Raw genomic sequence first — 55,987 nt, forward strand, 5'->3', positions numbered from 1 at the left:
GACTGGTCAAGAGCCATCGTGCGTCGTGTCTTTCTGTGAGTAGCTTTAGTCGGTTCTCACTGACCATCGCACGATGGCTCACCACGTCAACGACGTGACACCCAGCACCGAGAACTACACCACCCCAGGGGACGCCACCCGCTGGGAGGCTGGCCTGCCCGAACCGGCAGGCGCGTGGCACCATCACGCGACTGCCGCGGGCCGTTGAGGGTGAACGTCCCGCCTACCGTCACCGGATCGGTGCGGTAGCTGGCGCGGAGAACGGCGTTGCGAGGCGTCGCTTCCGCGGGGCTGTGTGTGCGGAGGTGAGGCATCAGAGACCGACTCCGCGAGCCCGGAGAAAGGCGGCGGGGTCGACTCGCACTCCCCCGATGTACACCTCGAAATGAAGGTGACATCCCGTCGAGGCACCGGTGGTGCCGGCGTAGGCGATCACCTGACCGGCGCGCACGCTTTGTCCGTAACTGACGTTGTATCCACCGTTGAGGATGTGTGCGTAGGCGGTGACGGTGCCGTCACGATGCTGGATTTTGACGTAGTTTCCCCACGACCCGCTCCAGCCGGCGAAGATCACTGTGCCTGCTGCTGCTGCATACAGGGGTGCGCCGCAGCCGGCGGAAAAGTCGAGTCCGCGGTGGCCGCTGGAGGTGCAGTACCCATTTCGGCAGATGGTGCCGCGGGAGCCGAAGGGGGACGTTACCCCGCCGTGCGCGGGCCGCACCCAGCCGGAGGAGTTTGGTTGGCCGCCTGCGGAGCTGCCATCATTACTGCTCCCGGTGGAAGGGTTCCCGGACCCGCTGTTTCCGCCGGCCGCTGTTTGTTGGCGGCGTCTCTCTTCCTCTTTGAGTCGGCGTTCTTCTTCTTCGCGGGCGCGGCGGGCGGCTTCCTCCCGGGCCTTCCGTCGTGCTGCTTCCCGTCGCTTACGTTCCGCCTCGACTCCGGCCTGGTATCCGGCGATGGTCGTCGCGGTGGTGTCCTGCAGGGCAGCGAGCTGCGCCTCCAAGGTCAGCCGATGCTCGTTCTGCGCGTTGAGAGCTGCCTGTGCTGCCTGTGCTGCCTGACGGGCTGTTTCCATCCGTTGCTCCGCGTCAGTTTTCAACCTGTTGCGTTCGTCCCGGGCGATCTTGGCCTGGTCGGTGAGGTTTTGGGCGCTATCTCGTGCCCCAACGGCCTCCGCATACACATTGCGGTTGGCGTCGACGAGCTTGTCCACCGCCCCGAGCTGTCCGAGGAGATCGTCGGCGTCACCGGTGGAGTCTGAAAAGAAGAGTTCCAGGGTGGGGTCGCTTTTCCCGTTGCGATACTGCAGCGCGGCAAGGTCTCCAAGTTTCGCTGCGGCCCCTTGCGCGCGGAGCGTCTCCGCGTCAGCTTGAGCCTGCAGGCTTTCGGCGCGATCGACCGCGTCTTCGTACGCTTCCAGGGCCAACACGTACTCCTGGCCGAGCCGTTCCGCATCTGCCTGTTTTGTGACAACGTCGTTCTCGAGAGAGCGGATGAGGCCCTCGATCCGGGTGATCTCGGCGCCCTTTGCGGACTGATTGTTCCGAGCTCGTTGCACGTCATCCCATGACGGGTACTTTGCTGCGAGTGCGGGGCTTGCAGCGCCGAGCGTGACAGACCCGACCACTACGCCCAGTGCGGCAAGCCCGACGACACCGCGGCGGCTGATAGTGGGCGAGAATGCGCGGAGCTCTGTGGCGGATGGTGCGCACCCGCACTCAACATCCGGGAGCGGTTCGGGATCTCGCGGTGTGGGCACGTTCATCGGGCGTCCTTTTGGCTGAGGGCAGTGAGGTAGGCGTTGTAGGCGTCCAGGTCGGCGTGTCCGTGAGCGTCCGCGTACCGGTCTGCCTGAACGGCGCGTTGCGTGTCGTGGCGGAACCAGCGATGCACGACATAGATCAGCATGAGAAGGGTTGGGCCCTCGCCGTACGACCAGGCCAGCGCACCGGCCAGCCATTGGTCATCGAGGGGGTCGATGCCATATGCGGTGGTGGGAGCGGCGAAACGTTCGACTAGGAGCGTCGTGCTCATCATCAGGAACACTCCGAAGAAGGCGTGTAACGCCGCTTCCGCGAACAGATCCAGAGCTTTGCCGGCATGCGAGATTCGCAGGGGTAGCGGGTCGGCCGAGAGGATTGGCACGGTAAAGAGGACTCCGATGCTCAGGAACGCAGCATCGAGCAACTGGTGGCCGCCGGGAACGGTGAGGATCGGGTCGGCAAGTTTTGCGAGGTACAGCCCGTAGAAGGCGAGCAGGTGCAACGGCACGGCTAAGGCTGGGCTGAGCGCGAGGCGGCCAGCTTTGCTGCGTAAACCCGCGTGCGCGAATCGCAGCGCGGGGATACCCAAGCCGCGGTGTGGTGTCGCGCGGAGCAGCAGCGTTCCGGGCGAACCCAGAATGAGCAGCGGAGGGACGGTGAACATCAGCGTCAGCTGCTGAAACATCAACACCGAAAACAGTGCGTAGCTGTAGTTCTCGACGCCCAGGCCGGTAATCACAGCGAGGATCACACATCCCGACAGGAACGACGCGGTCCTTGCGACCGACCATCGTCTTCCTTGCCGCCAAAGCCGGATCGCTCCGGCTAGGTACGCGCCCGCAAGTGCGGCGGCAAGCACCGGCAGCAGTGGGAACGGCTGCGGGTGGGGTGTGAGGAACGCCAGAAGGGACGGCGGAGCGTCGGGGATCCACTCGCCCATCACGGAGACTCCAACATCCACGCCCACAGTCGCGCGCATCTCCCCCGTTCGACGTGGCCGCGAGACGGTTCGTCAGGGTGTGCGGTACCGGCGCGCGCCGGGTGGGTGGGGCTTTTCACGGGCGACGGACTTTGATCAGCGAACCCGCGATGAGGAACGCGACCGCTGCTGTCGGTTGCGCGGCGGACCATACCGGCCCGGTGAAGGGGAACGGGAAGATCGGGTTCCAGAGCACGACGATCGCCGCGAGTATGGGGATCCACCACCATTGTCGAGCCTGGAACGCGAACCATGCCGCGATGGCCGCGAGGATGGCGACCACGAAACGAATGATGACGAACCAGTCGCTTCCCATCAATGCCGGAGCAAGAAACAGCACCGCGGCGGCGATGAGGGCGGGCGCCAGCGCGTTGCGCTGATAGGTGGAGGGAGTGCGCTGCTTTTTGATCATGCCTCTTGCTCGTTCACTGTCGAGGTACGGAGTTCGTCTTCGGGCGGCGAGGATGGTCGGCGACGTTGCCGCTGCCGCCACAGGGTGAAGAGGAGAACGGCGCCGCCGGCGCCGAGCGCGATGTCGGCAAGGTTGCCTATGAAGAGATCTCCGTAGGCCAGGAAGTCGATGACGTAACCGCGGCCAAAGGCGGGATAGAAGAACAATCGGTCGATCAGGTTGCCGACCGCTCCGCCAAGGACGAGCCCGATCCCGAGTGCCCAGCCGGGGGTTCGGGATCGCACTGCTGCGATGGCCAGCGCTGCCGTCGCGACGACACCAAGCAGCGTCAGCAACCACGTCACGTCTGATCCGAGTGATAGGAGAGCGCCGGGGTTGAATGCCAGTTGCAGGCCGAGCAGGTCTCCGAGGAGAGGAACGCGCTGGGTCGGGCTCAGAGCGCTAAGAGCGTTCGCCTTGGTTGCTTGGTCGATGAGGACAGTCACCCCGGCGGTCGTGAACGCGAGAGCAACATGCCGCAGCCTTTCAGCGCGCACGTGATCGCTCCGCTCGCTGCTGCAGCTCGGCACGATCCCGACGGCGCCGTTCCCGGCCCATCATCAGCACAACGATCAAGCACCCACCAAGGAGCGCGACACCGCTGACCAGGCCCACCAACGGCAGCACCTGTCCGGTTGTACTGGGCTCGTTGTGGGTGTCCTCAGCGGGAGCCGGGGCGGGGGGTGTGCTCGGGGTCGGCTCAGCGTCGGCCGCCGCGGTTGGTGTCGCGGTCGCCGACGGCGACGCACTGAGAAACTCCGAACCATCCGCGGCCGCAGCGGCAGTTATCGGGGCGGACGAGACCGCGACCGCCAAAACGAACACGGCGGGGGTGAGCCAGTGGGGGTACCTCTCAGGCATGGGTGCTGTGCTCTCCAACGTGGGACTGCGGTTCGATTTGGAAGGTCGAGTGCTCGATGCTGATCGGGAAGTGGTCGCTCACACACGTTTGCAACGACCGCAGCAAACGCGCGGACTCCTCGCCACTGAGGCCGTTGTTGACGACCACGTGGGCCGTGAGCGTAGGCAGATCGGTTGACACTTGGGATGCGTGCAGATCGTGGACAGCGACCACCTGCGGTAGCTCCAGAAGGTGCCGTCTCACTTCCGTCAGGTCCAACCCGGGAGGCGTCGACTCCAAGAGAACGCTGCCGGCAGTGCGGAGCAGGATCAGTGTCCGAGGCACAATCAGCAGCGCGATCAAGATGCCTGCCACCGCGTCGGCCTGATACCACCCGAATGCGGTGATCGCGATCGCACTAGCAATCACACCAACCGACCCCAACGCGTCGTTGAGAACCTCAAGGAACGCCGCCCGCATGTTGAGGTTCTTCTTGCGGCCACTCAGTAACACCAGCAGCGACGCGACGTTGGCCACGAGGCCGACAACACCGAAGAACAGCAACGCTCCCGAAGAGATCTCGGGCGGCTCGAAAAGTCTGCGAATTCCTTCCACCAGCGCGAACAGCCCCACCCCGAGGAGCAAAGCTGCCTGGGTCAGGGCCCCAAGAATTTCAGCCCGGCGGAGGCCCCAGGTATGGCGGTCGGTTGGCGCGCGGTTCATCAGGTGCGCAGCGGTGACAGCCAATCCCAGACCGATCACGTCGGTCAGCATGTGCGCCGCGTCGATAAGCAGAGCCAGGCTGCCCGTGATGATCGACCCCACCACCTCGATCACGAACACCGACGTTGTGATCGCGAACGCGATCAGTAGACGCCTCCGTGGCGTCCCCTCAGCAGTTCCATGGCTGTGGTCTGACCCCATGAGTCCATTCCTCTCGCGGTGATGATGATGTGCCGTGCATGCGCGCAGCCAGATGAGCGCACGGCGCGATGGTGAGCCGCGGGCAGCGCCGAAAGGGTCGACAGCCCCCTCGAGGAGGCGCATACCGTCCGTGCGATGGGTCTCGCCCAGCGAGCCCGGACGTTCGCCGGCTACGCGGCTGCAGCCACGCTCGAATTCGCGCGACGCAAAGCAGCGCCGTCGACGGGTGTGGAACCCGCTCGGCGCGTGGCTTCAACACGCTAAACACGCGTCGTAGTGACGGAAACGGGCGCCGCCGGTCAACAAGCGACAACGTTCGACGCAGCCACGCGACCGCGATCAAACAGCAGACGACACCGAAGATGCAGCCTCCCACCGTCGCCGCCACGACTTCAGCGGTGGTCGAGGACACCGCCTGATCATCAGGAGCAGACGAGACCGAATCAGCTATCGATACCAAGGTGCCGGCAGAACCGTCAGCGTTGTCAACGTGGGATATCGCCAGAACGCCGGTTAGGAGAAACACGGCGATAAATATGGCCGTAATGAGTTTCGTTATCGGCCAGGCGGACGATGTCGCTGCTGACGCAGGTGTCAACGGCATCCCGACCATGGCGGGGAAACTATACCAACCAGGCCTCTCATCAGTCCGCACCGGCAGGGGCGTGAGGAACGAAATGGTGACAGGTGTGGTTTAGGCCGCGAGTGTGAGCGGCTCGGCTAGCTTCGCTTCGAACTCGATGGGCGTCAAGCCGCCTAGGGTGTCCTGGGCGCGCTGGCGGTGGTACTTTCGCTCGATCCAGACGACGATCGCGAGTCGCAGCTCCTGCCGTGTGTCCCAGCGCTGCTGGTTGAGCACGTTCGTTTGAAGAAGCGACCAGAAGCTCTCCATGGCCGCGTTGTCCCCGGCGGCGCCGACGCGGCCCATCGATCCGACCATGTCGTGACGGCGCAGCTCGCGGGCCATCGCCCGGCTGCGGAACTGGCTACCCCTATCGGCATGCAGGATGCATCCGGCGACCTCACCGCGGCGCGCGACGGCGTTTCGGACGGCGTCGACGGCGAGCTTCGCGGTCATCCGGTCCGAGATCGAATAGCCGACGATTCGGTTGGAGAACACGTCCTTGATCGCGCAGCAATAGAGCTTGCCCTCGCTCGTCCAATGCTCCGTGATATCCGTGAGCCAGAGCCGGTTCGGCGCGTCAGCGCGGAACACCCGCTGGACGTGGTCGTCGAACACGGGCGGGCCAGCCTTCTTGCCCTTCCCGCGCCGGCGGCGTTGCGCGGAGGAGAGGATCCCGGCCTGCGAGCACAGCTTCCACGCCGTCCGCCGGCTCATCCGCCACCCCGCCCGCCTGGCTTCGTCGGCGAGGTATCGGTAGCCGAACGTCGGGTCGTCGTGGTGCGCGTCGTGGAGCGCGTTGATCCGATACGCGCGGAGCACGTCCGCGTCCCGAATCGGGTCGCCTCTCCACCGGTAGTAGGGCTGGCGGGCGAGCTTGAGGACCCGGCACGACACCGTCACGGGAATTCCCGCATCGGCGAGCTCGGAAACGAGCGGGTTCTTGTAGGCGCGGAGCTTCACTTTGTGCTCCTTCACCTGCTTCCTCAAACTTCGAATCGACTTCTTGACCTGCGTGGAGCGGTTGCGGCGCATGTGTCACATTGAAAACTTGTCGCATCGAACCACCTCGATGCGACGAGTATGGCCCTTATGGGTGCCCGGAGGAAGTGCTTGCCGTTGTCAAGTGCGCTGGCAAGGTTCGGGGGATTGTCATGTCTCCTGGCGCAAATGACACATACGGTGGCAACGGGCACTTCGGCAGGGGAGAACGCCGCCGATGAAGTCGAGCTGACATAATGTGCATTATCGGAGCTTTTCGCAGGAGCGGAAGTGAGAAGGGGTCCATGCTCATCACAGTGGGCGGATCGTGAAGGTCGCCGTGACGAATCCCTCGTCACCGTGGACGGTGATCGCGGCGGTGACCCGTGCGCCGTTGTACTCGCGTTCGCTCAGCGCCGCCTGCTGAAGTCCGGTGTCGTCCGACGGGCGCTCCATGTCGCTTCGCAGACTCTCGAGCTCTTCCGCGCTGAATCCCCACTCGGATGCCACGTCGATGACCTCGGCGAAGGATCCGGTCCAGGTGCCGTCGTTGTCGGTGGAGATCTCCACGGCGCTGAGCCGGCCGTCGCTCGTCTCCAGGGTGATCGACCGCACGAGGTCGATGTCGATGACGCCGTCGACGCCGAGCAGGATCGCCTGAACCGGCACGATCGGCTCGATGCGTCTCGTTCCGTCTTCAGGGAGCCCGAGTGCGTCAGCCGGCTCCGATCCGTCACGCACCTCGATCTTCACGAAGCCGTCCCGGGTCAGGTAGTCGACGCCTGTCTGCGTGAACATCGACATCCCGCGCGGTGACGTCTGGTCGGCCGACGCGATCGGCTCGTCGTCGGCCCACCAGGAGCCCTGGATCAGGTTCGCAGCGACGATGAACCCCACACAGATCAGCCCCACGATGCCGATCGGGATCCACGACAGGATTCGCCGCCGGCGGCGCTGGTGTGCGGGTGAGCTCATCGTTCCATCCTCCCCTACGACGCTGCCGACGAGATCGACGAGGGACGTCCGAGCGACGGTGTCACGGGCGTTCCCATCGAAGGAGGTCGGCGGGCTGGCACTCCAGCGCTTCGCAGAGGGCCTCCAGGGTGGTGAACCTCACCGCCTTCGCGCGACCGTTCTTGAGGACCGCGAGATTCGCCGGAGTGATGCCGACACGCTCCGCCAGTGCACTGACCGACATCTTCCGGCGCGCGAGCATCACGTCGATGTCCACCACGATGGGCATCAGACGACCTCAGCCAGCTCAGAGCGCATCTCGATCGCCTGACGAAGCAGGGCCCGCATGACGACGATGATCAGTGCGACGCCGGCGATCGCGAGCGCGAGCCCGTACACGATCCCGACGAGTCCCGGCGCAGCGTCGCCAGGTACCAGCAGTGTCGCGAGGACCGCGGTCAGGACGGATGCCACGAGGGCGGCTCCGATGATCACGTCGACGGGACGGAACGCCCGTGCGGAGAAGACAGAGCCTGCAGACACCATCGTCAGCAGCCGCCACACGCACGCGGCGACCAGCTGCATGCACGCGATCCAGCCCACACAGGCCACGACCACCGTCAGGCGGACTGCCGGCGACACCTCACGCAGGTCGGCCCACACGGTCGGGATGACCGCCGTCTGGACCACCACTCCCCCCGCGACGGCCAGAATGAGGACGGCTTTCACCGCGCCGATCGTCAACCTGCTCATGAGAATGCCTTTCGATCTAAATCTATCGAAAAACGATAGCCTATGCGCACGATGTCGGCAAGGATGCGGCGGGCCCTAGGCTCGGGGGCGTGTTGGATGTGCTCACCGGTTTCGTCGTGATCGGTGTTGCGATCGCCATCGGCTGGATCATCGGGCGGATCGATCTCCTCGGCCCCGGCGGCGGGCAGGTTTTGGGCCGGCTCACCTTCTTCGTCCTCAGCCCGTTCCTGCTCTTCGTCGTCCTGTCCGAGGCGGACATCGGGACCCTGTTCTCGGCGCTGCTGCCGGTCTCGGCGATTGCGGCCCTCGCCATGTTCGCGGTGTATGTGCCGATCGCCCGCATGATCTGGCGCCGTGGTGCCGGCGAGACGCTCATCGGCGCGCTCGCGGCCGGTCAGGTGAACTCGAACAACATCGGCATCCCGCTGTCGCTGTACGTGCTCGGTAGTGCGGCGTTCCCCGCACCGGTGATCCTCTTTCAACTGCTCATCCTCACCCCCGTCACGATGGCGATCTTCGAGGGGATCGCGAGCGGCACCACTCGCCGCCCGTGGCCGATCCTCACGCGCACACTGAGCAACCCGATCGTCATCGGGTCCGCCCTCGGCACGCTGGTCGCGGCCGTCGGTCTGGAGCTGCCGCCGATCGTCACGGATCCGATGCACCTGATCGCGGATGCCGCAGTGCCGGTCCTCCTGATCAGCTACGGCATCTCGTTGCACGGCACGAGGGTGCTCGGACAGTCCGCCCGGCGCCGCGACATCCTCCTCGCGAGCGGATTGAAGCTGATCGCGATGCCGATCGTCGCGTGGGTCGTGGCGCGCTTCGCCTTCGGCCTTCCCGCCGAGGACGTCCTCGTCGTCACCGTGCTCGCGGCGCTGCCGACCGCTCAGAACGTCTTCAACTATGCGCAGCGGTACCGCACCGCCGAGGTGATCGCCCGCGACACCGTCTTCCTGACGACGATCGCCTGCATCCCGGTGCTGTTTCTCATCGTCCTCCTACTGGGGCCGACGGGCTGACGCGGCGGAGCGTCAGCGTGCGACGGGAAGGTGGCGAGCCCACCAGTCGAGCACGGCGTCCAGACGCTCGAGGCGGTGCCGCGGCTGACCTGACCGGGTGAGCTCGTGGTCCTCCCCCGGGAAGATCAGCATCTCGGCGGGAGTGCCCTGTCGCTTCAGCGCCGAGTAGTACCTCGTCGCCTGCTCGAGCGGGCACCGGAAATCGAGCTCGGAGTGCACGACGAAGGTGGGCGTCCGCACACGGTCGACGACCGCCATGGGGCTCTGCGCGGCAACCTGGGCCGGGTCCTCCCCCACGTATTCGATGCCGAAGAAGGATCCGATGTCGCTGGTCCCGGCGAACGAGATCGGGTCGAGGAAGCCGCGCTCGACGATCGCCGCGGCGAAGCGGCTGTCGTGCGCGATCGTCCACGCGGTCAGGTACCCGCCGTAAGAGCCGCCCATGATCCCCACGCGCGACCCGTCCAGCCGGTCATCGTGTGCGATGGCGCCGTCGAGGAAATCGAGGACGTCGTTCATGTCCAGCGTCCCCATTTGGTGGCGGATGCTGCGTCCGTGGGCACGCCCGTAGCCGGCGCTCCCTCTTGGGTTGCAGTACGCGACGGCGTACCCGGCGGAAACGAGGGTCTGCACCTCATCGAACAGGTGTATGCCGTACTGGGCATACGGGCCGCCGTGGATCATCAGGATGACCGGGTGCGGTCCCTCACCCGCGGGTGAGGCGAGCCAGCCGTGGACGGGATAGCCGTCCCGCCCGACGACATCAAGCTCCTCGGGCGTCACGACGCCCAAGGCACGAGCCGCGGCGCCGAAATCCGTGACCGCGCCAACACCGACGAGTTCCAATTCGCCGAGCGAGCCGCTGCGCGCGACGGAGGCGACGATGACGTCGCCGGCCGCGGCGTGTCCGGAGACCTCTGCATCGCCGCCGAGGACGACCTCGAGTCGGCTGTCTAGGGTGACCCGGGCGAGATGGACGCGGCCGCGCGTCCGGACATGGACCAGGAATGCGTCACCCACCGCGGTGACATGCGACCCGACCTCGCCGAGGTCGACCGTCTCGGGGTCGGTGAGCGGGCGGGCGCTGCCGCCGTCGACGATCCACAAGGCGACGCCGGGGGCGACGAAGTCAGTGCCGCTCTCCCCCACCGAGGAGGCAAGAACCGCGACGGTGCCGTCGGGCGCGACCGTCAGGTCGGAAACGGAGAGCCGCTCGTCGGTCGAGAGCACGTCTCGGACGGCGCCGCCGTCGACCGAGACAGCGATGACGCGGGAGGACAGGTCACGCGCATCGAGCTCGATCTGGTCGGGAACGGTGAGCACCTCGCGGCCGTCGGGGGTGAACACGACCCCGCTGTGCGATGCGGCCCCGTCGGTGAGCTGGACGGCGTCGCTCCGAACCAGGCGTGCGTCGGGACGGATCCCCACGGCCGGGGCCGGCGCGTAGAGCGGTTCGCCCGCGGCATCCGGGGCATCGATCACGAACAGGTGCGCCGGGCGGTCTGCGGTGTAGCCGAGCCCGTTCGCGTGCCAGCGGATGCCGGTGATGTGACGTGGCGACTCGGCCGCGGCATCCAGCCCTTCGACGCTGCCGTACCGGCCCTCTTCGACGACGCGGGAGAGATAGGCCAGCCGCGTGCCGTCGGGCGACCAGGCGAACGCGGAGACGCCGCCGGGTGCGTCGGTCGCGGGGACCGGTTCGCCGCCGTCGGCCGGCATCACGTGGATCTGGGGCTTGCTCTTCGCATCGGCGCGGAGGAACGCGATGGCGGTCCCGTCCGGCGAGAACGCGGGCGATGAGTCGGCGACCCCCTGCGTGAGCCGGCGTGACGCGCCGTCGGCAAGAGTCGTGCGCCACAGCTGCCCGACGTTGCGGTTCGCGGTGACATCGGGGCGGGAGGTCGCGAAGACGGCGGTGGTGCCTGAAGGATCCAGCGTGGGCCGCCCGACGGTGACGAGGGTCTGGATGTCGTGGGGACGCATGCTCAGGCCTCGAACGAGCTGATGTCGCCGATCAGGCGCGTGTTGTCTGCGGGAACCGGGTCGACGACGGCGAGGGCGACCTCCGCGGCGAACTCCGACACGTTGTAGAGCTTTCCGGCGCTCTCACGGCGTGCCTGGATCGCGCCGGGGTTGGCGCGCTCGAGCAGCGTCGCGGTGATGGTGCCCTCGATCATGTCGCCCGACACGACGACGAAGTCGACGCCGGCCTCGGTCAGTGCCGGGATCCGTTCGCGCAGTGCGTCCTCTCCGGCACGCTTCGAGCGGGCGACCGGCTCGTACTCGGGCATCGTGGGGGTGGTCTCGATGAAGTGCGCCTGGTGGCTCGTGACGAAGACGACACGCCCGCCGCGCGGAAGCAGCGGCATGGCCGTCTCCAGCACGCGTACCTGGGCGTCGCGGTTGAGGGTGAGGGCGTAGTCGGCCGCCATGCCGCCCTCCATGCCGCCGGAGGCGTTCAGCACGAGGATGTCGAGGCCGCCGAAGCGCTCCTCCACCGCGGTGAACATGGCCGTGACGGATGCCGCGTCGGTGAGGTCCGCGCCTACGGTGAGCACCTCCACGCCGAGCTCACGGAGCTCCGTGGCGAGCTTCTCGGCACGGGGCGCCTTGTTGCGGAAGTTGATGATGACGTTCGCCCCGGCCTGCGCGAGATAGCGCGCCGTGTCGGCCCCGATTCCCCGAGACGATCCCGTGACCAGAGCGGTCTTCCCCGAAAGCGAACCGGACGGAAGGGGCTGCGACATCTGTGCTCCTGGAGGTGTGAGGCGGCGTTCAGGAGCTTGCGCCCCGACCTTCCGACCCTACCAACGGCGGCGTCCGAGGAGGGGGTGGGTGGTTGGTACAGTGCCGAGGACGGTGTCCGGAGGGAGTGACGATGGCGGAGCCGACGAGGGTCTGCCCCCACCCGTGGTTCGCGGGGCAGGAACGGCCTCGGATCCTCGCCCACCGGGGCTTCGTCCCGGCGGATGCCGAGGGTGTCGCGGAGAACTCCGTCGCCGCCCTCGCCGCGGCACGCGGCACCGGCACGGTGTACCTCGAGTCGGACTGCCATCTCACGTCGGACGGCGTCGTCGTGCTCTTCCACGACGACGACCTGAAGCGCGTGGCGAGTGATCCGCGCCCGGTGGCCGACGTCACCGCTCGCGAGCTCTCGACGGTCATGTCCACGCGCGGCGGCCTCGCCGTTCTCTCCGAGGTGCTGAGCGCATTCCCCGACGCCCGCTTCAACCTGGACGTGAAGGCCGCGGGCGCCGCGGAGCAGGTCGGCCGCATCGTCGCCAAGCACGCGGACCGGGTCCTTCTCACGAGCTTCTCGGATGACCGTCGACGGGCGGCGCTCGAAGCGGCCCGCACGCGGGGCGGCGAGCCCGCCACCTCTGCCGGCACCGGCACGATGACGCGCATCGTCGCGGCGGCCCGTGTGGGGGTGCCGCGCTTCGCGTCGACGGCGCTCTCCGGCGTCGATGCGCTGCAGGTTCCGGAACGTCATCGCGGCATTCGGATCGTGACCCCGCGTCTGCTGCGCGCGGCCCACGACGCGGGCGTGGAGGTCCACGTCTGGACGATCAACGACCCGGCGCGCATGCGTTATCTCCTCGACATGGGAGTCGACGGGATCGTCACCGACGACGCCCACACCGGGATGCGCGTGGCGGCCGGGAAGTCATGACCGGAGCGCAATAACCCGGGGGTCTGGACATCGGCTGTGAACACCGGCCCGAAGGTCGACGTTCGGATGAACTCCACAGGTGAGTTCGTTATACCTGAAGGTTGACGAGAGGACCACACAATGGCAGATCGCAGCCTTCGCGGCATGCGTCTCGGCGCTTCGAGCCTACAGAGCGAAGAGGGCGTCGTATTCGTAGAGCGCACCAACCACACGTACGTCTGCACGCAGTGCGAGCGTGACACGGTCATGACCTTCGCGGCCGATGCCGAGGTCCCCGAGGCCTGGGAGTGCCGCACGTGCGGCGCCGAAGCGCTTCGTCGTATCGGCGACACCGTCGCCGAGGTCGACCACTCCGGCGACAAGGCCGCCCGTACCCACTGGGACATGCTGCTCGAGCGCCGCACCGTCCCCGAGCTCGAAGAGCTCCTCGAGGAGCGCCTCGCGCTTCTTCGGGAACGTCGTGGCGAGCGCCTGAGCGCCTGACCCTTCACACCTGAGCGGCGCCGTCCTTCGCGGGCGGCGCCGCTTTCGTGTGCCGTCTGGCCCGCACGAGGATGCCGCACAGCGCCAGGGTCGGCAGGGCGAGCCAGCCCAGGAGCCACTGCACGGCCGGGCCGAGGACGACGCCGGCGGTGAGGCCTGAGCGCAACGGCACGTCGACGAGGAGCGCACCGCTCGTGTCCGCCGCCAGCGCGTCGATCACGGAGCCGTCGGGCGCGATCACCTGACTGGTGCCCACCGTCGAGATGTTGACGACCGACCTCCCGGTCTCGATGGCACGCATCCGTGCGAAGCCGAGCTGCTGGAGGTTCTCGTCGGTGCCACGGAAGTCCGCGTTGTTGGTCTGGAACATGTACACCTGGGCGCCCTCGTTCGCGCCGTCCCAGATCACGTCGTCGTAGATGACGTCGAAGCAGATCGCGAGACCGACGCCGACGCCGTCGACGTCGAAGAACGGGGCGTTCGTGCCGGGGGTGTACTCGCGCTGGATGCGCCCGATGAGGTCGGGCGCGAGCGCCTCGAAGAACCACCGGTCGGGGACGTACTCCCCCATCGGCACGGGGTTCGCCTTGTCGTGGATGGCGAGCGGTCCGTCGGCCCCGGCGCGCCACAGCAGCGACGTGTTGTAGATGTGCTCGCCCCGCTCCGTCGCACCGTTCACGATGAGGGGCGCGTCCAGCTCCTCCGACAGATCATCGAGCGCGCGTCCGACCGAGCGATTGCCGATCGGGTCGGCATCGATGCCGCCCTCAGGCCACAGCAGCACGTCGAGATCCTCGCCGATCAGCGGCGCGGTGCCGTCGAGCTGCGCCTGGAAGACGGCGTAGGGCTCGCGTTCGTCGAAGTAGCCCGAGGGTCCGTTGCCCTGCACCGCTCCGACGCGCATCGACCCGGCATCCACCGTCGGGAACTGCGGGATCAGCACGAGCACCAGCGCACCGATGACGGCGGGGAGGGCGAGCGTCGAGTGCAGCCACACCCGCATCCGGACGGCCTCAATGCCCGCGGCGGTCACGAACACCATCGCGAAGGAGAGTCCACTGACCCCCAGCCACGAGCTGAGCTCCGCCAGCGGGCTCTCCGACTGGCTCATCCCGAGGCGCCCCCAGGGAAAGCCCGTGTACGGCCACGAGCCGAGAAACTGCTCCCGCGCGGTCCAGGCGGCCGCGACCAGCGCCGGAAGGGCCAGCACCCGTCCCCAGGCACCCGGGAGCAGCTGCGGCAGCCAGCGATACGCGAGCGTGAGGAACGCCGCGGCGACCGCACTCAGCACGGTCTCGACACCGGCGAGGGCGAACCACGGCACGGGACCGAGGTAGCGGGTGATCCACTCGATGTGGAGCAGGTAGAAGGATGCCGCGAAGGCGGCCCCCACGAGCATCGATCCCCCGATCGACCGGCCGATGAGGGTGAGAAGCGACAGGGCGACGCCGACGAACGCCAGCGGCCAGAGGCCGACGTCGGGGAAGGCGAGATCGAGCACGGCTCCGCCGGCGACCGCGACCGGAATCGCCCACCACATCGACAGCAGCGGACGGACGGGCTCGGGCATCCTCCGAGCATCCCCCAGTCGTCTTATGAATCAGCTGGACACGAGTCGGTCGCCTCGGAGTGCGCGGTCACGTGCGCGAGGTACACGGCCGCGTTGCGGAGCAGCCCCGCGCGCTCGTCGTCCGTGAGGGCCCGGCGCACCTTCGCCGGCACGCCGGCGACGAGCGAACCGTCGGGCACGACGGTGCCCTCGAGGACCACCGCTCCCCCGGCGATGAGGCATCCGGCGCCGATGACCGCGCCGGAGAGAACGACGCTGCCCATCCCGATCAGCGATCCGTCGCCGATGCGGCATCCGTGCACGACGGCGTTGTGACCGACCGACACGTCGTCGCCGATGTCCACCGGGTGCGCGGCGTCGACGTGCACAGACACGTTGTCCTGGAGGTTGCTGCGCGCGCCGACGCGGATGGGCGCGCTGTCGCCCCGCAGGACCGCGTTGTACCAGACGCTCGCCTGCTCGCCCAGTTCGACCGCCCCCACGAGGCGCGCACCGGATGCGACGAACGCCGAGTTCGGGATCCGGGGGCGCGCTCCGGCGACGGTGAGGACGGCGGCATCCGTGGCGATGGTCATGGGGCGTACCTCTCTGTCGGGTGTCGAGGGGCGATCAGGCGCCGATGTGGGTCAGTCGTCCGGCCAGCAGTGTCGCGTGGGCGCGGGTTGCTCGGAGGCGTGCGTCGTCGGAGGCGAGCGGATCTCGGTCGATCAGCGCCAGGTCGGCCACCATGCCCGGCTCGAGGGCGCTGCCCGTCGAGGTGCCGCCGGCGGTCGAAGCCGCCAAGGCCGTCGCCGCATCGAGGGCCTGGTGCGGCTGCCAGGGCGCACGGCCGCCGCGGGTACGGTGGACGGCCGCGGCCATGGCGGCCCACGGATCCAGGGGTGATACCGGCGCGTCCGAGCCGAAGAGGAGCGTCGCCCCGGAATCGGCCAGCGCGCGCAGTGGATAGGGCTGCGCCGTCTGGTCCGCCCAGATGGTGTCGGTCAGGTCGCGGTCGTCCACCGCGTGCTCGGGCTGCACGCTCGCGGCCACGCCGAGGCGGGCGAATCGGGGGATGTCGGCGTGAGCGACCAGCTGCGCGTGCTCGATGCTGCCCGACGCGCCGGTCAGCGCGAAGGCGTCGAGGGCGTGCGAGTTGGCGACGTCGCCGATCGCGTGGATCGCGCAGTGGATCCCCGCTCCCGTGGCGCGGGTCATCAGCTCGACCAGTTCGTCCGGGGGCACCGTCATCACACCGAAGTTCGAAGGATCGCCGGGATAGTGATGGGAGCAGGCGGCCGTGCGGGTGCCGAGTGAACCGTCGGTGATCGCCTTGAACGACCCCATTCGGACGAGGCCGGCCGGGTCCAGGGCGTCCCCGGTGGCGAGGCCCTCCGCGATGGCCCGTTCGAGCAGGGCGGGGTACACGCCGAACGACACGCGCGTCGTGTCGAAACCCGCATCGATTCGGCGTGACCACGCCTCCGCGTTCCAGGCCATGTCGAGGTCGACGACGCCGGTCACGCCACGGGATGCCGCGGTCTGCAGGGCGTCTCGCACGAGCCCGTCCGCCACGGCGGTGTCGATCAGATTCAGACGGCGCGAGATCTCGAACGCCGGCTCCTCACGGACGACGCCGTCGTCCTGGATCTCGAAGCCCTCCCGGCGGAAGGCGGCGGAGTTCATCCACACGCTGTGCACATCGGCATTGATCAGGTAGGTCGGCACGGCCCCGGTCGCGCTGTCGAGCAGGTCCGCCGAGGGGGCGTCGGGCCAGAGCGCATCGCGGAATCCGGTCCCGACGCGTCGCCCGTCGTCGAGGATGCGCGCCCGGCCCATCACGGCCGCCGCCTCCGCGGCGCTCGCGACCTCGCCGAGGGCGACGCGCTGCGCCACGAGAGCCCACTGCACCGTGTGAATGTGGTGGTCCCACAGTCCCGGCACGAGCCAGCCTCCGGTGCCGTCGAGCACACGGCCGCGCCGGGGAAGTCCCCCGGTGGGTGCGATGTCGACGATCACTCCCCCACTCAGATGCACGTCCACGGGGTCGTCGCCGAACGGGTCGATCCGGTCCGCACCGGTCAGCCTGACCCCCGAGATGACGTCGACCCCGTCGCCGCGGTCGAGGCTCATGCCTGCTCCGCCCGGGCGGCGCGCATCGCGTCGTGCGCGCGTCGCATCTCTGCGGGAAGTCGGGGGTCCGCGTACGGACTGCGGGACGACTCGAGCTGTTCGATGATGGTGTCCACCACCTCGTCCGATTTGTTCTGGCTGAGCTTTCGCTTCGCGACCACGCGGGTCGGCGTCAGCCGGAACCCGATCGTGCCCCGTTCGAGCCCCCGGACGAAGTCCGGGTCGTTGGGTGCGGTCCACATGCCTCGTGGCGACGGCATGCCGCTCTCGAACCGATCGACGAGGCGTTCCAGCACGACGAGATTCTCCTCCGGGCTGAGTATCTCCGGCACCCCGCTCAGGTGGAGGGAGACGAAGTTCCAGGTGGGGACGGCGGCGACGTCGCCGTACCACCCGGGCGAGACGTAGCCGTGAGGCCCCTGCACGACCACGAGCAGCTCCCGCTCCCCCAGCCCGTGCAGCAGGTCGTCGGGGCGCCCGACGTGACCGACGATCGTCAGGTCGTCGCGTTCCTCGTCGAGCAGGACGGCGTAGTGGGACGCCACCAATCCGGCATCCGTGCTGCTGACGAGGGTCACCCACGGGTGTGCGTCGATCAGGCGGCGGAGCTCTGCTGTGTCGGTGACGGCGAAGCTCGGGTTCTGTCTCATCGCGGGGTCCTCACGCTCGTCGGGTGGGTCGGGCGGTTCACGCCTGGCACCGCGGGCACCAGTACAGTTTCCGTGCCGACATCTCCTCGAGCACGATCTCGGTGCCGCAGACCCGGCACGGCAGGCCTGCGCGCCGGTAGACCCAGTGCCGGTCATCGCGGCTGGCCATCGCACGCCGGTAGGCCTCGGCGTCGAGCCCGTCCATGGTCATCATCTGTCCGGTCTCGACCCCGATCCCCAGAAGGACGACCCAGTCCCGCCACAGCGCACGCACGAGCTCCTCGGGCACGTCCCGCCCCGGGGTGTGCGGATTGAGGTTCGCCCGGAACAGCATCTCCGCACGGTAGACGTTCCCGACGCCGCTGACGACCTTCTGGTCCATGAGCAGCTGGCCGATCGAGGTGCCCTTCTTCCGCACCGCGGCGACGAAGCGCTCCTCCCCGTCCGCCAGATCGTCCACGAGCGGGTCCGGCCCGAGCGCGGCCACCGTCGCGAGCATCTCATCGGCGCTCTGCAGCTGGCACGCGGTCGGCCCGCGCAGATCCGCGCACGTCTGCGCGGTGAGCAGCCGCAGCCGGACCTGGCCGACGACGGCGGGCGGCCACTCCGCCTCCGAGGCTGCCAGGCCCTGCGTCTGCTCGCTCATCCGAACCGCGCCTCGCGCCTTGCGCGGCGCGCCGATCGACGCGAGGGAGTTCTCCCCCGCGTCATCGAAGACCGGGTCCGTGCCGCGCTGGTTTGTCTGCCCCATCCGACCGTTGGCCGAGGCGATCGTCGGGTCGAGCAGGATCTCGCCCGCGAAGTCCCAGGCGCCGTAGATCCCGAGGTGCACGCGCAGCCAGACGTCCTCGTCGAACTCCATGAACATCTGCTTGCCCACCGCTCGCACGCGGGTGGGGGTGCGGCCGTCGAGCACAGCGGCGCCCTCAGCGAATCTGCCTTGCGGGCTCGATGCCGCGACGGGGCGTCCGATGAAGTTTCGGTCGAACTGGCGCGCGATGCGGTGGACGGAATGACCTTCGGGCATCAGCCCGCTTCCGGGTCGAACGTCTCCGAGGCGTCGAGGACGTCGGCAGCCGCGGCGCGGGGATCCGGCTCGAGACTGCCGTCGGTCTCGTAGGCGGCCAGCTGCGAGATGCGGCGGGCGTGACGCTCCTCGCCCGTGAACGGCGTCGCGATGAAGCGGTCGATGAAGGAGACCGCCTCGTCGAAGGTGTGCTGACGCGCCCCGATCGCGATGACATTGGCGTCGTTGTGCTCGCGGGCGAGTTCAGCCGTCGCGAGGTTCCAGACGAGGGCCGCACGGATGCCGCGCACCTTGTTCGCTGCGATCTGCTCGCCGTTGCCACTGCCGCCGAACACGACGCCGAGGGCGTCGACGCCGTCTGCCTGGTCGCGGACCACGGCCTGTGCGGCGCGGATGCAGAAGGAGGGGTAGTCGTCGAGCGGGTCGTACTCCAGCGGACCGTGGTCGACGACCTCGTGTCCGGCTCCGGCGAGGTGGTGCTGCAGACGGGTCGAGAACTCCATGCCCGCGTGGTCGGTCGCGATGTGGATGCGCATGACTCGATTCTAGGGATCCCGGATCCCGCTTCCGGTCCCGTCCCGGCGTAGGCTGGGACGGTTGCCGCCGGCGCCAGCAGCGCCCGTCCGCGGCACCTTACCCTCACCCCTGGGAGACACGAACGTGCCTGGAGAGAACCTCACCCGCAGCGAGGCGCAGCAGCGTCGCGCGATCGTCGACACGCAGTCCTACGAGATCGCGCTCGATCTGACGACCGGTGACGAGGTGTTCGCCTCGCGGACGGTCGTCCGCTTCACGGCCACCGAAGGCGCCTCGACCTTCATCGACCTCATCGCGCGCACCGTGCGGACGATCACCCTCAACGGTCAGGCCGTCGACACCGCGGCCTTCGCGGACTCGCGCATCGCCCTCGAGGGCCTCGCCGCCGAGAACGAGCTCATCGTCGACGCCGACTGTGAATACACCAACACCGGCGAGGGACTGCACCGGTTCGTTGACCCCGTCGACGGCGAGGTGTACCTCTACTCGCAGTTCGAGGTGCCCGACTCCCGCCGCGTCTTCGCCGTGTTCGAGCAGCCCGACCTGAAGGCCTCGTTCCAGTTCACCGTCACCGCCCCGGCGGCGTGGAAGGTCGTCTCCAACTCCCCCACGCCCGAACCCGAGCCCGCTGGCGACGGGGTCGCGACCTGGACCTTCGAGCCCACCCCTCGGATCTCTTCGTACATCACGGCTCTGGTCGCCGGTCCTTACGAGCAGACCTTCTCCGAGCTCACGAGTGCCGACGGCCGGGTCATCCCGCTCGGGGTGTACGGGCGCAAGAGCCTCTGGCAGCACCTCGACGCCGACTACATCTTCGACAAGACCCGCGAGGGCTTCGCGTACTTCGAGTCGAAGTTCGGCGTTCCCTACCCGTTCGCCAAGTACGACCAGCTCTTCGTCCCGGAGTTCAACGCCGGCGCGATGGAGAACGCGGGCGCGGTCACCTTCACCGAGACCTACGTCTTCCGCTCGAAGGTGACCGACGCCGTCAAGGAGCGTCGTGTCGTGACGATCCTCCACGAGCTCGCCCACATGTGGTTCGGCGATCTCGTCACCATGAAGTGGTGGAACGACCTCTGGCTGAACGAGTCGTTCGCCGAGTGGGCCTCCACGATCGCGACCGCTGAGGCCACCGAGTGGACCGAGGCGTGGACGACGTTCAACGCGATGGAGAAGACCTGGGCCTACCGCCAGGACCAGCTCCCCTCCACGCACCCCGTCGTCGCGACCATCAACGACCTCGAGGACGTGCAGGTCAACTTCGACGGCATCACGTACGCCAAGGGCGGGTCCGTCCTCAAGCAGCTCGCGGCGTGGGTCGGCATCGAGCAGTTCTTCGCCGGTGTCTCCGCCTACTTCCAGAAGCACTCGTGGGGCAACACCGAGCTCAACGACCTGCTCGTCGAGCTCGAGGCCACGAGCGGCCGTGAGCTGTCGACCTGGTCGAAGAAGTGGCTCGAGACGGCGGGCGTCAACACGCTCGCCCCCGAGATCCGGGTCGGCGGCGACGGCACTATCACGCGCTTCGCCATCGTCCAGACCGCTCCGGCCGACTGCCCGACGATCCGCCCGCACCGCCTGGGCGTCGGCTTCTACACGCTGCGGGACGGCGCGCTCGTCCGCACCCACAGCGTCGAACTCGATGTCGACGGCGACCTGACCGAGGTCCCCGAGCTGAGCGGGATCGCCCAGCCCGACCTGGTGCTCCTCAACGATCAGGACCTCGCCTACGCGAAGATCCGTCTCGACGAGCGCTCACTGCAGACGGCGATCGCCCACCTCAGCGACATCGCCGACCCCCTCGCCCGCTCCCTCGTCTGGGGCGCCGCGTGGGACCAGACGCGCGACGCCGAGGCATCCGCGTCGGAGTACATCGAACTCGTGCTCCGCAACATCGGCAGCGAGACCGAGTCGACCACCGTGCGCACCACGCTGGCCCAGCTGCAGCTGACGGCGAACTCGTACCTGTCCCCCGACAAGCGCGCCGCAGCCCGCGAACGCGTCGCCGAAGGACTGTGGGAGCTCGCGCAGCAGGCGGATGCCGGAAGCGACAGCCAGCTGCAGTTCGTGACCGCCTTCGCCTCGGCCGCCGCCACCCCCGACCAGTGGAGCCGGGTCGCCGACCTCCGCTCGGGAGCGACGGCCCTCGAGGGCCTGGAGATCGACGCCGACCTGTCGTGGGCGCTGCTGGTGTCCCTCGCTGCGGGCGGGGTCGTGGGGGCGGCGGACATCGACGCGGCACTCGCCGCCGACAACACCGCGAAGGGCGGCGAGTTCGCCGCGCAGGCGCGCGCCGCGATCCCGACGGTCGCCGCCAAGCGCGAGGCCTGGGCATCGCTGGTCGAGAACACCGACCTCCCCAACACCGTCGTCCGCTCGGCCGCGGCCGGGTTCGTGCACCCCGCGAGCATGCACGTGCTCGGCGAATTCGTGTCGGACTACTTCGACATGCTGCTGCCGGTGTGGGAGTCGCGCACCTACCAGATCGCGCAATACCTGATCGTCGGCCTGTACCCCGCTCCGCTGGCGGACGCCTCGCTTCGCGATGCGACACGCGCGTGGCTCGGCGCGAACCCCGACGCCCCGGCAGCGCTGCGACGTCTCGTGCACGAGAACCTCGCCGGTGTGGAGCGTGCTCTCTCCGTCCAGGACCGCGACGCCTGATCCATCTCGCACGTCGCACCAGGGGCGCTCCTTCGGGGGCGCCCCTGCTCCGTCCCCCGGCCGGTGAACAGGGTCGCTCGGTAGGATCGAAGGGATGACCGCACGCACCTCGACCACCGAGCACGCCATCGACTGGGCGGGCCTGCCGGACCAGTTCGTCACGTGGCTGATCGCCGCCGGCTGGAACATCGCCGCCGTCGCCGCGACGGTCTTCGGGGCGCTGCTGCTGTCCTGGCTGATGCGACGGCTCATCACGCGCGTCGTCGACCGGATCGTCCGGGGAGCGAAATCCCGCGCGGCGGCAGACGACACCCGCGCGATCGACATGTCCCCCCTCGCTCGCGTGCGGGTGGTGCAGCGCACGCGGACGCTCGGATCGATCCTGACCAACATCGTCAACGTGGCGATCGGCATCGTCGCGGTGCTGCTGGTGGTGTTCATCCTGAACAGGGATGTCCTGGCATCCTTCACCCTGCTGTCAGCCGCGATCGGCGCCGGACTCGGCTTCGGCGCCCAGAACATCGTGAAGGACGTCCTCAACGGCATCTTCATCGTCGCCGAAGACCAGATCGGCATCGGCGACGTCGTCGACCTCGGCCTCGCGACCGGCATCGTCGAGTACGTGAGCGTGCGCGTCACCCACGTACGCGATGTGAACGGGACGCTGTGGTTCGTCCGCAACGGTGAGATCACCCGGATCGGGAACATGTCGCAGGGCTGGTCGCGGGTCATCATCGACCTCGGGGTCACCCCGGATGCCGACCTCCCCGCCGTGGAGCAGGCGATGCTCACGGCGGCGGAAGACCTCGTCCACGAGAAGAAGTGGCGCACGCGCATCATCGACAAGCCTGAGATCTGGGGCCTCGAGTCCGTCACCGGCGACGCCGTCATCACCCGACTCGTGGTGAAGACCCGCCCCGGTGCGAAGGACGACGTCGCGCGGGCGCTGAAGGTCCGGGTGAAGGACGCCGTCGACGCCCTCGGCGTCGAGATCCCCCAGCTCGGCTCGGCCGTCCTCACCGGCGTCGACGCCGCGCAGAGCATCCTCGGCGCCAATCCGCCCAAGACCAAGCCGCAGCCCGTGGCCACTCCCTCCGAACCCGCGCCCCGGTTCACGTGGCGCGCCAAGAAGGGATCGGCGCGCTCCACCGGCGAAGAAGGAGCCCACCCGTCATGACCGAGCCGCTCTCCTTCTACGACGAAGTCGGCGGCAGGCCCGTCTTCCAGCGCCTCGTGGACGCCTTCTATCGGGGCGTCGCCACCGACGAGGTCCTGAAGCCGATGTACCCGGAAGAGGACCTCGGTCCCGCCGCCGACCGCTTGCTGCTGTTCCTGGAGCAGTACTGGGGCGGCCCCACGACGTACAGCGAGACGCGCGGTCACCCGCGTCTGCGGATGCGGCACATGCCCTTCCACGTCAACCCCGACGCCCGGGACCGCTGGCTGGCGCACATGCGGGCGGCCGTCGACGAGCTCGGTCTGTCGCCGCTTCACGAAGCCACGCTCTGGGACTACCTGCAACGGGCCGCGCACGCGATGGTCAACACCTTCGAGCCGACGGGGATCGGCCCCGGGCGCCCGTCCGGAGCGCCGTCGCTGCCGGTGCACCCGAAGGTCGACTGACGAAGCTCGCCGTCAGCGGTCGCCGGTCTGTCGGACGGTGGTGAGCCCGGTCGGGTTGCCGGCGCGGACGAGCACCTGCCCGCGGATCATCGACAGCCGTGTCCACGTTCCGATCCTGAAGACGCGGGCCACCTCAGCCGAGCCGCCTGCGAGGAACCCCAGCGCGTCCGCCGCGAACGCCGCGCCGGACGCGATTCCTCCCAGCTCCGGCGACGGCGCGCCCCAGACGGCGGCGCGGATGCTGCGCACGATGTCCTCCCCCGCAGATGCGGGAAGCGCATCCGCGACCGCAGCGATGCCGGTGCGCGCGACGTCGCTCAGCTGGGCGGAGGTCACACTCCCCCCGGGCACCCAGCCGGCGCGGGGCGGCGAGATCCCCGCCCACGCCGCCGACACGCCGCTGTCGGGGAGCCGGACGCCGGCGCCCTCTCCCGCCGTCAGAGCTCCGGCATCCACCACCAGGTCGCAGACGAGCTCGGGGTCGCAGCCGACGAAGCGCATCGCGAGGATCGTCGGCGCATCGTCACCGAAGCCCCGCGCGGACAGCGGTGCCGCCGAGAGCGCAAGGGTGCCGGATGCCGCCCGGAGCCGCACGGCCGGATCGGAGAGCCGCGCCGCGCGGCGCGCGAACGTGAGGACGTCGGCGACCGCGCTCGGGTCCTGGAGAACGAGCTGCTGGGCCATCCGACCTAAACTACCAAGGAGCGTGTGCGTGACCGCTCGGAGTGGAGCGGACGTGACCCAGGCGAGCCCGGTCGAAGACCTGCTGTCGGTGCTGAACCTGGCTTCGAGCGACGCGCGCACGACGGAGGACATCTTCACCGGGGTGTCGCAGTCGATGCCCACCGGCCGCGTGTTCGGAGGTCAGGTGCTCGCGCAGGCGATCGTCGCCGCGGAGCGCACCGTCGAGGAGGGCCGTGTGGCGCACTCGATGCACGGCTACTTCCTGCGTCCGGGGGATTCCGCGCGCGGCATGACCTTCTCGGTGGACCGCATCCACGACGGCCGTTCCTTCTCGACCCGCCGCACCCAGGCGTTCCAGGACGGTATGCCGATCTTCTCGATGATCGCCTCGTTCGAGACGCATGACGAGGGTCTCGAACACGCCCAGGCGATGCCGTCCGTCCCCTCCCCCGACGAGCTCCCCCATGAAAGCGACCTCGACGCGATCCAGCCGATGAGCAAGCGCCATTTCTCGCGGAGTCCGGTGGAGATCCGCCACGTGGGATCGCCCATCTACATGCGCGTCGAGGGTGAGCACGTTCCGCATCAGGCGGTCTGGCTCCGCACGCGAGGTGAGATCCCCGACGACCCGCGTCTGCATCGCGCCGCTCTCGCATACATAAGCGACCTGACCATCCAGGAGTCGGTTCTGCGGGCGCATGGTGTCGCCTGGGGAACGCCGGGGCTGAAAGTGGCGAGCCTCGATCACGCGATGTGGTGGCATCGCCCGGCCCGGGTCGACGAGTGGCTGCTCTACGTCCAGGAATCGCCGAGCGCCCGAGGCGGCCGAGGGCTCGCGACGGGACGCATCTTCGCGCAGGACGGCTCGCTCGTCGCGAGCGTGGCCCAGGAGATCATGGTTCGGGTCCCCGCGAGCTGACTCCTCGCCGCCCGTCGGACGCGCGTCAGCGGCGCCCGAGCGGCGGGAGCGGGTCGCCGAGATACGGCTCCCACGCAGCCCGCGTCTCCGGCGACAGTCGGATGGGTCTTCCCGTCGCGGCATCCACCTGGACGATCACGGTGGAGGCCCGCGCGTACAGCACGACGGGGTCGGTGCCCACCGGTGAGAACACCTCGTAGTTCACCTCGGCACTCGATCCGCCGATCTTGCCGAACCACATCTGGATGTCGATCGGATCGCGCTGATACGGCACCGGCGCGAGGTATTCGATCTCCTGGCGAGCGATCAGCGTCAGCTGCGCCGCGCCATGACTGGCATCGATGACGGCCGTCGGGACGGCACGCTCCGTCGCCCCCGGGAGCCAAAAGGCGCGCACCCGTGCTTCTTCGAGGAGCTTCAGCATGGACGCGTTGTTGACGTGGTTGTATGCGTCGAGATCGCCCCACCGCAGATGGATGGGGACCCGGATGCGGGCGTCAGTCACGGGTGAGCTTGCGGTAGGTCGACTTTGCGGGGTTCGCGGCGTCGGCACCGAGGCGCTCGATCTTGTTCGCCTCGTAAGCCTCGAAGTTACCCTCGAACCAGTACCACTGGTCGGGCTTGTCCGCGGTGCCCTCGTACGCGAGGATGTGCGTCGCGATGCGGTCGAGGAACCACCGGTCGTGCGTGATGACCACGGCGCAGCCCGGGAACTCGAGCAGTGCGTTCTCGAGCGAGCTCAGCGTCTCGACGTCCAGGTCGTTCGTGGGCTCGTCGAGGAGCAGCAGGTTGCCGCCCTCCTTGAGAGTCAGCGCGAGGTTCAGACGGTTGCGCTCACCACCGGAGAGCACCCCCGCCTTCTTCTGCTGATCCGGCCCCTTGAAGCCGAACTTCGACACGTAGGCACGCGAGGGAATCTCGGTCTTGCCGACCGTGATGATGTCGAGGCCGTCGGAGACGACCTCCCACAGCGTCTTGTTCGGGTCGATGTTCGCGCGGGACTGGTCGACGTAGCTGATCTTGACCGTCTCACCGATCTTGAGGTCACCGCCGTCGAGAGGCTCGAGGCCGACGATCGTCTTGAACAGCGTCGTCTTGCCGACACCGTTGGGTCCGATCACGCCGACGATGCCGTTCGGCGGCAGGCTGAAGCTGAGCCCGTCGATCAGCGAGCGGCCGTCGAAGCCCTTCTGCAGCTTCTTGGCCTCGATGACGACGTTCCCGAGGCGCGGCCCCGGCGGGATGGTGATCTCCTCGAAGTCGAGCTTGCGCGTCCGCTCCGCCTCCGCAGCCATCTCCTCGTAGCGCGCGAGTCGGGCCTTGGACTTGGTCTGCCGACCCTTCGCGCTGGAGCGAACCCACTCGAGCTCGTCCTTCAGACGCTTGGCGAGCTTCGCGTCCTTCTTGCCCTGGACGTCGAGGCGCTCGGCCTTCTTCTCGAGGTAGGTCGAGTAGTTGCCCTCGTAGCCGATGAGGCGGCCGCGGTCGACCTCGGCGATCCACTCCGCGACGTTGTCGAGGAAGTACCGGTCGTGGGTGATCGCGATGACGGCGCCCTTGTACGCCTGCAGGTGCTGCTCGAGCCAGAGCACGCTCTCGGCGTCGAGGTGGTTGGTGGGCTCGTCGTGCAGCTGCAGGTCGGGCTTCTGCAGCAGGAGCTTGGCGAGCGCCACGCGGCGCTTCTCACCACCGGACAGCGGCGCAATGGAGGCATCCGCCGGCGGGGTGCGCAGCGCGTCCATCGCCTGCGAGAGCTGGGAGTCGAGGTCCCAGCCGTCGGCGGCGTCGATCTCCTCCTGAAGGGTGCCCATCTCGGCCAGCAGCGCGTCGAAGTCGGCGTCCGGGTCCGCCATCAGGGCGGAGATCTCGTTGAAGCGGTCGAGTTTGGGCTTGATCGCGACGCCGTCCTGGATGTTCTCCAGCACCGTCTTGGATTCGTCGAGCTCCGGCTCCTGCATGAGAATGCCGACGGTGAAGCCGGGCGAAAGCTTCGCCTCGCCGTTGGAGGGGGTGTCGAGCCCCGCCATGATTTTCAGGATCGTCGACTTACCGGCACCGTTCGGGCCGACCATGCCGATCTTCGCTCCCGGCAGGAAGGCCATCGTGACGTCGTCGAGGATGAGCTTCTCGCCGACGGCCTTGCGGGCTCGGACCATGGAGTAGATGTATTCGGCCACAGGGGCACACCACCTTCGATCGGGGTTGGTCTCCCGCACGGAGCGGGGGGCTCGCCGGAGTCCGAGAGGGCTCGGGCGGAGCAGGAAGTCTGCGTCAAGCCTAGCAACGCGATCCGTGCGCGGGAGTCGGTGGCCCCCGGCGCGGCGACTCACCAGTCGATCGGGCGGGTCTCCCCCACGAGGCACGCGCCGGTGGGCAATTCCGGCATCTCCTGCGTCACCGCGGTGCGCACAGACGGCCCCACCTGTCCGACGAGGCATCCGCCGTCGACGCGGACGGAGAACTGGATGCTGTCGGCGGGATCGTCGACCGAGGTGCGGTCGAACGTGACCTCCATGTCCGCCTTGGCGAACCCTGCGTCGACGAGGGCATCGATGTAATCGCGCCCCGCGACCGACTTCGAAGAGGACCACACCCGCTCGACGACCGCCGTGAACTCCTCGAAACCGGGATCCTGAGCCGGGTCCGGCGTCGCGGCGGCACCCGACGGCGTCCCCGAGGGACTCGGGGCAGCTGCGGAGGGCGCAGGCGCGGAGGATGCCGCAGCAGAGGGCGTTTGGGCGGAGTCCACTCCCTCGACCGCGCAACCGCTCAGGACCGAGACGAGCGCGATGGCCGTCGCGGCGATGAGCGTACGGGGGGCTCGGAGAGGGAGGGGTCGACGCACGCCGAGAGTCTAGGGCGTGCGGGTGGGGAGTGCGCTGACTGCCCCTGAGCCCGGCGGCAGTCAGCGGGCGCTTCCAACGCGCCGCTCAGAACGGCGTATCGGCGGGTTCGGCCGCCCACGCCGCCGCCCGGTCCTCGCCGGGCTGACTCGTCGGTTCCGCATCAGCGGATGCCGGGCCCGCCTGCCGCGCACTCTGACGCGCGGTGAACGCCGTCGTCCCGAACTTGAGCTCGGGTCCGATCGCAGACGCCACGATCTCGGCGGACGTGCCGGCCTTGTCACCGCTCTCCCACCGCCGGATGGTGAGACCTCCCGTGACGATGACGCGCTGCCCGCGGCGGATCGAGGCGAGCACGTTCTCGCCGAGCCCGCGGAATGCGGAGACGTCGTACCAGCTCGTCGTGCCGTCCACCCACTCCCCTGACTTCGTGTCGAGGCGGCGGTCCTGGCTCGCCACGCGCAGTGACGCGACGACGGAACCGTCTGCGAGCCGGCGCATCTCCGGGTCGGCGCCGACGTTGCCGACGATCGTGATCTGGTCCTTCATGGTCTTCTCCTCTCGGTGCGGCCCGGGAGGCCCCGGCGTCCGCGTGCCCGGCGGGCGCCGGGGCACAGCCAGGATCGTCGCCGAGGCAGTCCGCAGACGCAGATCGCCCCCGCACCGTGGAGACGGGCGGGGGCGATCGGGCTGTGGAGGAGGCGTCAGGCGCGCGCGTACTCCGCGAAACGTGCCCGCACCTTGTTGACCTTCGGGACCGCCACCGCGAGGCAGTAGCCCTGCCCGGGGTTCTTGGTGAAGAAGTCCTGGTGGTAGTCCTCTGCGACGTAGAACTCATCCAGCGGCTCGGTGGTGGTCACGAGGCCGCCACCCCACCACTCGGAGGCGCGCTCCTGAGCGCGGGCGAATTCCTCGCGCTGCTCGTCGTCGGCGGGGAACATCGCCGAGCGGTACTGCGTGCCGATGTCGTTGCCCTGCCGGTTCAGCTGGCGCGGGTCGTGCATCGTGAAGAACGCGTCGAGGATGACATCCGACGGGATGACCTCGGGATCGAACGTCACCCGGACCGCCTCAGCGTGCCCCGTCGTTCCCGTGCACACCAGCTCATACGACGGGGAGGGCACCGTCCCGCCGATGTAGCCGGATTCCACGGACGTGACACCGTCCAGGGCGCGGTACGCGGCATCCAGACACCAGAAGCAGCCGCCTGCCAGCACATAGGTCTTCATCGTGCATCTCCTCCTTCAAGGGTCGTCGTCGTGCCCAACGCGGTCGGCGTGCGGGATGTTCCCGCGGCCGCGATGTCGGAGGTCCGCCCTACCGTGGGCGTGGCCACGACAGGAGGGAGGTGGGACGGTGATCGAGATGACGGCGCCGCTCCCGGCACGACTTCGAGGATACGACCTGCAACCGGTGCGAGAGGGCGTGTGGCGCGTGGGAGAGCGCGGGCACGTGATCGGACACCTCTTCGAGGCGCACGACGGGCGCGTGCATGCGCGGCGCTTCCACACCGCGAGTCGCGCTTTCGTGGAGCTGGGCGGGTTCTGCCGTATCGAAGATGCGGTCGCCGCGCTGCACGACTCCCGCTGAACCCGCAGGAGGATTCCGGGCTGAGCTGCAGAGGCAAGGCGAACCATAGGGTGGAATGGAACCCATGACCGCACGACTGCTCCGACTGTTCCTCGGCCTCGCGCTCTTCGGCGTCGGGTGCGCCGTGCTCGTGCAGGCGGGCATCGGTCTCGACCCGTGGACGGTGCTGGCCGAGGGCATCTCGCTTCGCACGGGTCTGGGCATCGGGTGGGTCGTGGTCGTGCTGGGCGCCGTCGTCCTCCTGCTGTGGATCCCACTCCGGCAGCGGCCGGGGTTCGGCACGATCGCGAACATCCTCGTGGTGGGCACCGTCATGCAGGGCGCCCTCGCGGTGATCCCGCCGGTCGAGCGGTTCGTCACCGGTGTGGCGGGTTTCCTCGTCGGGGTCGTGGTGTTCCTCGTGGGGATCGCGCTCGTCGCCGTGGCATCCGCGATGTACATCGGTACGGGGTTCGGGCCAGGTCCTCGAGACGGCCTGATGACGGGGCTCAACCAGCGCTTCGGCTGGCCGATCTGGCTGAGCCGGACCTTCGTGGAGGGCTCCGTGCTGCTGGCGGGCTGGCTCCTCGGCGGTACCGTGGGGCTCGGCACGGTGCTCTTCGCCGCGCTCGTGGGCCCGGGCGTGCACGCGGCCATGTCCCTCGGACGCCGCGCGGCGGAGAGCCTCACGGCGCGGGCCACGGTCGCCCGCTGACCCGATCCCGACGGTCGGGGTAATCTGGGCGGAGTCCTTTCCCCTCCATAGCTCAGTGGACAGAGCGAGCGGTTTCTACCCGCCAGGTCGGGGGTTCGAATCCTCCTGGAGGGACGCGCGACGCCGAGGCACCGGTCTCGGGTCAATCGGGAGGAGCCCACAGTGGCAGCGGAGAACGATCGGCTGGTCTGGATCGACTGCGAGATGACCGGGCTCGACCTGAGCGTCGACGAGATCGTCGAGGTCGCGGTCGTCATCACCGACTTCGAGCTGAACACGGTAGACCCCGGCTTCCAGATCGTGGTCAAGCCCGACGATTCCGCCCTTCAGCACATGAACGACTTCGTCACCAAGATGCACGAGTCGTCGGGCCTGCTCGAAGAGATCCCGCACGGCGTGAGCATCGCCGACGCGGAGTTCCAGGTGCTCGAGTACATCCAGCGCTTCGTGCCCGAGGGCAAGGCGCCGCTGGCCGGCAACACCATCGGCACCGACCGGATGTTCCTCGCGCGTTACATGCCGCGCGTCGACCGCTGGCTCCACTACCGCAACGTCGACGTCTCCAGCGTCAAGGAGCTCGCCCGCCGCTGGTACCCCCGGGCGTACTTCAACGCGCCCGCGAAGGACGGCGGGCACCGTGCCCTCGCCGACATCCGCGAGAGCATCCGTGAACTCGCGTACTACCGCGAGACGGTGTTCGTCGCCGCCCCCGGGCCGACGAGCGACGACGCGCGCAGCGCCGCCGCCGCCACGGTGTCCGCTTTCGCCCCCGGCGTGTAATACACTTGTGGGGTTGCCCGGAAACGGGCACATGGTGGGTATAGCTCAGTTGGTAGAGCACCTGGTTGTGGTCCAGGGGGTCGCGGGTTCAAGTCCCGTTACTCACCCCAGTTTTTCGCTCCCCTCGCGAGGCGTGATCATGATGGAGATGGATGCCACGGCATTCGAGGATCTGGTCGCGGACGAGCTCGACGCGTTGCCCGACGAGATGATCGCGGGCCTCGACAACGTCGTGTTCGTCGTCGAGGACCGCCCCGAGGATGGCAGCCTGGATCTGCTGGGGCTCTACGACGGACTCGCCCTCACCGAACGGGACCGTTACGGCGTCGGGGAGCTCCCCGACCGCATCATCGTGTACCGGGAGCCTCATCTCGACGCCTGCGATGACGTCGACGCGCTCAAGGACGAGATCCACACGACGCTCGTGCACGAGATCGCCCACTTCTACGGCATCGACGATCGGCGTCTCCACGAACTGGGCTGGGCGTGATGACCACCGCACTCCCCCTCGAGGACCTCGCTGAGGAGCTCACCGTCTCGACCTCCGGCCCCTGGCAGACGGTGGTGTGGAATGACCCGGTGAACCTGATGAGCTACGTCGTCCACGTCTTCCGGGAGTACTTCGGGCACCCTCCCGAGACGGCTCAGCGACTCATGCTGGCCGTCCACCACGACGGACACGCGGCCGTCGCCGAAGGTGGTCGCGAGCAGATGGAGCTCCACGTGCAGGCCATGCACGATTACGGATTGTGGGCGACGCTCCGGGAAGCCGGCGCATGACCCGCGTCCTGTCCGTCGCACTCGCGCCCGCGGAGATCACCCACTTGACCAACCTGCTGAAGCAATTCGAGGAACTGCTGGCGGCCGACCCGGGCGCCGACCCGGCGCTCGGGCGGCTCGCTCCCGACGCGTACCCCGACGACCCGGAGGCCTCCGCGGAGTTCCGTCGCCTCACGCGATCCGACCTGTTCGACCGGCGCCGAGCGTATGCCGCGGCGATGCGCGCCAGCCTCGACGGCGCAGCAGACGGCGTGGCGGTGCTCGACGCGAGTGATTTCCAGGCGTGGATGAAGACGCTCGCGGCGCTGCGCCTCGTGATCGCCGATCGACTGGGCATCGCCGACGAGGAGGATCTTCGCGGGGACGATCCGCGGTTCGACGTCTACGAGTGGCTCGGCTACCGCCTGGACACGCTCGTGACGCAATGGGACGCGACCGCCTGAGTCAGACGCTCTCCAGGACGATGTCCGCGAGCTCTCGCGGACGGTGCACACGCAGATGCGCGTCCTCCTGCGCGGCCCAGCGCTCCCAGTGCGGACGATAGGAGTCTCCGTCCCGCGCGAACGCACGCGCACGCCGTTCCGCTTCGGGCGCGTCCATCCACACACGTACGTCCGCCAGTGCAGCCGTATCTTGGGTGAGTGCCCCCGCGCCTTCCACGACGAGGGCGCCGGCCACCGGGCGAATCTGAGGGCTGCCCGGGTTGCTCGCGGCCCAGTCCCAGGCGGTCCACGTCAGCGGCATCCCGGCGCGTGCGTCTCGGAGCATCTCCACGAGCCGCTGCGACGCGGCATCCAGCCCATCCCACCCCGGGTAGATCTCATCGAGGCTCAGCAGCGTCGGGGAGGCGCCCGCCCATGCCTCGACGACCTCCTGGGCGAGTGTCGTCTTGCCGGCGCCGGAGCGACCGTCGATCAGGACGATGACCGGGCCGTCAGAAGGTTCCACGGCGCGCGCTGCGGAGACGATGCGCCCCGCTGCGACGAGCTGCTGCGGAGAGGACCCGTCAGCGCTTGAGTGCACGGATGATGCGGCTGAGCGCACGCCCCGCGACCCAGACGAACGGGATCCCGACGGCGACCAGCGACACGAGGTTCGGCTCGAACCGGAGGTCATCGCCCTTGCGGACGTAGGCGCCCACCGGGATGGCGGTTCCACCGCCACCACCGCCTGTGCCGCCGCTGGGGTCCTCGCCGGCGCCGAAGCCCGACCAGGTCAGGGCGACCGGGATGAGACGGATGCCGTCGACGTCCTGCTGCTCGCCGTAGACCGCGTTCGCACCGAGGCTGGCGAACTGCTTACCGAGTTCGAGAGGGAGATTGGCCATGCCCCCACGCTAGACCCTCCGCCGCCGCGCCGCGCGGGGAGATCACTCCGGAGCAGGCCGGGGATTGGTCGGCAGGGCGTTCACGTCCCGCCGGGGGCCGAGGGTGCTGGCGCGGGTGACCGCACCGCGCCCGAAGCGGGTGCGGGCGTCGTCGAGCGCGGTATCGATCCGCCGCCAGTCCTCATCGTCGTCCCAGAGCGCCATCCCCCCGCCGCCTCCGCCGACGAGCTTCTCGGCACGGACGCCGATGAGTCGGACGGGCTGAGTGAGCTCGAGCTTGCTGAACAGCTCGATGGCGACGTCCCCGATCCGCTGGCCGACGTTGGTGGGCTCGGGGAGGCTCATCGAGCGGGTGAGGGTGGTGAAGTCGGTGTAGCGGAGCTTCAGCGAGACCGTGCGGGTCTCCCAGCCGCCGTCACGCAGCCGTGCTGCTACCCGGTCGGCCAGCCGACGCAGCTCGCTGCGGAGCGTCCCGGTGTCGGCGATGTCCTCGAGGAACGTCTCCTCGTGACCGACTGACTTCTCCACGTGCGCGGTCTGCACGGAGCGGGGGTCGTTCCCGCGGGCGAGCTGTGCGACGCGCGATCCCATCGCCGGCCCGAGGGCCCGGTCGAGCACGGGCTGCGGGGTCGCAAGCAGATCCGACACCAGGCGGATGCCGCGGCTCTCGAGCGCTTCCACCGCTTTGGGTCCCACGCCCCAGAGCGCTCCCACCGGCAGCCGCGCGAGGAACGCCGCGGTGTCCGGCTCGCTGACGATGAGGAGGCCGTCGGGCTTGGACAGCGTCGACGCGATCTTGGCGACGTGTTTGGTGGCGGCGACGCCGACGCTGCAGGTGAGGCCGGTCTCCTCCTGCACGCGTCGCCTGACCATGCGGGCAATCGCACCGGGAGTCCCCCACAGCCGTCTCGCCCCGCCCACGTCGAGGAAGGCCTCGTCGATCGAGAGCGGCTCGACCAGCGGGGTGATGTCCCGGAATATCGCCATCACCTGCGCCGACAGCGCGGAGTACCGGTGGAACCGCGGCATCACGACGATCGCCTGGGGGCAGAGCTGCAGCGCACGGCCGACCGACATGGCCGAGCGCACCCCGAATCGCCGTGCCTCGTAGGACGCGCTGGAGACCACTCCTCGGCCTTCCATGCCGCCCACGATGAGAGGTTTGCCCGCGAGGGACGGATCGTCGAGCACTTCCACCGACGGGTAGAAGGCGTCCATGTCGACGTGCAGGATGCGGGTGCCGGTGTCATCGGCATCCGGCCCCGACACGATGCGCCCCGATCCGTCACCCCTTCCCATGCGTCCATTCTCCTCGCACCTGCCGACACCGAGACCGCGAGAGGGCAGCTGCGCAACGAGACGGAGGCGTCACCCCGAGATCTCGGTGCGACGCCTCCGTCTCGCGGTCACGGCCTGATCAGGACTGCGCGGCCCGTTCCAGGACGAGCTCACGCACGCGTGCGGCGTCCGCCTGACCGCGCATGGCCTTCATGACGGCGCCGATGACGGCACCGGCAGCCTGGACCTTGCCGTCCTTGATCTTCGCGAGCACGTCGGGCTGCGCGGCGAGGGCGTCGTCGATCGCGGCGATGAGCGCCCCGTCGTCGGAGACGACGGCGAGCCCGCGGGCGTCGATGACTTCCTGCGGGGTGCCCTCGCCGGCGATGACGCCCTCGAGCACCTGGCGCGCCAGCTTGTCCGTCAGGGTGCCGGCGTCGATGAGCTTCTGCAGTTCGGCGACCGTGGCGGGTTCAACGAGCGCGGCGGGCTCGGCGCCCTGCGCGTTCGCGACGCGGGTGATCTCACCCGTCCACCACTTCCGGGCGGCGGCCGGCGACGCTCCGGCGGCGACCGTCGCCTCGACCTCGGAGAGGAGGCCGCCGTTGGCGACGTCCTGGAACTCGAGGTCGGTGAAGCCCCACTCGCCCTTCAGTCGGCGGCGGCGTGCTGCCGGGGCCTCGGGAAGGGCGGCGCGGAGCTCCTCGATGAGCGCCTCGGAGGGCTCGACCGGAAGCAGATCGGGCTCTGGGAAGTACCGGTAGTCGTCCGCGTCGGATTTCGGACGCCCGGGAGAGGTGCGTCCGGTGTCCTCGTGCCAGTGCCGTGTCTCCTGCGTGATGGTGCCGCCGGCGGCGAGGATCGCGGCCTGGCGCTGGATCTCGTAGCGCACCGCGCGCTCGACCGAGCGCATCGAGTTGACGTTCTTCGTCTCCGTGCGGGTGCCGAGCTTCTCTTGGCCGCGCGGGCGCAGCGACACGTTCGCATCGCAGCGGAGGTTGCCGCGCTCCATGCGGGCTTCTGAGATGCCGAGGCCGCGGACGATGTCGCGGATCGCCGCGACGTAGGCCTTGGCGACCTCCGGCGCGCGGTGCTCTGCCCCGAAGATTGGCTTGGTCACGATCTCGACCAGCGGCACACCGGCGCGGTTGTAGTCGACGAGCGAGTACTCGGCGCCCTGGATGCGACCGGTGGAGCCGCCCATGTGGGTGAGCTTGCCGGCATCCTCCTCCATGTGCGCGCGTTCGATCGGGATGGTGACGAGGTCGCCGCCCTCCAGCTCGATCTCGAGCTCTCCCTCGAAGGCGATCGGTTCGTCGTACTGCGAGATCTGGTAGTTCTTGCCGAGGTCCGGGTAGAAGTAGTTCTTCCGCGCGAACCGGCTCGACGCGGCGATCGAGCAGCCGAGGGCGAGGCCCAGGCTGATCGAGTAGCGGACGGCCGTCTCGTTGACGACCGGGAGCGCGCCCGGCAGACCCATGTCGACGGGCGCGACGAGGGTGTTCGGCTCGGCGTCGTGGTTCGCCGGGTGAGCGGGGTTCCCGGCGGGCGAGAACATCTTGGTCTCGGTGTGCAGCTCGACGTGCACCTCGAAGCCGAGCACGGGCTCGAACAGCTCCAGGGCCTTGTCGAAGTCCATCAGTGCGTCCTTGGCCATCAGCGGGCTCCTCCGAGGATCGGGGCGCGGTCGAGCAGCGGGGCACCCCAGCTGTCGACGAGCAGGGTCTCCAGCGCCGCACCGACGCGGTAGAGGCGGGCGTCCTCGCGTGCGGGGGCGATGAACTGGATGCCGACGGGCAGACCGTCATCGGCGGCGAGCCCGGACGGGATCGAGATGCCGGGGACGCCGGCGAGGTTCACCGGGATCGTCGTCACGTCGTTGAGGTACATCTGGAGCGGGTCGTCGAGCTGTTCACCGAGCTTGAACGCCGTGGTCGGCGCCGACGGCGTCGCGATGACGTGGACCTGCGCGAACGCCTCGTCGAAGTCGCGCTGGATGAGCGTGCGGACCTTCTGCGCGCTGCCGTAGTAGGCGTCGTAGTACCCGGCCGAGAGGGCGTACGTGCCGAGGATGACGCGGCGCTTGACCTCGTCGCCGAAGCCGGCGTCGCGGGTGGCGGCCATGACGTCCTCGACCGTGCCGCCGGGCACGTCGACCCGGAGACCGAAGCGGACGGAGTCGAACTTCGCGAGGTTGCTGGAGGCCTCCGCGGGGAGGATCAGGTAGTACGCGGCGACGCCGTACTCGAAGTGCGGCGCGCTGACCTCGACGATCTCGGCCCCGGCGGCCTCGAGCATCGCGAGCGACGCCCGGAACGAGTCGGACACGCCCTTCTGGAAGCCGGTATCGTCGAGTTCGCGGATGACGCCGACCTTGAGGCCCTTGAGCACCTCTCCCGTCGCGCCGTCACGGGCGGCGGCGGCGAACGACGGCCAGGCGTCCGTCAGCGACGTCGCGTCGTGCGGGTCGTGCCCGCCGATGACGTCGTGCAGGAGTGCTGAGTCGAGCACTGTGCGCGAGACCGGGCCGACCTGATCGAGGCTCGAGGCAAGCGCGATGGAGCCGTACCGGCTGACGCCTCCGTACGTCGGCTTCATGCCGACGGTGCCGGTGACGTGCGCGGGCTGACGGATCGAGCCGCCGGTGTCGGAGCCGAGCGCGATCGGAGCCTCGAACGCGGCGACGGCGGCAGCCGAACCACCGCCAGATCCGCCGGGGATGCGGTCCAGGTCCCAGGGGTTGCGGGTCGGGCCGTACGCGGAGTGCTCGGTGGAGGAGCCCATCGCGAACTCGTCCATGTTCGTCTTGCCGAGCGGCACCAGACCCGCGGCGCGCGAGCGCGCGACGACGGTCGCGTCGTAGGGCGACATGTACCCCTCGAGGATCTTCGACCCGCTCGTGGACGGCATGTCGGTCGTGACCAGGACGTCCTTGATCGCCAGCGGGACGCCGGCGAGCTCACCGAGCTCCTCGCCGGCGGCGCGACGCCGGTCGATGTCGGCGGCGACGTCGAGGGCGCGCTCGCTGACGTGGAGGTACGCGTGCACGTCGGCGTCAACAGCCGCGATGCGGTCGAGGTGCGCCTGCGTGGCCTCAACGCTCGACACCTCGCCGCTGCGGAGCTTCGCCGAGAGGTCTGCGGCGGTCAGACGGATCAGATCGCTCACTGCTCCTCCCCCAGGATCGCGGTCACGCGGAAACGGCCGTCCGCGGCATCCGGTGCATTCTGCAGCACCTGCTCGGCGGTCAGCATGTCGCCGGCCACGTCGGGACGGAACACGTTGTGCAGCGGGATCGGGTGGCTCGTCGCGGGAACCTCGGGTGTCGCGACTTCCGACACCTTGGCGATGTTGTCGACGATCGCATCGAGCTGACCGGTGAGGCGCTCGACCTCCTCATCGCTCAAGCGGATCCGGGCGAGCACGCCGAGATGGCGGACGAGATCGGGGGTGATTTCTGACACCGGAACATTCTAGTTCGGGCGACGCGACCGGCCGACGCCGGTCGTAGGCTGGACCGGTGACCGATGTGTTCGACCCGCCCCGTCCCTGGACCGCCAGCTACGCCGAGGGGGTACCGCAGGATCTTCCGCCGCTGAGCGGATCGCTCGTCGACCTCGTCACCCGCTCGGCGTCCGCTCACCCGCACGCGCCCGCGCTCGAGTTCTTCGGCAAGACGATGGACTACGCGACCATGCGGGAGCAGATCGACCGCGCGGCGGCGTACCTCCACGACGCCGGGGTCCGCCGGGGCGACCGCGTCGCGCTGATCCTGCCGAACTGCCCGCAGCACATCGTCGCGTTCTACGCGATCCTGCGCCTGGGCGCCGTGGTCATCGAGCACAATCCGCTCTACACGGCACGGGAGATGCGCAAGCAGTTCGAGGATCACGGCGCGAAGGTCGCGATCGTCTGGAGCAAGCTCGTGGGCACGCTCCTGGACTTCCCCGGCGATCTCGCGCTGTCCGCCATCATCGCCGTGGACGTGACGACCGCGATGCCGGCGAAGCTCCGGCTCGGTCTGCGCCTCCCGATCCCCAAGGCACGTGCGTCCCGCGACGCACTCCGCAGCCCGATCCCCACCGCGCGCATCCACGGCACGTGGCGGGATGCCGTGCGGCATGCACCGCTGGATGCCGCCCACCCCGGGCCCGGCACCGATGACCTCGCACTCATCCAGTACACGAGCGGTACGACGGGCAACCCGAAGGGCGCCTCCCTCACCCACCGGAACCTGCTGGCGAACGCCGCTCAGGCGCAGGCGTGGGTGCCGACCATCACGCGGGGCGAAGGTTGCGTCGTGTACGCGGTCCTCCCGATGTTCCACGCGTACGGGCTCACCCTGTGCCTCACCTTCGCCATGTCGATGGGGGCCCGGCTGGTGCTCTTCCCCCGGTTCGAGCCCGACCTCGTGCTCGCCGCACACAAGCGGCACCCCGCGACCTTCCTGCCCCTCGTCCCGCCGATCGCCGAGCGCCTGCTGCGGGCGGCGAACGAGAAGGGCATCTCGCTCGCCGGCACGGAGATCGCGATCTCCGGAGCCATGGCCCTCCCCCACGAGCTCGTCGTCCCGTTCGAAGAGGCCACCGGCGGCTACCTCGTCGAGGGCTACGGCCTGTCGGAGTGCTCCCCCGTCCTCATGGCCAATCCCGTGGCACCCCACCGCGTGCCGGGAACGGTCGGGCTCCCGCTGCCCGGCACGGAATGCCGCGTCGTCGACCCCGACGAACCGACCCGGGACGTCGCGCCGGGTGAGCGCGGTGAACTCGTCGTGCGTGGTCCGCAGGTTTTCTCGGGCTACTACGGCAAGCCGGAGGAGAGCGAGAAGGTCTTCGTCGACGGATGGTTCCGCACCGGCGACATCGTGACGATCGACGAGGCCGGGTTCGTGCGCATCGTCGACCGCATCAAGGAGCTCATCATCACCGGGGGCTTCAACGTGGCCCCGACCGAGGTCGAGATCGCGCTGCGACAGCACCCGAGCATCGCGGATGCTGCGGTCGTCGGCATCCCGGATGAGCGCTCCGGCGAAGAGGTCGTCGCCGCGGTCGTCGCGGCCGACGGTGAGACGGTCGACGAGGCGGCGGTCCGGGAGTTCTGCCGCGGCATCCTCACCCCCTACAAGGTGCCGCGTCGCATCGTCGTGGTCGACGAGCTGCCGAAGTCGCTCATCGGCAAGGTCCTCCGCCGTCAGGTGCGCGAACGGATCCTCGCCGGCTGATTCTCACTCCGCCGTGGGGGCCTGTCCCAGTGCGTCAGGACCCTCGCTCACGAGCACCGCGAACTGCGCCGCGTCGATGATTCGAACGCCGAGCTGCGCGGCCTTCGCGAGCTTCGACCCGGCGCCGGGTCCGGCGGCGACGAAGTCGGTCTTCTTGGAGACGCTGGAAGCCGCCTTGCCGCCGGCGGCGATGATCGCCTCCTGCGCGCCTTCCCGGGTGAACCCCTCGAGGCTGCCGGTGGCGACGACGGTGATGCCGTCGAGCACGCCTCCGCCGAGCGATGCGGCCCCGGGACCGGGGTGGCCGGGGGTGAACAGCTGCGCGCCGGCGGCGGTCCACCGGTCGACGATCTCGACGTGCCAGTCGACACCGAACCAGTCGATGAGGGCGTCGGCGATGATGCCGCCGACCCCGTCGACCGCTGCGAGCTCCTCCCGGCTGGCGGCTCGTATGGCGTCCAGGGAGCCGAACCACTGCGCGAGGGCCCGCGCGGCCACCGGCCCCACGTGCCGGATGTTGAGGGCGACGAGGAACCGCCAGAGCTCCTTGGTCTTCGCCTTCTCGAGCTCGTCGATGAGGGTGACAGCCTGCGCGGAGGGCTGGGGCTGCGTGATGCCCTCCTTCTTCTCGGCCCCGGAGGGGTTGCGCCGGAACGGCGCGCGCCGGACGGCTTCGCCGGTCTTCTCGTCGATGCGAGGCTCACCCGTCTCGCCGTCGCGGACCAGCACCTCGATCGGCACGAGCTGCTCGAGTGTCAGATCGAACAGTCCCGCCTCGGTGACGAGGGCCGGCTCCTGCGGCTCGAGCGGCTGGGTGAGAGCAGCAGCGGTGACCTCGCCGAGAGCCTCGATGTCGAGGGCGCCGCGAGAGCCGATGTGCTCGACACGACCGCGCACCTGGGCAGGGCAGGCGCGGGTGTTGGGGCACCGCAAATCGATGTCGCCCTCTTTCGCCGGCGCGAGCGGCGCACCGCACTCGGGGCAATCGGCGGGCATCACGAAGGCGCGCTCGGTGCCGTCACGCAGTTCGGCGACGGGGCCCAGGACCTCGGGGATCACGTCACCGGCCTTGCGGAGCATGATCATGTCGCCGATGAGGACACCCTTGGCCTTCACGACCTCCTGGTTGTGGAGCGTCGCCTGGCGGACGACGCTGCCGGCGACATGTGCGGGCTCCATCTGCGCGTACGGGGTCGCCCGGCCCGTCCGGCCCACCGAGACGATGATGTCGACGAGGCGGGTCTGCACCTCCTCGGGCGGGTACTTGTAGGCGATCGCCCACCGCGGTGCCCGGCTCGTCGAACCGAGCTCGTCGTGGAGCGCGAGCTCGTCGATCTTGACGACGATGCCGTCGAGCTCGTGGGCCACCGAGTGGCGCTTCTCGCCGTACTCCTTCACGAAGCCCACGACCCCGTCGACGGTGTCGAAGGTGCGCGGGTAGGGGCTGACCGGGAGTCCCCATTCGGCGAGGAGTCCGTACACCTCGCTCTGGGACGATACCGGAGGGTCGGGCCAGGCGCCGATGCCGTGGACGAACATGCGAAGCGACGCCAGCCGTGCCTCCCCCGCCTCGAGCTCGAGGCCGGACTTCTTGTCGAGCTGCTGCCGCAGCCCGCCGCTCGCCGCATTGCGCGGGTTGGCGAAGGCGGGGAACCGCCGCGCTGCGCTCTTCTGCGCCTTCTCCTCGTCGAAGCGCGGGCGCGCTGCGGCATCCGACACGACGCGCTCACGCAGTCGGGCTTGGAGCGCATTCAGCTGCTCGAACTCCGCCACCGGGATGAACACCTCTCCGCGCACCTCGACGATCGCCGGATGCCCCGTGCCGTCGAGGCGGGCGGGGATGCCCGCCACGCGCACCGCGTTCACCGTGACGTCCTCACCGATGCGGCCGTCGCCGCGCGTCGCAGCGGAGACCAGCACGCCGTGCTCGTAGCGGAGGGAGATCGCGAGGCCGTCGATCTTCAACTCGGTGAGCCAGCGGACATCGCGCCCGGCGGATGCGTGCGCCTTCGCGCACCACTCGCGCAGTTCGTCCTCCGAGAAGACGTTGTCGAGGCTCAGCATCCGCTCCGCGTGGGTCACGGGCGCGAGCATCGACGCATCTGCGGCACCGACCGTCTGCGTCGGCGAGTCCTGCCCCTGGAGTTCGGGGTGCGCCCGCTCGAGCGCTTCGAGCTCATGCATCCAGGCGTCGTAGGTCTGATCGTCGACGAGCCCCACATCGCCGCCGTAATACGCCTCGCGTGCACCGAGGATCTGCTCGGTGAGGGAGCCCGCGCGCTCGCGCGCCTCGTCGAGGGTCAGGTCGGGGAGTTCTCCGTCAGCCACATCGACAGTGTAGGGAGCGGTTCCGACACCGCTCGTCCGGTGGCGCGGTCCGATGCAATGAGGTAAGCGCACCGGTGGGGCACGGGAGCGCTCCGATCGCGAGCTGCCCCCGCCGTCACCGACTAGCGTCGCAGGCATGGAGACTCCCACCCGCCGCGCGGTCGTCGCCGGCGCCTCCGGCTTCGTCGGCCGACACATCGTCGGCGCGCTGCGGGCGGATGGCTACGACGTGATTCGGATCGGACGCCACGAGCAGGTGCGCTGGGACGATCAGGCCGTGGTGGACGCCGCCGTCGAGGGCGCGGATCTGATCTTGAACCTCGCCGGCAGGACCGTGAACTGCCGCTACACCGATCGGAACCGCGACGAGATCCTCCGCTCGCGCATCGACACGACGGCCGCCCTTCACACCGCGGTCTCACGCGCGACGACCCCTGCGCGAGCGCCGACCTGAGCGGCCCCGTGAACCTCGCCGCACCGACACCCACCGACAACCGCACGCTCATGCGCACCCTCCGTCGGGTCGTCGGCGCCCCGTTCGGGCTTCCGTCCATGCGGTGGATGCTCGAACTCGCGATGTGGGTGCTGCGGACGGAACCGGAACTCGTCCTCAAGAGCCGGTGGGTGCTTCCGGAACGGCTCACCGAGGCGGGCTACCGGTTCGTGCGCACCGATCTCGAGCACGCGCTCCGCGAGGTCACGGCGAGCGGCCGGATCAGGCGTCGACCGGGACCGCGGACACCGTCCGCGCGATCGTGAACTGGCCGATGACGCGCGTGCCGTCGTAGAGCACCGCCGTCTGCCCCGGGGCCACACCGTCGAAGGGTGTCTCCGGAACCACGGTGATCGAGCCGTCCACGAAGGTCGCCCGGGCCGGCACCGGCTCGGCGTGCGCGCGGATCTGGACGTGACAGGAGAACTCCCCCGGCTCCGCCGGCCGCCCGGCCCAGCTGTACCGGTCGCCCGCGATCTCGGCGGTCGCCAGCGCCTCTTTCGGCCCCACCACGACGGTGTTCGACACCGGGCGGACCTCCAGGACGAAGCGCGGCTTGCCGTCGGCCGCCGGAACTCCGAGCTGCAGACCGCGGCGCTGCCCGACGGTGAAGGCATGGGCACCCTCGTGGCGCCCGACGACCTCGCCGGAACGGTCGAGGATGTCGCCCTGCTCGGCGCCGACCTTCTCAGCGAGCCAGCCGCGGGTGTCGCCGTCGGGGATGAAGCAGATGTCGTGGCTGTCGGGCTTCTGCGCGACGGTCAGGCCGCGCTCCGCCGCCTCGGCACGGACGACGGCCTTCGACGGGGTCGTGCCGAGGGGGAAGTACGTGTGCGCGAGCTGCTGCTCGTTCAGCACCCCGAGCACATAGGACTGATCTTTCGCCTCGTCGGAGGCACGGTGCAGCTCGCGACCTTCCGGCCCGTCGACGAGCGTCGCGTAGTGGCCGGTGCACACCGCGTCGAACCCGAGCTCGAGCGCGCGCTCCAGCAGCGCGGCGAACTTGATCTTCTCGTTGCATCGCATGCAGGGGTTCGGCGTGCGACCCTCGCGGTACTCCTGGATGAAGTCGTCGATCACGTCGTCGCGGAACCGCTCCGAGAAATCCCAGACATAGAACGGGATCCCGAGGAGGTCGGCGGCCCGGCGGGCGTCCATCGCGTCCTCGATCGTGCAGCAGCCACGGCTGCCGGTGCGCAGCGTCCCGCCGGCGCGGGAGAGGGCCAGGTGCACGCCGACGACGTCGTGCCCGGCGTCCACGGCCCGGGCTGCCGCGACGGCGGAGTCCACTCCGCCGCTCATCGCCGCCAATACTCGCATCCGGCCAGTCTACGAGCGCGAGCCTCCGCGGGCGCTGGACGCCGCAGCCCGCGCGTAGGCCTCCGGGAGCGCGGCGAGGAACCGCTCGACGTCTGCGGCGGTGCTGGTGCGGCCGAGGCTGAGCCGGAGGACCGAGCGCGCCGCACGCTCGTCGCGCCCGAGCGCGAGGACGACGTGCGAGGGCTCGGTGACCCCCGCCTGGCACGCCGATCCCGTGGAGACGTGGACGCCGCGCTGGTCGAGGAGGAACAGCAGGGTCTCCCCCGCGGCATCCGGGAACAGGACGTGCACGTGCCCCGGAAGGCGCTCCGACTCCGCACCGAGGAACTCGGCGCCGGGCACGATCCGGCGGATGCCGTCCCGCAGGTGCTCGGCAAGGGCGCGAAGACGCGGGGCCTGGAGGTCTCGTTCGGCGGAGGTCGCCTCGAGGGCGACGGCGAGGGCGGCTGCGCCGGCGACGTCCTGCGTGCCGGAACGGAGTCCGCGCTGCTGACCGCCGCCGTGGTGGAGCGCGCTCAGACGCGCGTGGCGGGAGACGACGAGTGCGCCGGTGCCGACGGGCGCGCCGACCTTGTGGCCGGAGACGCTGACCGCGACCAGTCCGCCTGCCCCCCGATGCGCTCCGCGGAGTGTCGCGAACGGCACCGGAAGGTGCGGAACCGCTCCGACGGCGTCGAGGTGGAGGGGGACGTCAGCGGCGGCCGCAGCGGCGGCGAGGTCGGCGACCGGCGAGACCGTACCCACCTCGTTGTTGGCCACGAGCGCGGTCGCAAGCGCCGCGCCCTCCAGCGCCTCGTGGAACGCGGCCGGCGGGATTCCTCCCTCGGCGGTGAGCGATACGGGCCGCACGAGAGCGCCCTGAGCCTCGGCGAGCCAGCCCACGGTGTCGAGGGTGGCATGGTGCTCCCCGTCCGGCAGGACGACCGCGACCGTGGCTTCGGGTCGCGCCCACCAGAGCCCTTTCACGGCGAGGTTCACGGATTCCGTCCCACCCGAGGTGAACACCACCTCGATCGGATCGCAGTCGAGGGCGCGGGCCACGCGCTCTCGGGAGTCCTCCAACGATCGGCGGACGGCCTGCCCCGCGCCGTGCACGGAGGACGCGTTGCCGACCAGCTCGGACGCCGCGAGCCACGCGTCACGGGCCTCCGGTCGCAGGGGTGCCGAAGCCGCGTGATCGAGGTAGACCGACATCACCCCTCCTCACGCCCGTGGCACCGTGTCGCCGTCATTACTCTAGACATCATGGACACCGCTCAGGCCGGCTCCGACCGCGACCTCGCGAACGGAATCCACTCCCGTCACCTCGACGGGCTCGGCGTGCGTCGCCACGACGGCGGCGGCACCCTTCGGGTGTGGTCCGCCCATGCGAGCGCCGTCGAACTCGTCATCTTCGATGACAGCGACCTCGACTGGATCATCGCCGTCATCCCGCTGGCACCGGTCGGTGGCGGTGTGTGGGAGGTCACCACACACGAGCTCGCCGCGGGTGTCACCTATGCGGTCCGCGTCGACGGGCCGCACGGCCCGGGGATGACGTTCAACCCCCTGACTCTCCTGATCGACCCGTACACGCGGGGCCTGCGGATGCCCGGCTTCGGCTCCTGGCGATCGGTCGTGGTCGACGAGGCGTTCGACTGGGGCGGGGCCGTCAAGCCTCGGACCCCCTGGGACCGCACCGTCATCTACGAGGCCCATGTGAAGGGCCTGACCAAGCGGCATCCCGATGTCCCCGCATCCCTCCACGGCACCTACGCGGGCCTCGCGCACCCCGCCATGATCGAGCATTTCCACGAGCTCGGGGTGACGGCGATCGAGCTCCTCCCGGTGCACGCGTTCACGAGTGAACCCCGGCTGCTGCAGCTCGGTCTCACGAACTACTGGGGCTACAACACGGTCGGCTTCTTCGCTCCGCACGCGCCGTATGCGACGGCCGCCGCGCGCGCCGAAGGCGCCGGCGGGGTGCTCCGCGAGTTCAAGGGGATGGTGAAGCTCCTCCACGAGGCGGGGCTGGAGGTCATCCTCGACGTCGTCTACAACCACACCTCGGAACAGGGGCTCGGCGAGCCGCGGTCCAGCTTCCGCGGCCTCGACAACCGCTCCTACTACCGTCAGCACGACGATGGCACCTACATCGACGTCACCGGGTGCGGCAATTCCGTGGACACATCGACGGATGCCGCGGCGCGACTGGTCCTGGACTCGCTCCGCTACTGGGCGGACGAGGTGCAGGTCGACGGTTTCCGCTTTGACCTGGCGCCCACCCTCGGTCGCGGCTCAGACCACGCGTTCACGCCGGATCACCCGCTGCTGCGGGCGATCGCCGAGGACCCGCTGCTGTCCACCGTGAAACTCATCGCGGAGCCCTGGGATGTCGGGATGGGCGGCTGGCAGACCGGCAACTTCGGGCCGGGATGGACCGAGTGGAACGACCGCTACCGCGACCGGGTGCGGAACTTCTGGCTCAGCGACATCGACTACGCCCGGCGCGCCGACACCACCCCGGTGGGAATCGGCGGGTTCGCCTCGCGGCTGGCGGGCTCCGCCAACACCTTCTCCGCCGAGCGCGGTCCGCTCGCCGGGGTCAACTTCGTGACCGCGCATGACGGTTTCACGCTCCGCGACCTCGTCTCCTACGACGTGAAGCACAACCTCGGTAACGGCGAGAACGGCCGCGACGGGGCCGACACCAACCGCTCCTTCAACCACGGCGCGGAGGGGCATACCGACGACCCGCACGTGCTCGCGACACGGCGGAAGGCGATGCGGAACCTGATGGGGACGCTGCTGCTGTCGGCAGGCGTCCCCATGATCACCGCCGGTGACGAGTTCGGGCGCACGCAGCGCGGCAACAACAACGCCTACTGCCACGACTCCTCGCTCACCTGGCTGGACTGGCAGCACGCGGGCTGGCAGCGGGACCTGTTCGCCCACGTGGCGCGCTTGACGCAGCTCCGTCGGGAGAACCCCGCCCTTCGGCCGTCCCGCTTCGCGCACGCCGAACGCCCCGTCCCCAGTGCATCGGTCATCGACTGGTACGACGAGAGCGGCCAGACGATGTCTATCGAGCGGTGGACGGACGCCTCGCACCGGACCCTGCAGTACGACGCCACTTCGACGCCGGAGCACGAGGAACCGAACCGCATCCTCCTCGTCGTGCACGGCCGGGAATGCGATCTGGAGGTGACGCTCCCCGCTCTGGAGGGGGTGACCCGCTACATCCCGCTGTGGTCGAGCGAGCACGAGCGCCCCGACGTCGACGGGTCGCCTCTGGCGCCGGGAGCGACGATCGTCGCGCGAGGGACATCAATGTACCTGTTCCGCGCCGAGTGATCCAGGCCCGTCACCACGGGCCACGTCACCGGTAGGTTCGGACTGTGGCTTCTCTGAACGCTCCCGTCTCCGTCCGCAGCTCCGCCGAGATCCCGCTGCGGCCCGCCGCGTCGACCCGTGCGGGCACGACCCGCACGGCTCGCCTCCCCATCGGCGAGCACCGACCCAGTGTGCCGGGCGGGCGATTCTCCCCGACAGCCTTCGTCGGGGAGGCCGTCCCGTTCACCGTCACGGCCTTCCGGGAGGGTCACGACCGCATCGGGGTGCACCTCCGGATGACGTCCCCCACCGGGGTGACCACGTTGCATCGGCTGTCGCCGCTGAATGACGGGTTCGACCGCTGGCGCGTGAGCGTCGCTCCGCTCGAGCAGGGCACCTGGACCTTCCGGTTCGAGACTTTCGCGGACGATTTCGCGACCTGGCAGCACGCCGCCGATCTGAAGATCGCGGCGGGTGTCGATGCGGCGCTCATGCGGGAGATCGGCGCACGGCTGTTCGAGGCCGCCGCCTCCGAGCGCACGCGTCCCGCTGCCGAGAAGCGCACTCTCACCACCGCCGCGAAGGCGCTCCGCGATGAGGCGGTCTCCGATGACGCCGCCCTGACGATCGTCCGCGACCCGCACCTCGCGGCGGGGTTCGCTGCTCGTCCGGTCGCCTCGCTGGTCTCGGTCCACGAGGAGCAGACGATGCTCGTGGAGCGCGAACGCGCCGGCGTCGGCGCGTGGTACGAGTTCTTCCCCCGTTCCGAGGGTGCCGAGCGCCTTCCCGACGGAACCGTCCGCAGCGGAACGTTCCGCACGGCGGCGAAGCGGCTTCCGGGCGTCGCCGCGATGGGGTTCGACGTGCTGTACCTCCCGCCCATCCACCCGATCGGCGAAGTCAACCGCAAGGGCCCGAACAACACCCTCACGCCGTCCCCGGGCGACCCGGGCTCACCCTGGGCGATCGGCTCCGCGGCGGGCGGTCACGACACCGTCCACCCCGACCTCGGCACCCTCGAGGATTTCCGGGCCTTCGTGACCGCGGCATCCGAGGTCGGACTCGAGGTCGCCCTCGACCTCGCGCTCCAGGCAGCACCCGACCACCCCTGGGTGAGCGCCCACCCAGAATGGTTCACGACACTCCCCGACGGGTCCATCGCCTACGCGGAGAACCCGCCGAAGAAGTACCAGGACATCTACCCGATCAACTTCGACAACGATCCCGAGGGAATCAAGGCCGAGGTGCTCCGCATCGTGCGCCATTGGATCGCTCAGGGGGTGAAGATCTTCCGTGTCGACAACCCCCACACCAAGCCCCTGCAGTTCTGGGAGTGGCTCATCGCCACGGTGAACGCCGAGCACCCGGACGTCGTGTTCTTGGCGGAGGCCTTCACCCGTCCGGCTCCGCTGCAGGCGCTCGCGCAGATCGGCTTCCAGCAGAGCTACTCGTACTTCACGTGGCGGAACACGAAGTCGGAGCTCGAGGAGTTCTTCACGTGGATCTCCGACGAGACGGCTGACTTCATGAGACCGAATCTCTTCGTGAACACCCCCGACATCCTGACCGAGTACCTGCAGTTCGGCGGCCGCCCCGCCTACAAGGTCCGCGCGGCCCTGGCATCCACCGCCGGCGCCAGCTACGGCGTGTACGCGGGATACGAGCTGTACGAGAACGTCGCCCGGCCGGGGTCCGAAGAGAACATCGACAACGAGAAGTACGAGTACAAGTTCCGCGACTGGGACCGCGCCGAGCAGGCCGGGAACTCCCTCGCCCCCTACCTGCGCCGACTGAACGAGATCCGCCGGGCGCACCCTGCACTCCGGCAGCTCCGCGGGCTGCACGTCCAGCGGACCGACGACGATGCGATCCTCGCCTACGTCAAGCATCTGGATGCCGCGCTCTCCCCCACCGGCGAGTCCGACACCATCATCGTGGTCGCCAACGTCGACCCGCACTCCGCGCGAGAGACGACGGTCCACATCGATCCCACCCTGTGGGGCCTCCCCCGCGGCGTCGCCTACGACGTCGAGGACCTCCTCACCGGAGCGCGCTGGACCTGGGGCGAGCACAACTACGTCCGTCTCGACGCCTTCGTCGAGCCGGTGCACATCCTCGCCGTGAAGGAGCGCTCATGACCCGTCCCGACGCCCGCATCCTCGAGACGGTCGGCGCGGGCTCGTACCACGCCCCCCACGACGTCCTGGGACCGCACCAGGAGGCGGACGGCTCCTGGGTGATCCGCGCCCGTCGTCCGTTCGCGGAGACGGTGACGGCTGAGACAGCGGGCGGCGCGCGCGTCGAGATGACGCACGTGACGCACGGCATCTGGGAGGGCGTCAGCGCCGACCGTCCCACGGCGTACGAGATCGTCGCGACCTACCAGGGCGCGCCCGACTTCCGCGTCGACGATCCGTACCGTCACCTCCCCACCCTCGGCGAGGTCGACCTCCACCTCATCCGCGAAGGTCGTCACGAGCGGCTGTGGACGGTCCTCGGCTCTCACGTCCGGCACTTCGACGGAGTCAGCGGCGTCTCCTTCGCGGTCTGGGCCCCGAATGCGCAGGCCGTCCGCGTCGCGGGCGATCTCAACGGATGGGACGGCACGCAGCACGCGATGCGTTCACTGGGTGCCAGCGGCATCTGGGAGCTCTTCGTCCCCGGCATCGGCGCCGGCTCGTCGTACAAGTACGAGATCCTCACCGGCGACGGCAGATGGATCATGAAGGCCGACCCGATGGCACGGCAAGCCGAGATCCCGCCCGCGACCGCGTCCGTCGTCACTGAGAGCTCCTACACGTGGTCCGACGATGCCTGGATGGCCGACCGGGCCGCCACCTCCATCCACGACCGTCCGATGTCGACCTACGAGCTGCACCTCGGCTCGTGGCGGGAGGGGCTCGGCTACGTCAGCGCGGCGGATCAGCTCGTCGACTACGTGGCATCCCAGGGATTCACCCATGTCGAGTTCCTGCCGCTCGCGGAGCACCCCTTCGGCGGGTCGTGGGGCTACCAGGTCAGTGGCTACTACAGCCCCACGAGCAGGTTCGGCTCGCCCGACGAGCTCCGCTACCTGATCGACCGGCTCCACCAGGCCGGGATCGGCGTGATCATGGACTGGGTGCCTGGCCACTTCCCCAAGGACGAGTTCGCACTGGCGCGCTTCGACGGGGCGCCGCTGTACGAGCACCCCGACCCCCGCCGGGGCGAGCACCGCGACTGGGGCACGTACATCTTCGACTACGGCCGCAACGAGGTCCGCAACTTCCTCGTCGCGAACGCCCTCTACTGGCTCGAGGAGTTCCACGTCGACGGTCTGCGGGTGGATGCCGTGGCCTCCATGCTCTACCTCGACTACTCGCGCAACGAGGGTGAATGGGAGCCGAACGTCCACGGCGGTCGAGAGAACCTCGAGGCCATCCAGTTCCTCCAGGAGGTCAACGCGACCGCCTACAAGCGCTACCCCGGCATCGCCATGATCGCCGAGGAGTCCACGAGCTTCCCGGGCGTCACCGCACCGACCAGCGGTGGCGGGCTCGGTTTCGGCTTCAAGTGGAACATGGGCTGGATGAACGACTCGCTCGTGTACATGGGTCGCGACCCGCTGTACCGTTCGCACCACGAAGGCGAGCTGTCGTTCTCCTTCGTCTACGCCTTCAGCGAGAACTTCGTCCTCCCCATCAGCCACGACGAGGTCGTGCACGGCAAGGGATCCCTGTTCACCCGGATGCCGGGTGACCACTGGCAGCAGCTGGCGAACATGCGCGCGTTCCTCGCCTACATGTGGGCGCATCCCGGCAAGCAGCTGCTGTTCATGGGACAGGAGTTCGGCCAGATGTCGGAGTGGTCGGAATCGCGGAGCCTGGACTGGTGGATGCTCGACCAGCCCGCACACGCCCAGCTGCAGCACTTCGTCGCCGCTCTCAACCACACCTACCGCGCCGAGTCGCCGCTCTGGGCGCGCGACAGCGACGGGTCGGCGTTCAGCCGCGTCTCACTCCACGCGCACAACCCGAACATCCTCGCGTTCGCCCGTGAGGACCACGACGGGGGCGTCGTCGTCGCCGTCTGCAATTTCTCGGGCGCCCCGATCCACGACGTGGCTCTCACCCTCCCCCGCCGCGGCAGGTGGCAGGAGATCCTCAACTCGGACGCTCAGGAGTTCGGCGGCTCCGGCGTGGGCAACCTGGGCGGGGTGAGCACCGATGAGCACGGCACCGCACGCATCGTCGTCCCGCCGCTCGGGGTGATCTGGCTCCGGAACCGCGACTGACGCACGTCCGACGCGAAGAGGGCCCCGGCGATCGTGTCGGGACCCTCTTCGCGTCGAGCGGGACTCAGAAGAGCAGGCTCGCCAGGCGGCTTCGTGCGCGCAGCACCCGGGGGTCGGCGTCGCCGACCACGCCGAACATCTCCAGAAGGCGCTCACGGACGACGGGACGCTCGTCTGGGCCGAGGACGGCTAACAGGTCGAGCAGACGTCCGAACGCGTCGTCGACGTGCCCGCCGGCAAGGTCGAGATCAGCGACGACGAACTGGGCCTCGACGTCGGAGGGCGCGGCGGCCGCGGCGGCCCGGGCAGCCGAGAGATCGACGCCCTGCACGCGCCCCAGCAGTCGGACCTGAGCGAGTCCGGCCTTCGCGTCCTCGTCCCGCGGATTCTCCGTCAAGGCCTTCTCGTACGCTGTGCTCGCAGCGGCGTAGTCGCCGCGCTCGATCGCGTCGAACGCCTCCTGGTGCAGGGGCGGCAGCGGCGCCTCCTCGGCCCCGGTCTGGGCGTCGCCGCTCGTGGGCATGACCCCCGTGACACCGTGCTTCGCCGCGAGCTCGAGCAGCTGGGTGAACACCTCACGCGCCTGCTGCTCCGGCACGGCGCCGGTGAACAGCTGCACCGGCTGACCGCCGACCAGGCCGACGACGAGCGGAATCGACTGCGCCCGGAAGCTCTGCGCGAGCTGCGGGTTGGCGTCGACGTCCACCTTGGCGAGCACAAGGCGCCCGCCGAACTCGCCGATGAGCTTCTCCAGCACAGGGCTCAGCTGCTTGCACGGTCCGCACCATTCCGCCCACAGGTCGACGACCACCGGCACGGTGCGGGAGAGCTCGAGCACCTGTCCGAAGTCGGCGTCGGTGACGTCGAAGATGAGGGGCGGGGCACCTCCCGCTGCTGCCTGGGGTGCAGCGGCGGGACCGGCCGGAGCGTCCGCCCGCCCGCGCAGCGAGGAGAGATCGACAGCGCCGCGCATGACGGCGCCCGGTGTGGGTGTGCTCACTCTTCGACCACCTTGGTATCGAGGATGTTGGATCGGGATGCGATGAGCTGGATCTTCTCGTTGGACCCCTGCGCGGGGACGAAGAAGTACAGCTGGTCGGCGTAGCGGGTTGTGAACCCCGTCTTCGACTGGGTGACGCCCGAGAGCGCCCTGGCCACGACGTTCTTGCCGAGCTTGATGACGGCGTCATCATCGGTCGGGACGACGGTCTCGTTCTCCACGACCGTGACCGCCACGATGGCGCCGCTGTCGAGGGTGACGAGTGAGAGCGGTTCGGTCTTGCCTGCGCTCGCCCGGAAGGACACCTTTCCGGTCTCCTCCCCCGTCTTGTTGAAGTTCTTCAGCAACTCCGCACGGTTCTCGGCGACCTGCACCCGGAAGGTGTCGGACTCCTCATCGAACGAATCGGCGAAATCGCTCTTGTCACCCTTGTTGAGAACGTCGGCATACGCCGCGGCCACCTGCTCGGGCGGCATCAGCAGGAAGGGCGAGTTGGGCTCGACGGCGACCGCGCCGACGTACGCCGCCGCGAGGTTCATGCTGGCGTCCGCACGCAGGCTCGACAGGTAGGTGAGCCGGTAATCGGTCCAGGGGTTCTCCTGGCGGACCGTCATCACCGTGGCGGCGCCGTCGGTCTCCTCGACGACGGCCAGGAACATGCGGGGCCAGCCGTCCTGCGCCTGCGGCAGGAAGGCGGTGACCGGCGACGAGGGAATCGGCGCAAGCGCCTCCTGATCGTCGATCTTCTTCTGCAGGCGGTAGTTCGTCCGGCGCTCGTTCAGGGCGGGGCCATCGAGACGCTTCGCCGCCGCCTCGTAGTCCGCCTTCTCGTCAGCTGCAGCGACCTGCTCCGCGATGCGCGCGAGCACGCGCTCGGCCTGAGTCTGCGTGAGCGCAGGCGCACCCTGGCCTTCGGGGACGATGACCGTCTCCGTCGGGGTGGGGGTCGGTGTCGGCTCGCCGGCGGGCCACCCCTCCGCGGTGCACCCTGCCAGCAGTGCGGCGGAGATCGTGAGCGCGGGGGCCGCGAGCAGGGCCCGCTTCCCGGGCAGCAGGCTGCGGCGGCGGGGCTGCGAAGCGATCACACCGCTGTTCCCGGGTTCGAGCGCGAGGTCGATGGGTTCGGTCACCGGGAACGGCAGTCCCTTGCGGCGCGGACCGCGCGAACGGCGCACGTGACGGAGCGCCAGGATGTAGAGGACGATGCCGACCAGCAGCATGACCCCGCCGGCGATGATGAGCGGCGCGGCCCACGGCGTCGAGGCGCCGGTCGGCCACGACAGCGAGATCGTGCTCGGGGCGGGCGCGGTGCCATCGGCGGCGATGAGCACACTCATCTCGGCGGGGAGCTGGAGTGTCGTGGTGAGCCGGCCGTCCTGCCGGAACTCGTCGAGCCACAGGTCGGAGCCCACCGGGTTCGCCGTCGGCTCGTCGATTCCTTCGGGAACGACGGATGCCGGCACGGTCTCCGACCGCGGCATCCCCCCGCCATCGAGCGTCACCTGCACGTGGTCGGTCGCGGCGAGCCACTGCGTCAGGTCATTCGTCCGCGCGTACGCGGCGAAAACCGCGCCATCGCCTTCGACCCGCAGGGTTTGTGCGCCGGGGTTGCTTCCGAACACCGCGCCGTCGACGAGGACGTAGGGCGCGGACCCGGGGACGTCGACCTCGGAGGTGATCGTCGAGGGAGCCTCGAGGATCGTGCGCTGCGCGATGCCCGCCCCGATCATCACCGTGGCAAGGACGAAGGCGATGATCGCCCAGACGAAACGCACGAATCGACACCCTCTCTCAGATCCGACACCGCTCGGCAGCAGCGGCCAGTCGACGTTCCAGCCTAGCGAAAGGTGCTGGCAAACGCGTGGGAGGGCGGTGCTCCCGGGTTCCGGGCCCCGGGGTGACTAGGGTGAATCCAGACTCGTTGGAAGGTCGTCCCGTGAAGATCCAGCATCCCTTCAGCACCGCCCTCGCCGCCACCCTCGGTGTGGGTGTCGGCATCCTGATCATCACGGGCGCCCAGACGCTCTCCACCGTCCTGCTGTACGTCGGCACCGCCCTGTTCCTGGCGCTGGGCATCGATCCCCTGGTGACCTTCCTCGAGCGCCGCGGACTCCCCCGCTGGGGGGCACTGCTCGCGACCTTCGCGGGGATCCTCGCCATCGGTGCGGGACTCGTCCTCATGGTGGCGCCGATCCTCACCGGACAGATCGCCTCGCTGAGCGCCCTCATCCAGAAGACGGTGCAGAGCGCGATCGACGGCGAGTGGAACCCGATCAACGCCGCGCGCGACTGGCTCTCCGACACCTTCCCGCTCCTCGAAGTCGACCTGGTCCTGGACTACGTCAACGATTGGTGGACGTCGCTCAACTTCGCCGAGATCGGTGCGGAGCTCGGCACGGGCCTCCTCTCGCTCGGCGCGGGGATCGCGGCCTTCGTCACCGGCGCCATCATCGTGACGATCCTCACGATCTACTTCACGTCGTCGATGCGCTCGCTGAAGCGCTCGGTGTACCAGCTCGTCCCCGCATCCAGGCGCGAGCGATTCATCGACCTCTCCGATCAGATCACCGCTTCGGTGGGCTACTACGTCATGGGGCAGGTCACCCTCGGCGCGATCAACGGCATCCTGAGTGCGATCTTCCTCACGATCATCAACTCTCCCTTCCCTGCCGTCCTCGCCGTCGTGGCGTTCTTCTTCTCCTTGATCCCGCTCGTGGGAACCCTCACCGGCTCGGCGATCATCGTGCTCGTGTGCCTTTTCGCGTCGCCCGTGACGGCGCTGGTGGCCCTCGTCTGGTACCTCGTGTACATGCAGGTGGAGGCCTACCTCATCTCGCCTCGCATCATGAGCCGCGCGGTCTCGGTGCCCGGCGCGGTCGTCGTGATCGCCGCGCTCGCGGGCGGGTCGCTGCTGGGACTGCTCGGGGCGCTCATCGCGATCCCCGTGGCCGCGAGCGTGTTGATCATCTACCGTCAGGTCGTGATCCCCCGCCAGAACGAGCTCTGAGCTCAGGCGATCCGCCAGCAGGAAGTGTGCCAGTGGCGTCGCGCGGCGAGATCCGCCGCATCGCCGAGGACGCCGTCCGCGCGCCAGACGACCAGATGGGCGACGCCGACGGCGACCTGTCTGCCGCACCCCGGGCATGTGTACGCCTTCCGGGCCTGCTGCGCCGAGATGGGCTGCACGGTCCACTCGACGCCGCGACGGGTCTCTGAGCGCTTCCAACCCGCGAGCAGCCGATCGAAGGACTCGTCAGGCCCCGACGGGCGCCGCCGGTTCGAGCGGGGCACCGGTCAATACCAGCCGGAGCGCTGCGACTTCGCCCACGCGCCGCACGGCGTCGAGTAACGGCCCTGGATGTAACCGAGGCCCCAACTGATCTGCGTGGCCGGGTTCGTCTCCCAGTCGGCGCCGGCGCTGGCCATCTTGCTCCCCGGGAGCGACTGCGGGATGCCGTATGCGCCGCTCGACTTGTTGTAGGCGTTGACCCGCCACCCGGATTCCTTCTGCCACAG

55 protein-coding genes, 2 tRNA genes and 1 pseudogene (1 of these 58 cut by a window edge) are annotated in these 55,987 nt (G+C 69.2%); 22 read left to right on the forward strand and 36 right to left on the reverse strand.

Annotated features, from left to right (window positions below; genetic code table 11):
• Positions 1-73: 73 nt before the first annotated feature.
• Positions 74-208, forward strand: coding sequence for a hypothetical protein (locus ACHFGS_RS06470; RefSeq protein ID WP_394278155.1), 135 nt, complete (start codon positions 74-76; stop codon positions 206-208).
• A gap of 105 nt (positions 209-313) precedes the next feature.
• Here the strand turns inward: ACHFGS_RS06470 and ACHFGS_RS06475 are convergent, their stop codons facing one another.
• The 9 genes from ACHFGS_RS06475 to ACHFGS_RS06515 all read right to left on the reverse strand — a co-directional run bounded on the left by ACHFGS_RS06475 (position 314) and on the right by ACHFGS_RS06515 (position 8,268).
• Complete coding sequence (locus ACHFGS_RS06475; protein ID WP_394278154.1) at positions 314-1,765, reverse strand: peptidoglycan DD-metalloendopeptidase family protein; 1,452 nt, start codon at positions 1,763-1,765, stop codon at positions 314-316.
• Positions 1,762-2,703, reverse strand: coding sequence for a cytochrome c oxidase assembly protein (locus ACHFGS_RS06480; protein WP_394278156.1), 942 nt, complete (start codon positions 2,701-2,703; stop codon positions 1,762-1,764). Before ACHFGS_RS06480 ends, ACHFGS_RS06475 begins: the two co-directional genes overlap by 4 nt.
• Positions 2,704-2,818: 115 nt before the next feature.
• On the reverse strand, positions 2,819-3,154 hold the full coding sequence (locus ACHFGS_RS06485; protein ID WP_394278153.1) for a DUF6804 family protein: 336 nt from the start codon (positions 3,152-3,154) through the stop codon (positions 2,819-2,821).
• Positions 3,151-3,639 carry a signal peptidase II gene (locus tag ACHFGS_RS06490; protein WP_394278152.1) on the reverse strand — a complete coding sequence of 163 codons (489 nt, stop codon included), beginning with the start codon at positions 3,637-3,639 and terminating at the stop codon, positions 3,151-3,153. The genes ACHFGS_RS06485 and ACHFGS_RS06490 overlap by 4 nt, the downstream gene beginning before the upstream one ends.
• A 407-nt stretch (positions 3,640-4,046) precedes the next feature.
• Entirely contained in the window at positions 4,047-4,958 is a 912-nt protein-coding gene (locus ACHFGS_RS06495; RefSeq protein ID WP_394278151.1) for a cation diffusion facilitator family transporter, read from the reverse strand.
• 694 nt (positions 4,959-5,652) lie between these two features.
• Positions 5,653-6,615 carry an IS3 family transposase gene (locus ACHFGS_RS06500; RefSeq protein ID WP_394289290.1) on the reverse strand — a complete coding sequence of 321 codons (963 nt, stop codon included), beginning with the start codon at positions 6,613-6,615 and terminating at the stop codon, positions 5,653-5,655.
• Between the two features lie 258 nt (positions 6,616-6,873).
• The gene (locus ACHFGS_RS06505) at positions 6,874-7,536 is read right to left on the reverse strand and encodes a hypothetical protein (RefSeq protein ID WP_394278149.1); all 663 of its coding nucleotides are present in this window, start codon (positions 7,534-7,536) and stop codon (positions 6,874-6,876) included.
• Between the two features lie 61 nt (positions 7,537-7,597).
• The gene (locus ACHFGS_RS06510; RefSeq protein ID WP_394278148.1) at positions 7,598-7,804 is read right to left on the reverse strand and encodes a helix-turn-helix domain-containing protein; all 207 of its coding nucleotides are present in this window, start codon (positions 7,802-7,804) and stop codon (positions 7,598-7,600) included.
• Entirely contained in the window at positions 7,804-8,268 is a 465-nt protein-coding gene (locus ACHFGS_RS06515) for a DUF2975 domain-containing protein (RefSeq protein ID WP_394289291.1), read from the reverse strand. The genes ACHFGS_RS06510 and ACHFGS_RS06515 overlap by 1 nt, the downstream gene beginning before the upstream one ends.
• Before the next feature lie 89 nt (positions 8,269-8,357).
• Between ACHFGS_RS06515 and ACHFGS_RS06520 the strand changes: the two genes are divergently transcribed.
• Positions 8,358-9,290 (forward strand): AEC family transporter, encoded by a 933-nt coding sequence (locus ACHFGS_RS06520; RefSeq protein WP_394278146.1) that lies wholly within the window; start codon positions 8,358-8,360, stop codon positions 9,288-9,290.
• A 12-nt stretch (positions 9,291-9,302) separates the two neighbouring features.
• Here the strand turns inward: ACHFGS_RS06520 and ACHFGS_RS06525 are convergent, their stop codons facing one another.
• Both ACHFGS_RS06525 and ACHFGS_RS06530 read right to left on the reverse strand, forming a co-directional pair.
• Complete coding sequence (locus ACHFGS_RS06525) at positions 9,303-11,273, reverse strand: S9 family peptidase (protein WP_394289292.1); 1,971 nt, start codon at positions 11,271-11,273, stop codon at positions 9,303-9,305.
• Between the two features lie 2 nt (positions 11,274-11,275).
• Positions 11,276-12,037, reverse strand: coding sequence for an SDR family oxidoreductase (locus ACHFGS_RS06530; protein WP_394278144.1), 762 nt, complete (start codon positions 12,035-12,037; stop codon positions 11,276-11,278).
• A gap of 131 nt (positions 12,038-12,168) precedes the next feature.
• On the opposite strand from ACHFGS_RS06530, the gene ACHFGS_RS06535 reads away from it, so the two are divergent.
• Positions 12,169-12,963: a glycerophosphodiester phosphodiesterase family protein gene (locus ACHFGS_RS06535; protein WP_394279667.1), complete on the forward strand. Its 795-nt coding sequence runs from the start codon at positions 12,169-12,171 to the stop codon at positions 12,961-12,963.
• A gap of 120 nt (positions 12,964-13,083) precedes the next feature.
• Complete coding sequence (locus ACHFGS_RS06540) at positions 13,084-13,446, forward strand: RNA polymerase-binding protein RbpA (RefSeq protein WP_184217566.1); 363 nt, start codon at positions 13,084-13,086, stop codon at positions 13,444-13,446.
• 4 nt (positions 13,447-13,450) lie between these two features.
• Here the strand turns inward: ACHFGS_RS06540 and lnt are convergent, their stop codons facing one another.
• From lnt to ACHFGS_RS06570, 6 genes are read right to left on the reverse strand one after another with little or no spacing between them, the layout of a single operon-like run.
• Positions 13,451-15,016, reverse strand: coding sequence for an apolipoprotein N-acyltransferase (gene lnt / locus ACHFGS_RS06545; protein WP_394279668.1), 1,566 nt, complete (start codon positions 15,014-15,016; stop codon positions 13,451-13,453).
• 23 nt (positions 15,017-15,039) lie between these two features.
• Positions 15,040-15,591, reverse strand: a complete 552-nt coding sequence (locus ACHFGS_RS06550; protein WP_394279669.1) for a gamma carbonic anhydrase family protein — start codon at positions 15,589-15,591, stop codon at positions 15,040-15,042.
• Between the two features lie 34 nt (positions 15,592-15,625).
• Positions 15,626-17,128 (reverse strand): amidohydrolase family protein, encoded by a 1,503-nt coding sequence (locus tag ACHFGS_RS06555; RefSeq protein ID WP_394279670.1) that lies wholly within the window; start codon positions 17,126-17,128, stop codon positions 15,626-15,628.
• A complete protein-coding gene (locus tag ACHFGS_RS06560; RefSeq protein ID WP_394279671.1) occupies positions 17,125-17,778 on the reverse strand; it encodes an FMN-binding negative transcriptional regulator in 654 nt (217 codons plus the stop codon). Before ACHFGS_RS06560 ends, ACHFGS_RS06555 begins: the two co-directional genes overlap by 4 nt.
• Positions 17,779-17,815: 37 nt before the next feature.
• Positions 17,816-18,805 carry an Fpg/Nei family DNA glycosylase gene (locus ACHFGS_RS06565; RefSeq protein WP_394289293.1) on the reverse strand — a complete coding sequence of 330 codons (990 nt, stop codon included), beginning with the start codon at positions 18,803-18,805 and terminating at the stop codon, positions 17,816-17,818.
• Positions 18,805-19,341 (reverse strand): ribose-5-phosphate isomerase, encoded by a 537-nt coding sequence (locus ACHFGS_RS06570; protein WP_394279673.1) that lies wholly within the window; start codon positions 19,339-19,341, stop codon positions 18,805-18,807. Before ACHFGS_RS06570 ends, ACHFGS_RS06565 begins: the two co-directional genes overlap by 1 nt.
• Positions 19,342-19,465: 124 nt before the next feature.
• On the opposite strand from ACHFGS_RS06570, the gene pepN reads away from it, so the two are divergent.
• The 3 genes from pepN (at position 19,466) to ACHFGS_RS06585 (ending at position 23,629) form a co-directional block, all read left to right on the forward strand.
• Positions 19,466-22,006 carry an aminopeptidase N gene (gene pepN / locus ACHFGS_RS06575; protein WP_394279674.1) on the forward strand — a complete coding sequence of 847 codons (2,541 nt, stop codon included), beginning with the start codon at positions 19,466-19,468 and terminating at the stop codon, positions 22,004-22,006.
• 94 nt (positions 22,007-22,100) lie between these two features.
• Positions 22,101-23,183 carry a mechanosensitive ion channel family protein gene (locus ACHFGS_RS06580; protein WP_394279675.1) on the forward strand — a complete coding sequence of 361 codons (1,083 nt, stop codon included), beginning with the start codon at positions 22,101-22,103 and terminating at the stop codon, positions 23,181-23,183.
• Positions 23,180-23,629 (forward strand): globin, encoded by a 450-nt coding sequence (locus ACHFGS_RS06585; RefSeq protein ID WP_394279676.1) that lies wholly within the window; start codon positions 23,180-23,182, stop codon positions 23,627-23,629. Before ACHFGS_RS06580 ends, ACHFGS_RS06585 begins: the two co-directional genes overlap by 4 nt.
• Positions 23,630-23,641: 12 nt before the next feature.
• On the opposite strand, the gene ACHFGS_RS06590 is transcribed toward ACHFGS_RS06585, so the two are convergent.
• On the reverse strand, positions 23,642-24,313 hold the full coding sequence (locus ACHFGS_RS06590) for a hypothetical protein (RefSeq protein WP_394289294.1): 672 nt from the start codon (positions 24,311-24,313) through the stop codon (positions 23,642-23,644).
• A gap of 28 nt (positions 24,314-24,341) precedes the next feature.
• Here ACHFGS_RS06590 and ACHFGS_RS06595 point away from each other — a divergent pair, with 28 nt between their 5' ends.
• A complete protein-coding gene (locus ACHFGS_RS06595) occupies positions 24,342-25,232 on the forward strand; it encodes an acyl-CoA thioesterase (RefSeq protein ID WP_394278189.1) in 891 nt (296 codons plus the stop codon).
• 25 nt (positions 25,233-25,257) lie between these two features.
• Here the strand turns inward: ACHFGS_RS06595 and ACHFGS_RS06600 are convergent, their stop codons facing one another.
• The 5 genes from ACHFGS_RS06600 to msrA form a co-directional block, all read right to left on the reverse strand.
• Positions 25,258-25,737, reverse strand: a complete 480-nt coding sequence (locus tag ACHFGS_RS06600; protein WP_394278188.1) for an acyl-CoA thioesterase — start codon at positions 25,735-25,737, stop codon at positions 25,258-25,260.
• A complete protein-coding gene (gene ettA, locus ACHFGS_RS06605) occupies positions 25,730-27,409 on the reverse strand; it encodes an energy-dependent translational throttle protein EttA (RefSeq protein WP_394289295.1) in 1,680 nt (559 codons plus the stop codon). The genes ACHFGS_RS06600 and ettA overlap by 8 nt, the downstream gene beginning before the upstream one ends.
• A 149-nt stretch (positions 27,410-27,558) precedes the next feature.
• A complete protein-coding gene (locus ACHFGS_RS06610; protein WP_394280135.1) occupies positions 27,559-28,077 on the reverse strand; it encodes a DUF6993 domain-containing protein in 519 nt (172 codons plus the stop codon).
• A gap of 85 nt (positions 28,078-28,162) precedes the next feature.
• On the reverse strand, positions 28,163-28,624 hold the full coding sequence (locus ACHFGS_RS06615; protein WP_394280136.1) for a single-stranded DNA-binding protein: 462 nt from the start codon (positions 28,622-28,624) through the stop codon (positions 28,163-28,165).
• A 155-nt stretch (positions 28,625-28,779) separates the two neighbouring features.
• Entirely contained in the window at positions 28,780-29,304 is a 525-nt protein-coding gene (gene msrA / locus ACHFGS_RS06620) for a peptide-methionine (S)-S-oxide reductase MsrA (protein ID WP_394280137.1), read from the reverse strand.
• A gap of 136 nt (positions 29,305-29,440) precedes the next feature.
• Here msrA and ACHFGS_RS06625 point away from each other — a divergent pair, with 136 nt between their 5' ends.
• From ACHFGS_RS06625 to ACHFGS_RS06660, 8 genes are all read left to right on the forward strand, one after another.
• Positions 29,441-29,665, forward strand: coding sequence for a hypothetical protein (locus tag ACHFGS_RS06625; protein WP_394280138.1), 225 nt, complete (start codon positions 29,441-29,443; stop codon positions 29,663-29,665).
• Positions 29,666-29,729: 64 nt separating this feature from the next.
• Positions 29,730-30,359 carry a YitT family protein gene (locus ACHFGS_RS06630; RefSeq protein WP_394280139.1) on the forward strand — a complete coding sequence of 210 codons (630 nt, stop codon included), beginning with the start codon at positions 29,730-29,732 and terminating at the stop codon, positions 30,357-30,359.
• Positions 30,360-30,400: 41 nt separating this feature from the next.
• Positions 30,401-30,473 (forward strand) — tRNA-Arg (locus ACHFGS_RS06635).
• Between the two features lie 48 nt (positions 30,474-30,521).
• Positions 30,522-31,139, forward strand: coding sequence for an oligoribonuclease (gene orn / locus ACHFGS_RS06640; RefSeq protein WP_394280140.1), 618 nt, complete (start codon positions 30,522-30,524; stop codon positions 31,137-31,139).
• Between the two features lie 34 nt (positions 31,140-31,173).
• Positions 31,174-31,249: transfer RNA gene (locus ACHFGS_RS06645), tRNA-His, on the forward strand.
• A 29-nt stretch (positions 31,250-31,278) separates the two neighbouring features.
• Positions 31,279-31,629 (forward strand): metallopeptidase family protein, encoded by a 351-nt coding sequence (locus ACHFGS_RS06650; RefSeq protein WP_394280141.1) that lies wholly within the window; start codon positions 31,279-31,281, stop codon positions 31,627-31,629.
• Positions 31,629-31,919 carry an ATP-dependent Clp protease adapter ClpS gene (clpS, locus tag ACHFGS_RS06655; protein WP_394280142.1) on the forward strand — a complete coding sequence of 97 codons (291 nt, stop codon included), beginning with the start codon at positions 31,629-31,631 and terminating at the stop codon, positions 31,917-31,919. Before ACHFGS_RS06650 ends, clpS begins: the two co-directional genes overlap by 1 nt.
• The gene (locus ACHFGS_RS06660) at positions 31,916-32,362 is read left to right on the forward strand and encodes a DUF2017 family protein (protein ID WP_394280143.1); all 447 of its coding nucleotides are present in this window, start codon (positions 31,916-31,918) and stop codon (positions 32,360-32,362) included. Before clpS ends, ACHFGS_RS06660 begins: the two co-directional genes overlap by 4 nt.
• A 1-nt stretch (position 32,363) precedes the next feature.
• Here ACHFGS_RS06660 and ACHFGS_RS06665 read toward each other — a convergent pair whose 3' ends face one another.
• From ACHFGS_RS06665 to gatC, 6 genes are all read right to left on the reverse strand, one after another.
• The gene (locus ACHFGS_RS06665; RefSeq protein ID WP_394280144.1) at positions 32,364-32,942 is read right to left on the reverse strand and encodes a hypothetical protein; all 579 of its coding nucleotides are present in this window, start codon (positions 32,940-32,942) and stop codon (positions 32,364-32,366) included.
• Positions 32,926-33,246, reverse strand: coding sequence for a hypothetical protein (locus ACHFGS_RS06670; protein WP_394280145.1), 321 nt, complete (start codon positions 33,244-33,246; stop codon positions 32,926-32,928). The genes ACHFGS_RS06665 and ACHFGS_RS06670 overlap by 17 nt, the downstream gene beginning before the upstream one ends.
• Before the next feature lie 42 nt (positions 33,247-33,288).
• Complete coding sequence (locus ACHFGS_RS06675) at positions 33,289-34,545, reverse strand: DNA polymerase IV (RefSeq protein WP_394278359.1); 1,257 nt, start codon at positions 34,543-34,545, stop codon at positions 33,289-33,291.
• A gap of 118 nt (positions 34,546-34,663) precedes the next feature.
• Complete coding sequence (gene gatB / locus ACHFGS_RS06680; protein ID WP_394278360.1) at positions 34,664-36,181, reverse strand: Asp-tRNA(Asn)/Glu-tRNA(Gln) amidotransferase subunit GatB; 1,518 nt, start codon at positions 36,179-36,181, stop codon at positions 34,664-34,666.
• Positions 36,181-37,692, reverse strand: a complete 1,512-nt coding sequence (gene gatA, locus ACHFGS_RS06685) for an Asp-tRNA(Asn)/Glu-tRNA(Gln) amidotransferase subunit GatA (RefSeq protein ID WP_394278361.1) — start codon at positions 37,690-37,692, stop codon at positions 36,181-36,183. The genes gatB and gatA overlap by 1 nt, the downstream gene beginning before the upstream one ends.
• A complete protein-coding gene (gatC, locus tag ACHFGS_RS06690) occupies positions 37,689-37,988 on the reverse strand; it encodes an Asp-tRNA(Asn)/Glu-tRNA(Gln) amidotransferase subunit GatC (RefSeq protein WP_394278362.1) in 300 nt (99 codons plus the stop codon). Before gatC ends, gatA begins: the two co-directional genes overlap by 4 nt.
• 56 nt (positions 37,989-38,044) lie before the next feature.
• On the opposite strand from gatC, the gene ACHFGS_RS06695 reads away from it, so the two are divergent.
• The gene (locus ACHFGS_RS06695; RefSeq protein ID WP_394278363.1) at positions 38,045-39,745 is read left to right on the forward strand and encodes a long-chain-fatty-acid--CoA ligase; all 1,701 of its coding nucleotides are present in this window, start codon (positions 38,045-38,047) and stop codon (positions 39,743-39,745) included.
• A gap of 3 nt (positions 39,746-39,748) precedes the next feature.
• On the opposite strand, the gene ligA is transcribed toward ACHFGS_RS06695, so the two are convergent.
• Complete coding sequence (ligA, locus tag ACHFGS_RS06700; protein ID WP_394278364.1) at positions 39,749-42,073, reverse strand: NAD-dependent DNA ligase LigA; 2,325 nt, start codon at positions 42,071-42,073, stop codon at positions 39,749-39,751.
• Positions 42,074-42,209: 136 nt separating this feature from the next.
• On the opposite strand from ligA, the pseudogene ACHFGS_RS06705 reads away from it, so the two are divergent.
• A pseudogene (locus ACHFGS_RS06705) lies at positions 42,210-42,832 on the forward strand (DUF1731 domain-containing protein).
• Here the strand turns inward: ACHFGS_RS06705 and mnmA are convergent.
• Complete coding sequence (mnmA, locus tag ACHFGS_RS06710; RefSeq protein ID WP_394278365.1) at positions 42,789-43,886, reverse strand: tRNA 2-thiouridine(34) synthase MnmA; 1,098 nt, start codon at positions 43,884-43,886, stop codon at positions 42,789-42,791. The pseudogene ACHFGS_RS06705 and the gene mnmA sit on opposite strands and share 44 nt — an antisense overlap.
• Before the next feature lie 9 nt (positions 43,887-43,895).
• Positions 43,896-45,080: a cysteine desulfurase family protein gene (locus ACHFGS_RS06715; RefSeq protein WP_394289296.1), complete on the reverse strand. Its 1,185-nt coding sequence runs from the start codon at positions 45,078-45,080 to the stop codon at positions 43,896-43,898.
• Positions 45,081-45,131: 51 nt separating this feature from the next.
• On the opposite strand from ACHFGS_RS06715, the gene glgX reads away from it, so the two are divergent.
• Genes glgX through glgB form a run of 3 tightly spaced genes read left to right on the forward strand, consistent with a single transcriptional unit; the run spans position 45,132 to position 51,471 of the window.
• Positions 45,132-47,219 (forward strand): glycogen debranching protein GlgX, encoded by a 2,088-nt coding sequence (glgX, locus tag ACHFGS_RS06720; RefSeq protein WP_394279571.1) that lies wholly within the window; start codon positions 45,132-45,134, stop codon positions 47,217-47,219.
• 44 nt (positions 47,220-47,263) lie between these two features.
• Positions 47,264-49,336 carry an alpha-1,4-glucan--maltose-1-phosphate maltosyltransferase gene (locus tag ACHFGS_RS06725; protein ID WP_394279570.1) on the forward strand — a complete coding sequence of 691 codons (2,073 nt, stop codon included), beginning with the start codon at positions 47,264-47,266 and terminating at the stop codon, positions 49,334-49,336.
• Positions 49,333-51,471: a 1,4-alpha-glucan branching protein GlgB gene (glgB, locus tag ACHFGS_RS06730; protein ID WP_394279569.1), complete on the forward strand. Its 2,139-nt coding sequence runs from the start codon at positions 49,333-49,335 to the stop codon at positions 51,469-51,471. The genes ACHFGS_RS06725 and glgB overlap by 4 nt, the downstream gene beginning before the upstream one ends.
• Positions 51,472-51,535: 64 nt before the next feature.
• On the opposite strand, the gene ACHFGS_RS06735 is transcribed toward glgB, so the two are convergent.
• Positions 51,536-52,471: a tetratricopeptide repeat protein gene (locus ACHFGS_RS06735; RefSeq protein ID WP_394279568.1), complete on the reverse strand. Its 936-nt coding sequence runs from the start codon at positions 52,469-52,471 to the stop codon at positions 51,536-51,538.
• The gene (locus tag ACHFGS_RS06740) at positions 52,468-54,246 is read right to left on the reverse strand and encodes a glycosyl transferase (protein ID WP_394279567.1); all 1,779 of its coding nucleotides are present in this window, start codon (positions 54,244-54,246) and stop codon (positions 52,468-52,470) included. The genes ACHFGS_RS06735 and ACHFGS_RS06740 overlap by 4 nt, the downstream gene beginning before the upstream one ends.
• Before the next feature lie 161 nt (positions 54,247-54,407).
• On the opposite strand from ACHFGS_RS06740, the gene ACHFGS_RS06745 reads away from it, so the two are divergent.
• Positions 54,408-55,478 (forward strand): AI-2E family transporter, encoded by a 1,071-nt coding sequence (locus ACHFGS_RS06745; RefSeq protein WP_394279566.1) that lies wholly within the window; start codon positions 54,408-54,410, stop codon positions 55,476-55,478.
• Between the two features lie 2 nt (positions 55,479-55,480).
• On the opposite strand, the gene ACHFGS_RS06750 is transcribed toward ACHFGS_RS06745, so the two are convergent.
• Together ACHFGS_RS06750 and ACHFGS_RS06755 are read right to left on the reverse strand one after the other, a co-directional pair.
• On the reverse strand, positions 55,481-55,762 hold the full coding sequence (locus tag ACHFGS_RS06750; protein WP_394279565.1) for a hypothetical protein: 282 nt from the start codon (positions 55,760-55,762) through the stop codon (positions 55,481-55,483).
• Positions 55,763-55,765: 3 nt separating this feature from the next.
• A protein-coding gene (locus tag ACHFGS_RS06755) for a transglycosylase SLT domain-containing protein (protein WP_394279564.1) crosses the window boundary here: on the reverse strand, positions 55,766-55,987 show its 3' portion. The gene runs 333 nt beyond the window's last position; the window shows 222 of its 555 coding nt (coding positions 334-555); its start codon lies off the right edge, out of view — the gene reads right to left on this strand; it ends in the stop codon at positions 55,766-55,768.

The organism is Microbacterium sp. (assembly GCF_043427715.1).
In the GTDB taxonomy this organism is placed as follows: Bacteria; Actinomycetota; Actinomycetes; order Actinomycetales; family Microbacteriaceae; genus Microbacterium.

Coding starts and splice junctions, on each gene's coding strand:
- ACHFGS_RS06590 (WP_394289294.1), bottom strand. CDS start 24,313: ATGGCCCAGCAGCTCGTTCTCCAGGACCCGAGCGCGGTCGCCGACGTC.
- ACHFGS_RS06580 (WP_394279675.1), top strand. CDS start 22,101: ATGACCGCACGCACCTCGACCACCGAGCACGCCATCGACTGGGCGGGC.
- lnt (WP_394279668.1), bottom strand. CDS start 15,016: ATGCCCGAGCCCGTCCGTCCGCTGCTGTCGATGTGGTGGGCGATTCCG.
- ACHFGS_RS06515 (WP_394289291.1), bottom strand. CDS start 8,268: ATGAGCAGGTTGACGATCGGCGCGGTGAAAGCCGTCCTCATTCTGGCC.
- ACHFGS_RS06615 (WP_394280136.1), bottom strand. CDS start 28,624: ATGAAGGACCAGATCACGATCGTCGGCAACGTCGGCGCCGACCCGGAG.
- ACHFGS_RS06495 (WP_394278151.1), bottom strand. CDS start 4,958: ATGGGGTCAGACCACAGCCATGGAACTGCTGAGGGGACGCCACGGAGG.
- ACHFGS_RS06625 (WP_394280138.1), top strand. CDS start 29,441: ATGACGGCGCCGCTCCCGGCACGACTTCGAGGATACGACCTGCAACCG.
- ACHFGS_RS06650 (WP_394280141.1), top strand. CDS start 31,279: ATGATGGAGATGGATGCCACGGCATTCGAGGATCTGGTCGCGGACGAG.
- ACHFGS_RS06535 (WP_394279667.1), top strand. CDS start 12,169: ATGGCGGAGCCGACGAGGGTCTGCCCCCACCCGTGGTTCGCGGGGCAG.
- ACHFGS_RS06530 (WP_394278144.1), bottom strand. CDS start 12,037: ATGTCGCAGCCCCTTCCGTCCGGTTCGCTTTCGGGGAAGACCGCTCTG.
- ACHFGS_RS06500 (WP_394289290.1), bottom strand. CDS start 6,615: ATGCGCCGCAACCGCTCCACGCAGGTCAAGAAGTCGATTCGAAGTTTG.
- glgX (WP_394279571.1), top strand. CDS start 45,132: ATGGACACCGCTCAGGCCGGCTCCGACCGCGACCTCGCGAACGGAATC.
- ACHFGS_RS06505 (WP_394278149.1), bottom strand. CDS start 7,536: ATGAGCTCACCCGCACACCAGCGCCGCCGGCGGCGAATCCTGTCGTGG.
- ACHFGS_RS06570 (WP_394279673.1), bottom strand. CDS start 19,341: ATGCGCATCCACATCGCGACCGACCACGCGGGCATGGAGTTCTCGACC.
- glgB (WP_394279569.1), top strand. CDS start 49,333: ATGACCCGTCCCGACGCCCGCATCCTCGAGACGGTCGGCGCGGGCTCG.
- ACHFGS_RS06670 (WP_394280145.1), bottom strand. CDS start 33,246: ATGGCCAATCTCCCTCTCGAACTCGGTAAGCAGTTCGCCAGCCTCGGT.
- msrA (WP_394280137.1), bottom strand. CDS start 29,304: ATGAAGACCTATGTGCTGGCAGGCGGCTGCTTCTGGTGTCTGGATGCC.
- ACHFGS_RS06470 (WP_394278155.1), top strand. CDS start 74: ATGGCTCACCACGTCAACGACGTGACACCCAGCACCGAGAACTACACC.
- ACHFGS_RS06480 (WP_394278156.1), bottom strand. CDS start 2,703: ATGGGCGAGTGGATCCCCGACGCTCCGCCGTCCCTTCTGGCGTTCCTC.
- ACHFGS_RS06525 (WP_394289292.1), bottom strand. CDS start 11,273: ATGCGTCCCCACGACATCCAGACCCTCGTCACCGTCGGGCGGCCCACG.
- clpS (WP_394280142.1), top strand. CDS start 31,629: ATGACCACCGCACTCCCCCTCGAGGACCTCGCTGAGGAGCTCACCGTC.
- ACHFGS_RS06475 (WP_394278154.1), bottom strand. CDS start 1,765: ATGAACGTGCCCACACCGCGAGATCCCGAACCGCTCCCGGATGTTGAG.
- ACHFGS_RS06510 (WP_394278148.1), bottom strand. CDS start 7,804: ATGCCCATCGTGGTGGACATCGACGTGATGCTCGCGCGCCGGAAGATG.
- ACHFGS_RS06555 (WP_394279670.1), bottom strand. CDS start 17,128: ATGAGCCTCGACCGCGGCGACGGGGTCGACGTCATCTCGGGGGTCAGG.
- ACHFGS_RS06540 (WP_184217566.1), top strand. CDS start 13,084: ATGGCAGATCGCAGCCTTCGCGGCATGCGTCTCGGCGCTTCGAGCCTA.
- ACHFGS_RS06565 (WP_394289293.1), bottom strand. CDS start 18,805: ATGCCCGAAGGTCATTCCGTCCACCGCATCGCGCGCCAGTTCGACCGA.
- ACHFGS_RS06485 (WP_394278153.1), bottom strand. CDS start 3,154: ATGATCAAAAAGCAGCGCACTCCCTCCACCTATCAGCGCAACGCGCTG.
- ACHFGS_RS06715 (WP_394289296.1), bottom strand. CDS start 45,080: ATGTCGGTCTACCTCGATCACGCGGCTTCGGCACCCCTGCGACCGGAG.
- ACHFGS_RS06585 (WP_394279676.1), top strand. CDS start 23,180: ATGACCGAGCCGCTCTCCTTCTACGACGAAGTCGGCGGCAGGCCCGTC.
- ACHFGS_RS06675 (WP_394278359.1), bottom strand. CDS start 34,545: ATGGGAAGGGGTGACGGATCGGGGCGCATCGTGTCGGGGCCGGATGCC.
- gatB (WP_394278360.1), bottom strand. CDS start 36,181: ATGGCCAAGGACGCACTGATGGACTTCGACAAGGCCCTGGAGCTGTTC.
- ACHFGS_RS06660 (WP_394280143.1), top strand. CDS start 31,916: ATGACCCGCGTCCTGTCCGTCGCACTCGCGCCCGCGGAGATCACCCAC.
- ACHFGS_RS06560 (WP_394279671.1), bottom strand. CDS start 17,778: ATGAGACAGAACCCGAGCTTCGCCGTCACCGACACAGCAGAGCTCCGC.
- ACHFGS_RS06550 (WP_394279669.1), bottom strand. CDS start 15,591: ATGACCATCGCCACGGATGCCGCCGTCCTCACCGTCGCCGGAGCGCGC.
- mnmA (WP_394278365.1), bottom strand. CDS start 43,886: ATGCGAGTATTGGCGGCGATGAGCGGCGGAGTGGACTCCGCCGTCGCG.
- ACHFGS_RS06630 (WP_394280139.1), top strand. CDS start 29,730: ATGACCGCACGACTGCTCCGACTGTTCCTCGGCCTCGCGCTCTTCGGC.